General features: G+C 45.5%; 46 protein-coding genes and 3 pseudogenes (2 of these 49 running past the window's edge). 7 read left to right on the plus strand and 42 right to left on the minus strand.

Annotated features, from left to right (window positions below; translation table 11 throughout):
• On the plus strand, positions 1-82 hold the 3' end of the coding sequence (locus NYE54_RS16820) for an MBL fold metallo-hydrolase (RefSeq protein ID WP_339264681.1). 941 nt of this gene lie to the left of the window's left edge; only the last 82 of its 1,023 coding nucleotides appear in the window; its start codon lies beyond the left edge, outside the window; it ends in the stop codon at positions 80-82.
• Positions 83-723: 641 nt separating this feature from the next.
• On the opposite strand, the gene NYE54_RS16825 is transcribed toward NYE54_RS16820, so the two are convergent.
• The 16 genes from NYE54_RS16825 to NYE54_RS16900 all read right to left on the minus strand — a co-directional run bounded on the left by NYE54_RS16825 (position 724) and on the right by NYE54_RS16900 (position 27,041).
• The gene (locus tag NYE54_RS16825) at positions 724-1,473 is read right to left on the minus strand and encodes a DUF3600 domain-containing protein (protein WP_339264682.1); all 750 of its coding nucleotides are present in this window, start codon (positions 1,471-1,473) and stop codon (positions 724-726) included.
• A 1-nt stretch (position 1,474) separates the two neighbouring features.
• Positions 1,475-2,047, minus strand: a complete 573-nt coding sequence (locus NYE54_RS16830; protein WP_339264684.1) for a sigma-70 family RNA polymerase sigma factor — start codon at positions 2,045-2,047, stop codon at positions 1,475-1,477.
• A 541-nt stretch (positions 2,048-2,588) separates the two neighbouring features.
• A complete protein-coding gene (locus NYE54_RS16835) occupies positions 2,589-4,328 on the minus strand; it encodes an ABC-F family ATP-binding cassette domain-containing protein (protein ID WP_339264686.1) in 1,740 nt (579 codons plus the stop codon).
• Positions 4,329-5,037: 709 nt separating this feature from the next.
• On the minus strand, positions 5,038-5,913 hold the full coding sequence (locus NYE54_RS16840) for an aldose 1-epimerase family protein (protein WP_339264688.1): 876 nt from the start codon (positions 5,911-5,913) through the stop codon (positions 5,038-5,040).
• Between the two features lie 143 nt (positions 5,914-6,056).
• Positions 6,057-6,560 carry a hypothetical protein gene (locus tag NYE54_RS16845; RefSeq protein ID WP_339264690.1) on the minus strand — a complete coding sequence of 168 codons (504 nt, stop codon included), beginning with the start codon at positions 6,558-6,560 and terminating at the stop codon, positions 6,057-6,059.
• Between the two features lie 829 nt (positions 6,561-7,389).
• The gene (locus NYE54_RS16850; protein ID WP_339264692.1) at positions 7,390-8,472 is read right to left on the minus strand and encodes a nucleotidyltransferase domain-containing protein; all 1,083 of its coding nucleotides are present in this window, start codon (positions 8,470-8,472) and stop codon (positions 7,390-7,392) included.
• A gap of 203 nt (positions 8,473-8,675) precedes the next feature.
• The gene (locus NYE54_RS16855) at positions 8,676-12,845 is read right to left on the minus strand and encodes a DUF4855 domain-containing protein (protein ID WP_339264694.1); all 4,170 of its coding nucleotides are present in this window, start codon (positions 12,843-12,845) and stop codon (positions 8,676-8,678) included.
• A gap of 29 nt (positions 12,846-12,874) precedes the next feature.
• Positions 12,875-17,185 (minus strand): S-layer homology domain-containing protein, encoded by a 4,311-nt coding sequence (locus tag NYE54_RS16860; protein ID WP_339264696.1) that lies wholly within the window; start codon positions 17,183-17,185, stop codon positions 12,875-12,877.
• A gap of 1,383 nt (positions 17,186-18,568) precedes the next feature.
• The gene (locus NYE54_RS16865) at positions 18,569-19,441 is read right to left on the minus strand and encodes a serine/threonine protein kinase (RefSeq protein WP_076323545.1); all 873 of its coding nucleotides are present in this window, start codon (positions 19,439-19,441) and stop codon (positions 18,569-18,571) included.
• A gap of 284 nt (positions 19,442-19,725) precedes the next feature.
• The gene (locus NYE54_RS16870; protein ID WP_339264698.1) at positions 19,726-20,430 is read right to left on the minus strand and encodes a PIG-L family deacetylase; all 705 of its coding nucleotides are present in this window, start codon (positions 20,428-20,430) and stop codon (positions 19,726-19,728) included.
• Positions 20,427-21,398, minus strand: coding sequence for a GNAT family N-acetyltransferase (locus NYE54_RS16875; RefSeq protein ID WP_339264700.1), 972 nt, complete (start codon positions 21,396-21,398; stop codon positions 20,427-20,429). Before NYE54_RS16875 ends, NYE54_RS16870 begins: the two co-directional genes overlap by 4 nt.
• A 343-nt stretch (positions 21,399-21,741) precedes the next feature.
• On the minus strand, positions 21,742-22,602 hold the full coding sequence (locus NYE54_RS16880) for a carbohydrate ABC transporter permease (protein WP_076323548.1): 861 nt from the start codon (positions 22,600-22,602) through the stop codon (positions 21,742-21,744).
• 18 nt (positions 22,603-22,620) lie between these two features.
• The gene (locus NYE54_RS16885) at positions 22,621-23,523 is read right to left on the minus strand and encodes a sugar ABC transporter permease (protein WP_076323549.1); all 903 of its coding nucleotides are present in this window, start codon (positions 23,521-23,523) and stop codon (positions 22,621-22,623) included.
• A 96-nt stretch (positions 23,524-23,619) separates the two neighbouring features.
• The gene (locus NYE54_RS16890) at positions 23,620-25,056 is read right to left on the minus strand and encodes an extracellular solute-binding protein (protein WP_339264703.1); all 1,437 of its coding nucleotides are present in this window, start codon (positions 25,054-25,056) and stop codon (positions 23,620-23,622) included.
• A gap of 32 nt (positions 25,057-25,088) precedes the next feature.
• Complete coding sequence (murQ, locus tag NYE54_RS16895) at positions 25,089-26,000, minus strand: N-acetylmuramic acid 6-phosphate etherase (RefSeq protein ID WP_339264705.1); 912 nt, start codon at positions 25,998-26,000, stop codon at positions 25,089-25,091.
• A 177-nt stretch (positions 26,001-26,177) separates the two neighbouring features.
• Positions 26,178-27,041 (minus strand): MurR/RpiR family transcriptional regulator, encoded by an 864-nt coding sequence (locus tag NYE54_RS16900; RefSeq protein ID WP_339264707.1) that lies wholly within the window; start codon positions 27,039-27,041, stop codon positions 26,178-26,180.
• Between the two features lie 361 nt (positions 27,042-27,402).
• On the opposite strand from NYE54_RS16900, the pseudogene NYE54_RS16905 reads away from it, so the two are divergent.
• A pseudogene (locus NYE54_RS16905) lies at positions 27,403-27,609 on the plus strand (GNAT family N-acetyltransferase); the annotation flags it as partial.
• Positions 27,610-27,702: 93 nt separating this feature from the next.
• On the opposite strand, the gene NYE54_RS16910 reads toward NYE54_RS16905, so the two are convergent.
• The 4 genes and pseudogenes from NYE54_RS16910 to NYE54_RS16925 all read right to left on the minus strand — a co-directional run bounded on the left by NYE54_RS16910 (position 27,703) and on the right by NYE54_RS16925 (position 30,969).
• Entirely contained in the window at positions 27,703-27,909 is a 207-nt protein-coding gene (locus NYE54_RS16910) for a hypothetical protein (protein WP_339264709.1), read from the minus strand.
• Between the two features lie 19 nt (positions 27,910-27,928).
• The gene (locus NYE54_RS16915) at positions 27,929-29,167 is read right to left on the minus strand and encodes a DUF885 domain-containing protein (RefSeq protein ID WP_339273522.1); all 1,239 of its coding nucleotides are present in this window, start codon (positions 29,165-29,167) and stop codon (positions 27,929-27,931) included.
• A pseudogene (locus NYE54_RS16920) lies at positions 29,156-29,782 on the minus strand (FAD-dependent oxidoreductase); the annotation flags it as partial. The pseudogene NYE54_RS16920 and the gene NYE54_RS16915, both read right to left, overlap by 12 nt.
• Positions 29,783-30,393: 611 nt before the next feature.
• On the minus strand, positions 30,394-30,969 hold the full coding sequence (locus NYE54_RS16925) for a TetR/AcrR family transcriptional regulator (RefSeq protein WP_339264711.1): 576 nt from the start codon (positions 30,967-30,969) through the stop codon (positions 30,394-30,396).
• A gap of 299 nt (positions 30,970-31,268) precedes the next feature.
• Between NYE54_RS16925 and NYE54_RS16930 the strand changes: the two genes are divergently transcribed.
• Positions 31,269-32,018, plus strand: a complete 750-nt coding sequence (locus NYE54_RS16930; protein ID WP_339264713.1) for an SDR family NAD(P)-dependent oxidoreductase — start codon at positions 31,269-31,271, stop codon at positions 32,016-32,018.
• 368 nt (positions 32,019-32,386) lie between these two features.
• Here NYE54_RS16930 and NYE54_RS16935 read toward each other — a convergent pair whose 3' ends face one another.
• The 14 genes and pseudogenes from NYE54_RS16935 to NYE54_RS17000 form a co-directional block, all read right to left on the minus strand.
• A complete protein-coding gene (locus NYE54_RS16935) occupies positions 32,387-32,776 on the minus strand; it encodes an ankyrin repeat domain-containing protein (protein ID WP_339264714.1) in 390 nt (129 codons plus the stop codon).
• A 55-nt stretch (positions 32,777-32,831) separates the two neighbouring features.
• The gene (locus tag NYE54_RS16940) at positions 32,832-33,323 is read right to left on the minus strand and encodes an NUDIX domain-containing protein (RefSeq protein WP_339264716.1); all 492 of its coding nucleotides are present in this window, start codon (positions 33,321-33,323) and stop codon (positions 32,832-32,834) included.
• A gap of 108 nt (positions 33,324-33,431) precedes the next feature.
• Positions 33,432-33,794, minus strand: coding sequence for a hypothetical protein (locus NYE54_RS16945; protein ID WP_339264718.1), 363 nt, complete (start codon positions 33,792-33,794; stop codon positions 33,432-33,434).
• A gap of 28 nt (positions 33,795-33,822) precedes the next feature.
• Positions 33,823-33,957 carry a hypothetical protein gene (locus NYE54_RS16950; RefSeq protein ID WP_339273754.1) on the minus strand — a complete coding sequence of 45 codons (135 nt, stop codon included), beginning with the start codon at positions 33,955-33,957 and terminating at the stop codon, positions 33,823-33,825.
• Positions 33,941-34,063: pseudogene (locus NYE54_RS16955) on the minus strand (alcohol dehydrogenase); the annotation flags it as partial. The gene NYE54_RS16950 and the pseudogene NYE54_RS16955, both read right to left, overlap by 17 nt.
• A gap of 76 nt (positions 34,064-34,139) precedes the next feature.
• The gene (locus tag NYE54_RS16960) at positions 34,140-34,832 is read right to left on the minus strand and encodes an SDR family NAD(P)-dependent oxidoreductase (protein ID WP_339264720.1); all 693 of its coding nucleotides are present in this window, start codon (positions 34,830-34,832) and stop codon (positions 34,140-34,142) included.
• A 166-nt stretch (positions 34,833-34,998) separates the two neighbouring features.
• Positions 34,999-35,718, minus strand: a complete 720-nt coding sequence (locus NYE54_RS16965) for a hypothetical protein (RefSeq protein ID WP_339264722.1) — start codon at positions 35,716-35,718, stop codon at positions 34,999-35,001.
• Between the two features lie 113 nt (positions 35,719-35,831).
• The gene (locus tag NYE54_RS16970) at positions 35,832-37,184 is read right to left on the minus strand and encodes a HAMP domain-containing sensor histidine kinase (protein WP_339264724.1); all 1,353 of its coding nucleotides are present in this window, start codon (positions 37,182-37,184) and stop codon (positions 35,832-35,834) included.
• Positions 37,185-37,255: 71 nt separating this feature from the next.
• A complete protein-coding gene (locus NYE54_RS16975; RefSeq protein ID WP_339264725.1) occupies positions 37,256-37,963 on the minus strand; it encodes a response regulator transcription factor in 708 nt (235 codons plus the stop codon).
• Positions 37,964-38,375: 412 nt separating this feature from the next.
• Positions 38,376-38,795 (minus strand): arsenate reductase (thioredoxin), encoded by a 420-nt coding sequence (gene arsC / locus NYE54_RS16980; RefSeq protein WP_028407113.1) that lies wholly within the window; start codon positions 38,793-38,795, stop codon positions 38,376-38,378.
• A gap of 27 nt (positions 38,796-38,822) precedes the next feature.
• The gene (locus NYE54_RS16985; protein WP_339264727.1) at positions 38,823-40,118 is read right to left on the minus strand and encodes an arsenic transporter; all 1,296 of its coding nucleotides are present in this window, start codon (positions 40,116-40,118) and stop codon (positions 38,823-38,825) included.
• A 120-nt stretch (positions 40,119-40,238) separates the two neighbouring features.
• Positions 40,239-40,562, minus strand: coding sequence for a metalloregulator ArsR/SmtB family transcription factor (locus tag NYE54_RS16990; protein WP_339264728.1), 324 nt, complete (start codon positions 40,560-40,562; stop codon positions 40,239-40,241).
• A 254-nt stretch (positions 40,563-40,816) separates the two neighbouring features.
• On the minus strand, positions 40,817-41,356 hold the full coding sequence (locus NYE54_RS16995) for a hypothetical protein (protein WP_339264730.1): 540 nt from the start codon (positions 41,354-41,356) through the stop codon (positions 40,817-40,819).
• 112 nt (positions 41,357-41,468) lie between these two features.
• The gene (locus NYE54_RS17000; RefSeq protein WP_215156926.1) at positions 41,469-41,852 is read right to left on the minus strand and encodes a MerR family transcriptional regulator; all 384 of its coding nucleotides are present in this window, start codon (positions 41,850-41,852) and stop codon (positions 41,469-41,471) included.
• A 231-nt stretch (positions 41,853-42,083) separates the two neighbouring features.
• Between NYE54_RS17000 and NYE54_RS17005 the strand changes: the two genes are divergently transcribed.
• A complete protein-coding gene (locus tag NYE54_RS17005) occupies positions 42,084-42,839 on the plus strand; it encodes an SDR family oxidoreductase (protein WP_339264733.1) in 756 nt (251 codons plus the stop codon).
• A 521-nt stretch (positions 42,840-43,360) separates the two neighbouring features.
• Here NYE54_RS17005 and NYE54_RS17010 read toward each other — a convergent pair.
• Both NYE54_RS17010 and NYE54_RS17015 read right to left on the minus strand, forming a co-directional pair.
• A complete protein-coding gene (locus tag NYE54_RS17010) occupies positions 43,361-43,897 on the minus strand; it encodes a dihydrofolate reductase family protein (protein WP_076323574.1) in 537 nt (178 codons plus the stop codon).
• A 1,056-nt stretch (positions 43,898-44,953) separates the two neighbouring features.
• On the minus strand, positions 44,954-45,397 hold the full coding sequence (locus NYE54_RS17015; RefSeq protein ID WP_339264735.1) for a GNAT family N-acetyltransferase: 444 nt from the start codon (positions 45,395-45,397) through the stop codon (positions 44,954-44,956).
• Between the two features lie 1,253 nt (positions 45,398-46,650).
• On the opposite strand from NYE54_RS17015, the gene NYE54_RS17020 reads away from it, so the two are divergent.
• Positions 46,651-48,075 (plus strand): hypothetical protein, encoded by a 1,425-nt coding sequence (locus tag NYE54_RS17020; RefSeq protein ID WP_339264737.1) that lies wholly within the window; start codon positions 46,651-46,653, stop codon positions 48,073-48,075.
• Positions 48,076-48,126: 51 nt separating this feature from the next.
• Positions 48,127-49,347: an MFS transporter gene (locus tag NYE54_RS17025; protein ID WP_339264739.1), complete on the plus strand. Its 1,221-nt coding sequence runs from the start codon at positions 48,127-48,129 to the stop codon at positions 49,345-49,347.
• Between the two features lie 110 nt (positions 49,348-49,457).
• Here the strand turns inward: NYE54_RS17025 and NYE54_RS17030 are convergent, their stop codons facing one another.
• From NYE54_RS17030 to NYE54_RS17045, 4 genes are all read right to left on the minus strand, one after another.
• Positions 49,458-49,820 carry a helix-turn-helix domain-containing protein gene (locus tag NYE54_RS17030; RefSeq protein WP_339264740.1) on the minus strand — a complete coding sequence of 121 codons (363 nt, stop codon included), beginning with the start codon at positions 49,818-49,820 and terminating at the stop codon, positions 49,458-49,460.
• A gap of 434 nt (positions 49,821-50,254) precedes the next feature.
• Entirely contained in the window at positions 50,255-51,124 is an 870-nt protein-coding gene (locus NYE54_RS17035) for an SDR family NAD(P)-dependent oxidoreductase (RefSeq protein WP_339264742.1), read from the minus strand.
• Between the two features lie 45 nt (positions 51,125-51,169).
• Complete coding sequence (locus NYE54_RS17040) at positions 51,170-52,120, minus strand: NADP-dependent oxidoreductase (RefSeq protein ID WP_339264744.1); 951 nt, start codon at positions 52,118-52,120, stop codon at positions 51,170-51,172.
• A gap of 106 nt (positions 52,121-52,226) precedes the next feature.
• Positions 52,227-52,985, minus strand: coding sequence for an SDR family oxidoreductase (locus tag NYE54_RS17045; RefSeq protein ID WP_339264746.1), 759 nt, complete (start codon positions 52,983-52,985; stop codon positions 52,227-52,229).
• Between the two features lie 182 nt (positions 52,986-53,167).
• On the opposite strand from NYE54_RS17045, the gene NYE54_RS17050 reads away from it, so the two are divergent.
• Positions 53,168-53,806 carry a TetR/AcrR family transcriptional regulator gene (locus NYE54_RS17050; RefSeq protein WP_339264747.1) on the plus strand — a complete coding sequence of 213 codons (639 nt, stop codon included), beginning with the start codon at positions 53,168-53,170 and terminating at the stop codon, positions 53,804-53,806.
• A gap of 718 nt (positions 53,807-54,524) precedes the next feature.
• Here NYE54_RS17050 and ilvB read toward each other — a convergent pair.
• Together ilvB and NYE54_RS17060 are read right to left on the minus strand one after the other, a co-directional pair.
• Complete coding sequence (gene ilvB, locus NYE54_RS17055; protein WP_339273525.1) at positions 54,525-56,237, minus strand: biosynthetic-type acetolactate synthase large subunit; 1,713 nt, start codon at positions 56,235-56,237, stop codon at positions 54,525-54,527.
• 906 nt (positions 56,238-57,143) lie between these two features.
• Positions 57,144-57,671, minus strand: the 3' portion of a protein-coding gene (locus NYE54_RS17060) for a helix-turn-helix transcriptional regulator (RefSeq protein WP_339264749.1). Its footprint extends 351 nt past the window's final position; the window shows 528 of its 879 coding nt (coding positions 352-879); the start codon falls outside the window, past its right edge; its stop codon occupies positions 57,144-57,146.

Here is a 57,671-nt window from a genome sequence, read left to right on the forward strand (position 1 = left end):
GGAAGACATGAAAGCTTTTTTGGTCGGGAAATATGGCAATCAGATCAAGCCATGGGACCCTATGAGTGTTTGGCAAGAATAGCAATTTGAGGAGCCTACAAAACAAAAAACGGCCCTGTCGCAAACGATGCGAACAGTGGCCGTTTTTTTGAATGATCCACGGAAATAAAATCGGCGCTTAGAACCATGGAGATGGACTAATGACTTACTAGTAGAACTCTATTTAAACGATATAACTAATATTTGATGTTAAGTGTATTTCTCTTCTTTAAAGGGATTCCAAGACTTTTCGCGGTAGCCACCATCACTAAACTGCGCGTTAGTTTAACAAAAATGGCATCTTCTGCTGATGAGATCATATCGGGAATGTAACAAAGTTCTTGTCATTGATCCCTTAAATTAGAAAAACCGCGCGGGACGCAGTTTCTTAAAGGACTAAGTTCTTCGTTACCCGTTAGTTTAATCCAATGCCCTTTGATCGATCGTTTGTTGCACAGATTGATCAATTAGTACCTGAAGTTGCCCGTTAGCTTAACGCGGCTACCGATCTATGCCGACAGCCGCGTTTTAGTTTATTAAGCTATAGAGTTCCGTTAGTTGAGTGGCTTTACAATTCTAAAATCATGTTTGAAAAGGCTTCAGTTTTTCTTGAGTTAGGTGAACTAAGGTTGCTCCTAACGTTTCGTTAACGTGGAGTTTTACACGTTCTTGTTCCTCGACAGATCAAGCTTCCGGCTTAACTGTTATGCCCAACTTCTTATAAAAAGGTTGTATCTGCTGCAACAATTGCTCTATATTCATTTGATCTTCCTTTGACAGCCGTTCAATATGAACACTACCATCCGGATCATATTTTTTCTCGTCATAAGCCCTCAATTCATTTAATAATTTTTGAAACTCATCAAATTCTTCTTTGCTGAATATTTGCCCTGCTTCATCTAGCACTCCATTCCAAAAAGTAGTGCTATCTATAAGTTTAACTTCTCCCTTCGTTGATTGAACTTCATTTAATTTGCGAAAGAGTGGCTCTAGCTCTGCGGTTAACCTTCTATAGTTTTTTTGCTCTCCTACGCTCAATCTCTCAATATGAAAATCCCCTTTTGTATCGGCAATTTTCAAATTAAGGAGGCCCCATTCTTTTAGTAAGGACATCCATTTTGTAAACTCCTCTTCACTGAGGTTTTGTTTGGCGGTCTGCAGCTTTGCCTCCAGCTCATCATATTGCTTTTGAGTTACTCCGATATTGTCCCGCGAACCATAGATGGAATCAGCTATGTAGCTATAACCGGCAAAAGCACCTGTTGGGATTAACAATGTAGCGGCCAAAATACATGCAACGACCCACTTTTTCATTCGTCTTCCTTCTTGAATGTGTCCGACTTTGTTAAGTATTTTTTCCTTGAGCTCCGTTGGTGCGTTCCATTCTTTAGTCTCTTCCTTAAAAGCGGTTTTCAATCTTTCATCGAAACTCATTTTACCCCTCCACCTTTCCCATAGCCAGAATGCTAATTTTCTGTTTTTTGCGCATCTTTTGCAAAGCAGCATGAATCCGTGATTTTACCGTCCCAAGAGGGATTTCTAATGTGGCTGCAATCTCTTCTTGCGTGTAATCATTCATATAATGCAGAATAACAACTAGCTTTAGCTTATAAGGAAGTCGATCTACGCTTTCAAGTAGCGATTGATTCGATAGTTTGTTGACCACCTCACTTGAGATATCATAGACCACGGCTTGATCAATCTGTTCAGCTTTTTTGATGATCCGCATATGTGTCCAACTCTTTCTGCGGTGAGCCTGAATTTGCCGCATGACCACTCCCATTAACCAAGGCCGAAACGGCCTGCTTACGTCAAACTTTTCAAGAGACCGGTATAATTGAATATAAATCTCCTGAATGACATCCTCTGCATCTGATGGTTCCCGAATAAGGAAATAAACAGTATTGTAAACGTCCTTAATGGTTGCTTCATATAACTCGCCAAACGCATCACGGTTCCCGGCCAACGTAAGCGAAATAAGCCTTGCATATTCAGATGGATGATTCATCTGCTACCTCCTCCCCTTCGGTCTTACAGTATATATTGGTAATAATTATAGATATCGTTCGAATTATTTCAAAATATAGGACAAGAACTTGTACCGATAAAACAAAAAAGCCGCTAAATTAGCGACTTTCAATGGGAACATGTTCTTGTCCCCCGACATTTGTCGGAATGTTTATTTTGATTTCTGTTCTGTCGTGTCCTCCTTCATGTATAGATCTCTCCCCCTCCCCAAAAAAACCTTACCAAGTTTTTTTGGTGGAATCTCTAAAAAAACTTGCCGTTACTTGTGACACGGTTCACCATAACGGTCATAACGGCGAAATTTTTGTTTACAATGAAATAAAATAAAAGTACCCCAGGCAAGAGCTATAAAGAAATCAATGCAGTAAAAAGACACTGATATTCTATTCATCAGTGTCTTTTTTGTTGATATTTTCCACCAACATCATGTTTCATCGTTGAACTCAGACTAATTCACATTAGCCCTATTCGCTGTAACTGACTTCACTTTCTTGTAATCATTTCAATCAGAGAGTTGTAAATTAAAGCAACTTAATTAGCTCTTCTAGCTCATCAACCAATACTTTTGCAAATTCAAAATTAGTATCTTTTAAAGCCATTTCTATTTTCATTTCAACTGCTTTTTTGTTTTGTTCCGCTTCTAAATAGTCTTTATCAAAGTGACTAGCGTAAATCATCTGTTTAAATTTTTTCATAGTCATTTTTCTAATCGTCTTATTGTCAATGATTAATACATAATCCATACCATTTACAACAGAATAGAAATCATGAGATATCATGAGAATTGCACCTTTATAGTCTTCAATGGCTTTTTCCAGTGCAATTTGTGTATATGTGTCTAAATGGCTTGTCGGTTCATCAAGAAGCAATACGTTTGCATTACTAGCAGAAACTTTAGCCAATTGAAGTATGTTTTTTTCTCCACCAGATAGTGATTCAATCTTTTGATTAACGATTTCGCCTTCAAAGCCATAGTTTGAAATATACGATCTAACTTCATCATAAGTTTTAAAACCAGCATCGATGAATTCTTCTAGTATTGTATTGGAATCTTTTAGTATTTCGCCTTGATTCTGAGATAAATAAGCCACCTTAACATCATCATTTATTTCAATGGAATCATGATTATTGTTAAAGATATCTCGGAGTAAAGTCGTTTTCCCTGTACCGTTTGGACCAATAATGGCTACTTTATCCGTAGATTTTATCTCAAAGCTCACATTCTCTAAAAGCAGTTCATCAAAGGCAACACTATAATTATTGACTTTTACAACAATGTTGTCTTCAATTTCATTCTCAATACCGAAACTGATATTCGGTTGCTTAATATCAACAAATGGTGCCTTAATTCTACGCGCTTCCAATCTCTCTTGAAATCTAACTCTAGCTTTTAACGCTCTACCTCTAGATGCATCTGAATTAATAGTTGCGATAGCTCTAAGATTATCAATAATGTTATCGTATCTCTCAATTTCTTCAGCTTCAGCGACTGCGATTTCTTGCAACTCAATTTTTGTCTGAAGTAATGAGAAGTTATACTCAATATATCGCCCATCAAACTCTTGGATCTCTGTGTTTTCAAGGTGAATAATTTTGTTGAAACAATGATTCAATAGATAACGATTGTGCGTAACAACTAGCAGTATGCCTTTGTGAGTATTAATAAGTTTTTTAAGCGCATTTAGGTTCTCAAAATCTAAAAATACATCCGGCTCGTCCATGATCATTAAGTCTGGACTATTAAGCATTTCCTTCATTACTTGAATAAGTTTGAATTCCCCGCCGCTCAGGTCGGATACCCTAACATCTTTTAGCTTCAAGAGGTTTGCTAGATTTAGCTTCTTATTAATGTTACTCTCAAAATTATCTCCGCCCATTGCATCAAATGCGTCTAAAGCGAATTGATACTTTTCGAGTAACGGCTCAATATCCGATGATGTTTCCATTTCATTACAAATAGATGTTATTTCATTTTGTAGCTTAATAAAATCTTCTCCGATATATTCAAAAACAGTTGTTTCTTTAGTTCTGTCTAGTTGGGAGAACTGACTTACATACCCAATTTTGCAGGTTGGATCTATCTCTAACGTGCCTTCGAACAAATATTTTTCTGGATCCATCAGTATATCGATCAGTGTACTTTTACCACTGCCACTAGTTCCAATAAAAGCGCAATGCTGTGCCTCTTCTAACGTAAATGAAATGTCTTTATATAGTTCTTTTTGTGGAAATGAGAAGGATATGTTTTCAACTTTTATCATAGTAGTGCCTTTCTTTATAACTAAAATGGTGACTATTATTAAATGTATTGTCGAACACAGACTTTTAGAGTAACACTCTTTACTACCAAGTTCAATCCATTTTCAGCCCTTACCCTCACTTCGAAATTCTAATACTTTCTTTAGAATGGTGGCTTGTTGGACGATTTTCAGAATCAACCATTGCTTACTATAATGAAGATCCATCAAAAACGACGTTTACAGAAGATGACTGGACCAATGAAGACAGGGAAGGCTTGTTCGACCACAATATGGTTTCAAAATCGATGGAAGAAGAAGCAGCCTGGACGTTTATCCAATCCCATGAAAATACATCAAACAAAATCATGACAATGATCCACCCTACGCATATTATGGGACCAAGCTTTGTGCCTTGGCACAATGATATAATTTATGCCATGCTTCGCGACGATAGAGCTATGGCAGATTCGCAACTATATTGGGTTGATGTGCGCGACGCAGCGGCAATGAACATTGCGTTGATGAAATCTATGGGTCGCGGACATAGAATCGACGAACTCCCCAAGTTACTATGTTTTTGTCACCCGACAAATAGGACCATCCCATAAATTGAATAAAATAGAGCTAAAAAAGAAGACATTCTTCCTAAAAATGGGGTTGAATGTCTACTTTTTTGAAGTCTATACATACTCCTTAACCAGTTGAGAACCCTGCAGCTCCCTTCGGATCGTCAGTTGATTTCTATGGTCAGGGAGCTTGTGAAATTCGCCCCCGGCTCCAGGGTGATTATTCCCTCTTTAGCTTGAAGTTCACCTTCAAAGACGTCCATATCCGCTACTCCTTGCCAAGGCTCGATGCATATGAAGGGAGCGTTCAAAGGCTGCCAGATGCCGAGGTCGGGAAAACCCTTATAGGTGACAACTACGCTTTTGGCGGAGTGCTTGCTTCTAAGCGAAATCTGCCGAGAGCTCACATTTCGGAAAATCAATGCGCCTTCGGCGAACATTTCATGGGATAACGGCAGGATGGTCTCTTGTTTCAGAACGGGCTCCGATTTGCCGCTGATCAGCAGGCCGTCCGAATTCAAGAACAACCTTTCAAGGTTTTCCGATTCAGCGAACTCCAGATAGTAATCGCTCAGGCTACCGTTGTCATCAAGCGGACAATTGAACGCCGGGTGGGTCCCGAGCTGGAAGAAGAGATTCTGTTCATCGCTATTTTCCACCCGGTAACTAAGTTCCAGTGTGCTTGCATTCAGTTTATATGTAATATATAGGTTGAATTTAAAAGGATAACTGGCCAGGGTTTTCTCATCATAAGAGAGGCGGTAAACCGCGTGGGTGTCGCTTTCTTGGACTAGCGTAAATTCGCTGCGTCTGGCGAATCCGTGATTGCCGATCTTATAGGCTTTGCCGCCCACCTTAATCTCTCCGTTCCGGGCCGCACCAATAATGGGAAACAGCACCGGAGAACGACCTGTCCAATACGTGGCGTCACCGCTCCAGATGTATTCAGCTTCCGGATCCAGCTTTCTGAAGCTGATCAGTTCCGCCCCAAGGGTATTAATCTCAGCTTCTGCCGAGCTGCTGCGCAAAATTTTATTCATTGTTGTACTCCCCTTTCATACTTATAGTCCAGATACCCATATTATATCAAAATTCTTGAGGGAGTTGAGAAAACGACAGCCAATTCATCAGCTGCCGTTTCTTCGTGCTTATTGAGCTATCGTTCTCCGTTAGTTGAATCCATCTAAACAACTTTTAGGACGAAATAATAAAAAGCATTACCGTGAGACAGGTTCTCTACATGTTCATCCATCCACCATACCCCGTATGAATAGAAATATGTCCCTTTTTGTGTAGGTGCATGAAAGCTATTTTCTTTCACTTCAACTTCTTCAGATATGTCTTCATAGATTTGGTTGACATGGTGTTTGTTCGGTTGCGGCTCATAGTTCATCACAAATGTAATAACTTCACCAGGCTGTACAGTAACTGGATTTTCACCTTTTAAAAGCTCAACTGGACCAATTGTGTCCACACATCGGCTTTGGTTTTTTGAGTCCCAACAATATGTGCCGAGTTTTGTCTCATACATTTGTTCACCAATCTGAATTTCAGCCTTAGGCGGTTGCTCTTCCTCAAGCACCTTGTCCATTGGCACTAAATCATCACCATTTGGTTGAGCGCTAGAACAACCAACTAAGCCCATGAGAACGAGAGTCATTACAAAGGGCAGTAGAAATTTCTTCAAATTTAACACCCCCAGTTTAAATAACGACGTTTACTGTTCAAACGAAAGAACAAGTAGTTATGTTGCGATGAGGAAGTAGTAGGCAACCTTTATGGCGCACCTTTTTCTAAAATCCCGTCTCGTCGTCATTAAACTAAACTGCCCGTTAGTTGAACAAAGGCAGCCGATAACAATGACCGGCTGCCTTAATAATTCAATGGGCCAACTAAAGATAATACCCCTCGTCTCCATGGACTTTTAGATAGTCTCCCATTGCCTTCAGATCAAAACGTATCTGTAGCGGTCCTTCATCATTCCATGCACCGATATGAATGTGCGGGTGTCTTGCGTATCCGTTGTTTCCAACTCTTGCAATAACATCGCCAGCCTTTACCTTATCACCTTCGCAAACAATTATATCCATTACGTGCGCGTAGTAAACTCGAACCCCATCTGGACGCAGAAATGTAATCGAACTCGCTCTAGTATCCTCCCTTCCCTCCATGCTCCATCATGTGTCGCTTAAAGTCAGCAATATCTTTCTGCGTGGCTTGACCGGCATCCTGCAGATCCGGATCAGTCCGAAGCATCCACTTCCTAAACGTGCTCCAAGTTGCCTTGTAATTGTTAATCGTGGAAGTGGTTCTTTTCACTCCCAACGTTTTTGATTTAATATCAATTCGGCCTTCTGATATCTTGCCCGAGATTGTACCCAACGCGGGTTCTGTTCTAAAACTCGTATTAGACCGTATAGAAACTAATTCTACACGGCCCTTCAAAAATCCTATTTTATTGGATAGATTGTCAACAGTCACGTTTCCGCGGACTTATTACGAACCGGGATATAAGATCAATGATTGATATAATGGGCATATAATTGCTCGAAGGTTGTAAAATGTTCGACTTCTCTACCGACCTTACCATATTCGTCTACATATTCATCCATCATTTCAAGGAACTTCTCTTTCATTACTGGTAAATCACTTGCATCAAAGTACTGCATGAGATCAAATTTCTTGGTTCCTTTTTCCGCAGCCATTTCATCAAGATATCCTTGTACTCCAAAGGCTGAAAGAAAGGCATAGGAGGCATCGTTCGTTTTAACACTGTTCAAGATTTTATTGCGGTAGTTGCACCACAATTCTTCGTAAGTTCCCCTCAGATTATCAAAAGTCGGAGCGAGTTTAACAATGAAGTTATCACACATCTTGCTATGTAACCTCGTAACGCTGTTCAACATATTAAAAGAAGCAATTCGGATCTCTTCAATGGTATGAGCTTCGATGACTGACATGTATAAGGATTCGAGATCATCTGGAACATAGCGATACGAGCGTATTTCTTCTAAATATCGCTTGATTCCTCGTTTGATGCACGTGTTGTTCATGTTGACCAAGGCATTGACCAGATTGTACAGAACGCCGGCAGATGCATGTCTCACTGAACCGATATTATCACCCAGCATCGTATCGCTGTATGCTTGCTTAGCCAGATCGATCCATTTTTTTGCTCGATTAAGACACGCTTCTCCTATCGGCTCCGCAAGCGCATCAAGAGCTTTTTGCTTAAAGTCGTTCAATTTCTCCAAATCCTCAGGCTTTGCATAATAGAGAATTTTAAGCTCGGTTAGGCTTGATACGTTGGGACTCTCTAAGATGGATTGTGCGTGTATTCTTGTATCCCATGGTGTGCAATAGATGTCATAGCCAACGTCATCTAAGATGAAGCAATCGGATATTCCCCATCCCCTTTCTGTATTATTTATGATAATTAAATCAAGATCGCTCTTCTCGTGAAAGTCCCCGGTGCTAAACGAACCAGTAAGCCCAATAATTGCGATATCGTCTCGAAAATCTCTTCTTGCGCGTTCGATCACCATGTTGATCAGCAGTTCATTTTTGTCCAGCAGCTTCTTCTTTATGATTTCGTTCATTCATTACACCCCTTTATATGAGCCGGCCGTCCTTCATTACAACAACCTTTAACTAGAGTCTATCGATTTAGAGGTGCGGTTGCTATGTATAAGTTGAATTAATTCATCTTTGCACAAAATCCGCTAAGCCGTCGATCTGACGATTTAGCGGATTTCATTAGTTCTTTTTATAAATAATTTTAAATCAATTGTTCCCGCGTCTACTACTGCAGCTGCCCCTCGATTAATTGAAGAACGCGATACAAGAACGTCGCCGCTTCAGCCCTGCTGGTCGTACTCTTCGGCTTCATATAGCCGTTAGAGCCCGTAACCAGCCCATACTCGAACATCGTTGCCACGCTGTCCGCAGCATATGGCGCAATCTGGCTCGCATCACGGAAGCCCTCAAGTGTTGAACCGGATGCGGACGGCTTTATTGCCCCCGTCGTATGCAGCGCTCGGGTCAGCATAACCATAGCATCCTGGCGGCTGATTGAATCACGAGGAGCGAAGTTAACTTCGTTCACTCCCGAAGCGATTCCCAATTGCTTGGCGATGGACACCGCATCGTAGTAATAATCATTCGGCTTCACATCGGCGAACGTCGAGGCGATTTCGGCACGCAGGTCAAGCATGTTCGCCAGCATCAAGATAAAATCAGCTCGCGTTACCTGATTTGCGGGGCTGAAAGTGCCCTTTTCGATCGAGGTGCCTTTGACGATGCCTCTTTCGGCCAGCTTATCGATCGCCTCGCGCGCCCATTCATGCTTGCCAAGGTCGGTAAATGCAGCCGGATTCTTCCCGCCGATAGCATAGACGCCGACATGGTCGATGGAGAATCGCAGCATATCCTTGTCTTTGTCATAAGACGCGCCATTAATTGCCGCCGCGCTATCGCCCATCAGCTCGAAAGCTTGCAGATCAACAGCTTGCTCTCCCGCTTGAAGCGAATACGGAATGGCAATCGAAATCGGTGCCTTCGCATTTTTCCAAGACAGAGACTCACCGTCCAGTTGCAATGCAACTTCTACGATTGGCCTGTTGCCGATCCGCCCGGCCGCTTCGTTACTGCGATACTCGCCCGCATAATCGCTTACGATTACGAGCAGCTTTCCAGCATTCTCCTTGACTCCTGCCAGCATGTCACCAGTCAAAACAAGCTGAGCGTACGGCGTGGAGATATGCAGAATCAGATTAGACTGGTTCGTCAGATTAGCCGCCGGAAGCTCCAAAGCATAGCTCCCAGCCGCGTTCGACGACTTCAATTCAACATGAACATGTTTATTACCTTTGCTGTCGGCCACTGCCCTCTGAATGGCGGCATTCAGATCCCACGCCCCGACCGCAGCGGCAGCCTGCTGGCCGTTCATCGTCGGGACAAGCACGGCTTTGACTGAACCGTCCGATTGCAACGTATACGGATCTTGCGCCTGACCGCCTCCACCGTTGCTTCTACCGCTGCCTCCACCGCTGCCTCCACCGCTACCTCCACCGTTGCCTCCACCAGTGGAAGGCGGATTGCGATATTCGAAGGCGACCTGCTCGGAAGTCGTCATGTCATCTGTTTCCAGCTCGACCGTATACTTCCCTTGCTCTTCTCCGGTCAACGTAAAGGTGATGCGGAAGCTTCCGTCATCCTCAGTGCCCGTCTGACCGGTATATTGAATGTTGCCTTTTGGGTCAAGCACTTTCACATACAAACGTTCTTTCTTGCCGTTCATGACCAGACCGTCAATCGTGACTTTCTTCGTGGAAGCGTCCACAGCGGCTTGTATGCCGTCCAACGTCTTTAGCTCTTGCTTCGGGGCAAGATCGTATACGCCGAATTCATAGAAGGAATAACCGTAAAACGTTGCCCGATTCAATCCCTCAAACTTGATGTATCTTGCCGTCGTTGCCGGGAATACCAGGGTGTTCTTGCCGTCGGCAGCTTTAACCACGCCATTGTTGCCGACTTTCAAGGGCTCCCACGTCTGCTTATCATCCGAGACGCTCAGACGGTATTGGTCCGCGCGCGCATATTCCCAATCGATGCGGATCGTATCGAAGGTTTGCTGGCTGTCCAGATCAACCTGGAACCAAGCCGTATCGCGCACTTCGCTCGCCCAACGCGTGGCCGGTGCGCCGTCCAACGCCTTCGCAGGCTCCAGACCTGCGGCCTCCGTCGAGGATGCCTCTGCTTCTTTATCTTGTGCGATGCTGCCAGCCTCATAATACACACCTTCCTTCAGCGCCGTATAAGCGCCTTCCGTTACAAACTCAAGGCCTTTAGCTTCTTCCAGCTTCGCATTGAATGCCACCAAATAGTCCCTGGCTTGCTCAGGGTCGCTCTCTTGCGTACGCTCCATCATGATCAAGGCGTTGCGCATAGCGCGTACCGTATCGGCATTGCTAAGCTGCTTGTTGTCCGCGTACTTATCAACAAGAGCCAATAGGCCTTCAGCGCCCAAACGAGCTTCTATTACGAATTTAACCGTCTTGGATTTGGCAGCCGCCACCGTCAGCTCCAGCACATGCTTACCCGGCTTACCCGTCAGATCTACAACAGTTCCTTCCGTATAAGGCTTGCCGTCATACTTGGCCGTAACTTTAACAATCCCGCTCCCGTCATCTCCCGGAATGGTCCAGGTGAAGGCGGCTTGTGTCGTATCAGGCACGATCGTATGCTCCGAGATCGGCTGCCCGTTCATGAGCGCTACAACATCAGGCGGAGCAGCGTCTTGCTCCTGATAAGTGCCTTTAGAGAATTGGTATAGCCAATCGTAAAGCACGCGGGTAGCTGGGTCTGTGCTTTTCGCCGCTTTGTATACAGCGTTGTTGCCTTGATAGTAAGCTTTATATCCATGCTGCATCAGACCGGTATCCACGCCGCTGTTCAAGTACTCGATGAACCGCTCGCGGAAGACGGCGTCGTTGATCATCCGGTCGTCGAATTCCAGCTCCAGCGACATGCCGTACCGCTTCGCCATATCCGCTGTATCCTCCAGACGCGAAGGGTCCAGTTTCTCGAAGAAATAGTTCGGCTGCAGAGATACGGCATCAATGCCGACATCCTTCCACATGAATGCCTTATAGGCCATAAAATGAGGAATCCAGAACAGCTTCAGGCCTGCGTTACGAACGATGTCGCTCGCTTTCTTGACCATCTCCGGCCCGGTCGCATGCGTGCTGATTTGTTCCTCCAGCCAATACATGCCGACGAGCTCCAGGTTCGAGTAGCCCGCAGCCGTCCATCTGGCTTGCACTTCATCGACCCACCACTGAATCGCTTTGGCCCTGTTATCCAGCGATGCGGCATCGCCGACCGCACCTACATCGAAGTTCAGATCCTCGCCGTCAATGCTGCCGAAGTCGGACTGGTACTCGCCCGGTTCTGGAATCATCAGAACAACCTTCGTCTTATGGTCGGGCTCGCCAAGCTTCACGCCTGCCTCGACCGTCGCCTCGTTCAACGCGCTCATATCGCCGCCAGCGTTAAACGTTTTATCCAAATACCATTCCCATTCCTGTTTTCTGGCTTTGCCGGCCGCTTCTGTCGCTCCGAAGCCTCTGCCGTTATCCGATGTCAAGCCCAGATACAGCACGCCGTCGAACAGCCAATCGACAGGCTCTCCCTGCTCGTTCACATAACTGATATTAGGGATAGCCCGTTCCTTCGTCCAATTTCCTGTGCCGTCCGCGTAGTGTCCGTTATACAGCAAGCCCAGGTTTTGAATCCCGCCAGTAGCATCTCCAGGCTGCAGGAGGGCGTAAGGCTCAGGCTGTACCGGCTGCGCTCCGGCGATCAAGCCATCCGCACCGGTAATCGTCACCTCGTCAATCATGCTCCATGCCCTCGGATGCATGGAGAACACTACTTTTACATACCGAGCGTATACGAGTCCTTCGGTATAATCGCCACGCTTGACAGCTCCCGTTTCAGGGCTGCCGTCCCATGCAAATGTCTCGATGTTGGTCTGGTCGCCCCATAACAACTGAGTTGCATTATGAGACAATACGCCCCAGCTCACCCCATCGTCCGACGCGTAGAACGAAACGGTGAGCGGCACAAGCGTTTCGTTGTTCGGCCAATCGTGCAGGAAACTCGCGCTCACCTCCTGAACCGTCTTTTGCTCGCCTAGATCAAACACAACCGAACGGGATTTCTTGTTGCGGTGGCCCACCCAGTTGCCGCTGTCACGCGAGGGGTCGGCGGCATTGCCGTCCGTCAGCTTCGTCCCGTCATCCGGGAAAGCGCCCTCCGGCTGTTCCGACCATGTGTACATTTTCCCTTGGGCCAGATTATAAAAGCCGGCACTTTCTCTGCCCACCTCCTCCGCATTCACAGACGATATTAACGATAACAGCATGACTGGGACAAGCAGCAAAGCAGTCAAACTTCGTCTAGTTTTCACCTAATCTCACGCTCTCTTTCTATGCATAATTAGTTCTGCTCCTGTTCCTTCAACTCCGCAAGCGCATCAAGCATATTCAGAATAACGGTCACTGCTTCAGCTCTCGTCGCTGAGGCGGCCGGCGCGAACCGGTTGTCCCCGCGACCGTTCATCACTCCCGCCTCCTGGGCTGCTGCCACATACGGCTTCGCCCAAGCCGGGATTTGATCCGCGTCCGTGTAAGAGAGCTCATGCCCTTCCGCAGTCTTCAGACCCAAGCCGCGAACAATCATTGCTGCCAGTTCTGCTCGACTAATCGAAACCTTCGGTCGGAATGTCCCATCCGCATAGCCGCTGATCAGGCCGGATGCCAAGGCTTGTGCAATATAAGGCTTCGCCCAGGTTTGAATCGAACCTGCGTCCGCGAAGTCCAGCGAACTGTTCGCACCTTGCAGCTTCAACGCTTTGACCAGCATGACGACGAATTCGTCTCTGCTGACCGTCTTATTCGGCTTGAACGTCTTGTCGGTGTAGCCCGCTACGAATCCAAGCTCAACCGCCCGTTTGATGGACGCTTCTGCCCAATGGCTCGCAATATCGTTCAGCCGAACCGTTGTCGATCCGCCGGACTCCCCGCCGTTGCCGCTGCCGTTCTCATTGCCATTGCCTGGATCTTCACCTCCCGGATTCGAACCGCCGTTACGGCCTTCTTCCGGATCAGGAGTTACTGGAGTCGGAACCCATCCTCCGCCGCCGGAGCCAGGCAGCGCTTTGATTTTGATCTTGAACGTTTTCTCCGCGGATGCAGCTCCCTTGCTGATCGTCGCGGTCAGTACGACCTCCATGTCGCCTGACCCGCTTGACGGACGTTTCAACAACTGTCCATTCGCATTCAGGTAGTCGGGTTTTGAGCTGCTCCAGACGATGCGCGTACCGAGCTGCCCTTTCTGCGGGAGGTAAAGGTTGGATGCGATACTTCCGTTTACATTAAGCTCGATCAGACCCATTACGTCTTCGATCGTTAGACGATCACGCGCAACGCTCAGCCCTGCATACGCCTGTTCGGCCTCAGGACGAGACAGCTGGGCGGTTTGAATAGCCGCAGTCGCTTGCCCAATCGCTTGCTGAAGCTGTGCCCAGCCCTCAGGAGAGTAATTGTCCTCCACAAGCTTGTCGGCCTCGATAGCCGTCAACAGGTCGATAATCGGCCGTAGATTGCCGAGTTTATATTCCTCGCCGTACACTTCAAATTCCTCAAAGGAATAGCCGAACATAGTAGCTCTGGACACGCCTTCGAACTTCACGTATCTGGCTGGCGTGCTCTGGAAGGTAGTCACGACTCGTCCCGGCTTTCCGTTAATCTCCCCGTTGTTGTCTTTCACAACGTTCATCCAGTTCTCCTTGTCCTCGGACACGAGAATGCGGTACTTCGAACCATAAGCTGTTTGCCACAAAATAGATACAGCATCAATGTTCTTCACTTCACCTAGATCCACCATGAACCAGGTATCGTCCACCCAATCACTGGACCATCTGGTATCCCCTCTGCCGTCCACCGCTTTATCCGCCGTGTAGGACGAGGATTCCGGTTGCGAGGATTCAGCTTGCTTATGCAAAGCCAGATTTCCATGCAGGTCCAAGTAGGTGTTCCTTACGATGAGTTCGTCAATCAAGCCTTTAAAAGCATTCGTTTCGCTGCCGATTTTGGCTACCGGCAAAACGAATGTTTCCAGCTTGGAGCCGTCTTTGAGAGTAGCCGTATATTCACTGCCGTTAATGAAGATGGAGGTCCCCGTGTCGTCGCCGATCATAATGACATGGGTCCAGCGATCGGTCGGCAGCTTATAATTGAATTCGCTGACGTAATTTTCTTTTGTGATGGCGATTTTGCCGCTGCCCCCAATGTTGTATTTCAGCTGTCCGTCCGGAGATTCCAGCAGCACAACTCCTTGCGGGTTGTCAGCGTCCGGTTTGATCCACATGGACATCGTCCAGCCGAAACCAAGCGTGCGAAGCGGCGTTTCCACGTAGCTGGCCCCGCCGTTTAGCCTCACGGCTTGACCGAAGACTCCATTCTCTGTGCCTGCGTTCACCGCGTTGCCGTCAAAGCCGTTCCCCGAACGGTCCGCGAAGCCTTCGTCGAAGGTATAATCCAGCACGAGATGCCGCTCATTGTCGATTTGAAGCTTGTGTGACTGATGAACACCCGGCGGGTCCACGAACCTTGCGGCATCCGCCTGGAAGCTTGCGAAGTTCCGATCGATGCGGTTGCCTCTCCACAGCTTTTCCGCCAGCACTTGCATGGAAGGCAAGATCCGCTGATGCGAGTCCGCCATGGATACGCCTTTCTCTACGGACACATCGTTCCAGAGCGCGAACATGCCGCCTTTGACCTGCGGATGCGCATAAGGAAGCTTCGTCTCCAGCCAATCGTTAGGCTCCCACTCGTTGTAAATAAAATCGTAATTCAAATAGCTGCGGTACAGCTGCGGAACGATGTAGAGCAAATTCGTATTGGTATTGATAATATCATAGCCGAGCTCCACGGCCTGCTGAGCGCTTCCGTACGGCTCATACCAGATGTCCATCGTCGCATTGTTGATGACCGGCGTCGTGCCGTCGTATGCGGACAGACTGCCCCATAGACGGGCGCGTTTGCCTTTGCTGTTAATGTGGTTAAGGAGCATATCCACGTACCTGCGGTACGCCTCCTTGTCGTCGCCGAAATATTCATCAGTGCCGATGTGCACATCCGGGCCGACGAAGGTCGGATTGCTGCCGTCGAGATACTCGTCAAAGAGTGCTTTAATGAAGTCGAGCGTCTCTGGACGATTGATATCCAGCTGATTGTTGCTGCCCAATTGAGAATCGTAGGCGATGAACGCGCCGGAGTGGCCCGGCGTATCAATTTCCGGCACGACGTTTACGCCGTATTCCATCCCAAGCAGCTGCAGGTCTCTGAATTGCTGCTTCGTATAATAGCCGTCCTTGCTCGTCACTCCCGGAAATTTCTCGCTCTCCAGACGGAAGTAACCGACATCGCCCACATCATCGTTCAGGTGAATCTGGAACCGGTTCATCTTATAGTAGGACATCAGCTTGACATAGTCCTGCAAAAACTCGATCGTATAAAACTTGCGGCCCACATCGAGCATAAAGCCCCGATCTGGGTATTTCGGATAATCGCGCGATTGCCCCTTAGGCATCGCCTTATGATCGGCAGCGTGGCCGAGCAGTTGCAAGATCGTTCTCGTGCCGAACATGACTCCCGTCTGCTCGGACGCAGCAACAGAAGCATACTCGCCGATATTCAGCTCATATCCCTCTTTCCCCAATCCCGCTTGCGCGGCATCCAGCATCAAATAGATATCTCCCTCTTGAGGAGAACCAACCTCAACTGTCAGTGACAACTTCGTTAAATCCAATAAGTCCTGCTGCAAAATGTCAGCCGTCCCCCGCAGAGCCGCTTCATCATCTGCGCGAATGACGATTTTGGATTTGTCCGACAAGCGGAACTCGCCGGTTGCGCCCAGCCACTCACGCAAAGAAGGAATAACACGCGGCTCCGGGTTCCGATCGCTCGTCTGCTCGTAGAGGCCGGGTACGGTGACTAGCGCATTATCCGTTAAGAGATATGTCGGATCGCTGTCGCTCTGGATTTGCAGCAGCAGCTGAACCTGAGTATCGACAAGCGGCGCATGAATATTGCCCTGCACGTCGATCACCGGCAAGCTGTCCGTGTTCACTAGCGTCAGCGTATAACCTTCCGGTACAGCGGGCAGATTCAGCAGGGTATCCCCTTCGGAGACGACCATGCTGTTTTTTACCGCGTCCATTATTGGCTGCAGTTGCGTTCTGCCTTTGTATACCTCGAATTCCCAGAAGGAGTATCCGTAATAAACGCCCTCAATAGGACGTCGCGTCTTCCCTTGAAACTTGACGTATTGCGCCACTGTCGACTCGAAATCGATCGTATCTTCACCCGGCCCGGACGCGACGAGCACGCGGTTGTCCGCGAATACGTTCCGCCAGGATACCGCATCGTCGGATACGAGAATTTGATATTGCTCCGCCGGAGTCTGCCAGTTGATGATTACTCTTCCGATTTCTACAGGCTCGCCCAGATCAACGTAAAACCACTGATCGTCCGTTCTTTCCGAAGACCAGCGGCTTGCATTTTCGGTGCCCCCATCGACCGCTTTCTCAGGTCCGAAAAAATCCACTTCGTTCGACGACGAATAAGCCGTCTTCCCTAGAGCCATATTCCCTGTTGCGGCATTGGACATCTCCGAAGGGGTGGTCACCATTATGAAAGCGCTAACAAAAATAACTAAAAAAATAACCCTCTGCCGTAAACCCACGAATATCCCTCCCATTGTAATTTGAATTACCACAAGCAACCCGCATGACCTTCCATGCTATTTGCTGCGGCAACTTCATTATAAGTAGAGGGCAATGAAGCATCGATATACATGTGTTTACATTCCATATACAAATGTGGACATTTGGCCTTCTACGGTGAATCAAGGCTAAGCATGCCAGCATTTCGATCATATCTGGTGTCACTATCAAGGCGCTTTCCACTAAACTCGGACACAGTACTATTCGAGTCTCGTTAGATAGAAGTGGCTTTTCTTCATGTTATGGAATATCGAATCCTTCTATTGGTTCCGTCAGTTTGAAATATTCCTTTATATAATTCGGGTTTAAGACGCATAAAGAAACGCATTAGAGCAGCTTGTTCGATTCAATAATTCGCCTTCAAACTTCTGACCGCCTTTCAGCGGAGTAATCGGAGCAGAACAAATTGAACCGCCCTGCCTTCGACAGAGGACAGGGCGGTTGCTTTGCTTTAAGGAAACATAAAGGTCTGAACGGAGCATGCTCGCTTCCGAAAAAGTCGCAACGCCGCCAAAAAATATCTTAGTGTGACCAAATGTGTGGCCACGACTAAAAAAATCAAATTTTCAAGAAGTGAGGACACAAGCCTAAAATGTTACGAACGCAAAAACCGAAACGTACAGAGAGAAACAAAAAAACCTTTTTACGTAAGGGTTTATCGGCATTTTGGTGGAGCGTAGGGGGATCGAACCCCTGACCTCATCGCTGCCAGCGATAGAACTGCTTTCCGATGAGATCCGATTAAAACTGCTGAAGCCTTTCCCTGTCTAGGTTTTCACAGTTATCTTAAAGGTCTTATCAGATGCAACGACATAATAAGTCGGATTAGAATTGTGTCTCATGGCATATAGACAGCTTGATATCACTTCAAATAGTTTTTTCTCCAAAATCAATTAACGGATTGTAAAGTCAGATGCGACAACTCCTCTGAAAGGGATTCGTATGCCTTTTCAACTTTTACGATCCTCTAACCATGTCTTGCTGCGACCAAAATGGTTTCATCCGAAACATTTTCTTTATGCATCGCTACACCTGCGAAATAGCGCGGTCTGCTTAACGCCACATAAGCCAGATTTAATGTATCTTTCACAAGCGATTCTTCAATCAATTCAGATTGGTGAGTAATCCTGCCCGTTACCTTAATGAAATTGCATGGAAACATAGTTAGACGCTTATCTAATCGGTAATCGGCTCGACTTTCAATGGGACTTTGTTCTTGTCCCCCGACAATATATAACTGATTGAAACAAGGCTGCCGTTTTGCGAACGGCAGTCTTGTGTGTTGTTCATGTGGATTGGATCGGATCTAGATGACAATGTTTCTGGAGTGTGTGATCCGTAGTTTAATTTTTAACTGAATCCCAAGCATTTTTAAAATCATAAATAGTTTGATATCGTTGTTCTCTATCTTTCCTAACTGCTCGTAAAGCGACTTCGTAAAGTGATCTGTTTGCTTCCCATTTTGAAAATGAATGATCCATTTCGCCACCAAGTAATCCAAAAGCGATAGCTCCCATCGTGAAAACATTCGTTCTTGCATCAATAGGCGCACCTAATATAAACTCTTCAGGAGATTTCGAACGTCTTGCTCCCCAAAAGCTCTCTCCCATGTCATTTACAGAAGGTGCCAACCTGTAGAAGTCGATGTCACAGATCCTGGTTAAATCCTTTGAAAAATCATACAGAATACTACCATCATAGAAGTCAACCGCAATGTAGCCTTTGGACTCCACATATTTATGGAACTCATATATAGTATCAAGTGACTGCAACCTTTTCTCTATGGATAACTGTTTGAACCTGTAGAAAGGCGATTCAGGATGACTATGTTTTGGTTGAACGGCAAACAACCAATGTGAATGCAGGCATTCGCCATTAAACCATTCAAATATAGCAGCATACCCGTCTTTCGTTTCAAAATGATCAATAAGACTAATGAGATTTGGATGTCCTAAGGTCTTGTACAACGGAACGGCAACCTTTAACCTAGATATTGCATCTCTAGGGTTTCCGGAAAACTCCATTGGTCTACAACCCGCGTATTTAACAAATAGCTTTTTATCGTTCTTTTCGATTCCGAAACTGATGTTACCAGAATCTTGCTGATCAAACACACAAAAAACGGTACCAATAGATTGAAGCCATGTGAAATCGTGCTGATCCTGAAGTTCAAAAGATACATTGTCGATCTTGAACTTAATCGGCTGTTGATTCATATAATCGTCCCCTCAACTTGGGGATTCACGTAGTTTCCAGGGCTATTTATACGTTATCCCCTGATTTTTATTTGCCCTATTATCGATTAAATGTCTTCCCATAAGACATCACTCCTCTCATTTCTAAAAACACAAAGATCCAATAAATATGATTTACAAACCAAGGTTGTGTTCATTCATTTATAAACTTCTCAAATTCATTTCTTAACCAATGCTGATTTTGATATGCGAAACGATTACTGTACCTTTAGATCATGTTATCAAATGGATTATAGCAGCCTCCCTTACAGCTCGCTCTTCAACACACGCTTGCTTTCTTCGGGAATCATGAATGTTTCTGCGTATTCTTTACGGGCTTCAATCCCCCGGACACGGGCAAGATGCTTGTAATATTCAAGGTAAGGGAACGACTTGCTGCCCGTTACGAACCAGTGCTGTGATACAGCCTTCATCCACAGATCGAACGCTTCTTGAGAGAAATCGACATATACATAAGGCTTGTAGTCAACGGCATCCTCCCAATTCTCCGCATAATACAGCGTGGAGGCGAAGAAGGCTGGCAGCTCACGCTCGAAGGAAGGCAGACCTGCATAGAAACGGGCATCGTTCACAATGCGGTGTGTCGTCATATGGTCTTTGTGCATGCTGTTTGTCCAGTGTGTAATAATCACGTTCGGCCGTACTCTGCGGATCACATCACACACAGCCCAGCGGTTATCGTCATCATCCTTCAGCTCACCATCCGGCGTATCCAACACAATGGCTTCCCCGTTCAGCATGTCTGCAAAAGCCTTGGCTTCCCTTACCTTCTGCTCCCGGTATTCTGCCATATCCTGCCCGGCAGGGACACCGCGCTCACCAGCCGTCAGGGCAAGCGTTACGATATGATCTCCCTTTAAGGAATGGTGGGCTAGCACACCTCCTGCTGTTAGCTCCGCATCGCCGACATGCCCGCCAATGGCGAGAATCGTTAATTTCTGATCGCTCATAGTGATAACTCCTTTCGCATAACTGCAAAGTATTTGACAGTTCTGAACCCAGCCTTCTCATAGATCCGAAGGGCCGGGTTGTCCTTGCCTGTATATAGTGACATATAGTCCGTGCCAATGTTCTTGAACGCCTCACAAAGCTTGAAGAATAATACACTGCCAAGACCATGACCTTCATGGTCCGGGTGTACGCCGATCCCTGCAAAATATCCTCTTCCGTTGTCCTGACGAATAACGGGTCCGGCGAATCCTGCTGCCTTGTCGTCTCTGACGGCGATCACAACCGGAGTTCCCTGCTCCGTTGAAGCCGTAATCTCCTTTTGCCACAGCGGATTGTCGAAGCCTTGAAGCATTTCGGCTACACCGTGATGCTTTGCTGCGTCAAACAGCTCCACGGCATACCCCTCTGAAGCGGCCTTCTGTTCTTTCGCTATCATCTCATCAAGGTAGGTGAACGCGGACAGATCCAAATACATCGCACATTCGGTAGCCCGTTCTATGTAACCCTGCGCTGCCAGGAACGAATGAAGTCTACTGCCGATCGGAACGCCCGGTGCATTGTTATGTTCATGCTTCGGCGTATCCGGAATATACCAGGGCAGCATCATCGGATTGAAAAAAAGCACCTCGGATTGCTTCTTTCCCAGTGTCCTGAACCGGTTCTCAATTGCTTTAAGCAGCTCTGAGTAAATCTCGTCACTCTGCAGCTCCTCAGCTATCACAATACAAGTCAGATAACCTGCAACCTGCCCCAGCGGAAGATCATCCCCCGTGCATCCGCAGGTAAAGCCCTTCACCTGGCCGTCATCCATCCAGAGGAAGGTATTCTCTGGATCAAAATAAGGGCTCGATAGAAATATACGGTCCAGGCTTTCAGGTGTAAGCTCCTTATAGCCATCCTTCACCGCTTCCGTATTCCAAAATTCGATAACGGCTTCTGTATAACGATGATCCCAAGTCGTTAGCATATGGCGCGACACCTCCATGCTCAAACAAGAATTTTGATTCATTATAGGCAAGCCGGGTTATCGCTTCTCCTGCTTCCCGGCAGTTCTCAATGCTGTGTTACCGACAGGCTTGAATTCCTCTATATGGTATTTTGCAGACAATCCAGCAGGAAAGTCACCGCAAGCAAAATACGGATATAAGAAGAACCGCTGATGCCGCATGAATCAGGACGGCGGAGTCAAACCTTGCCTTTATGCTGGAGCACATGAAGAAGATAGGCGTTATGTCCCGCGAGGTCTGCAGTCTTGGCTCTTTCCTCATATTCATCGTTCTGTTGCCGGCATTCGGTTCATTCGCTACTTCTTAGCCTTTTACAGCCCCAACGGTAACCCCCTCCAGGAAGTACTTCTGCAGGCTGAAAAATAGAATGAACATCGGAATGGCGGATATCGTTGCTCCGGCCATCATCGGTGCGAAATAGGTTGTGTTGGCGAACCGGAAGTTTTTAAGCCCTACCTGTATGGTCTGCATATCCATCGTATTCGTTACGAGGAAAGGCCAGAAGAAGGTATTCCAGCTGTCCATGAAGGTAAGGATTGCCATGACGGCAAGAACGGTTTTGGATAGCGGCAGTATGATTTTGAAATAAATCTGAAACTGGTTGCATCCCTCAATCTTGGCACACTCGAGGACTTCTGAAGGAATGCTTGACATAAACTGCTTCGCCAAAAAGATGTTGTACACCGTAACTAATCCGGGAACAATCATCGCCTCGTAGGTGTTCTGAATCTGGAATGTGTTAACGATCAGGATGTAAAGAGGCACCTGTGTCACCTGATATGGAATCATCATGGAAACGAGCAATACGGAGAACAGGACCGTTCTGCCCTTGAATCTGATTTTGGAGAATGCGTATCCCGCCAGACTCGCAAAGAATACGTTAGACACCATAACTGCGGATGCCACAATCAGCGAGTTGAGAAGCCACTGTACGGAATGTTCACTATAATCGAAGAAGAATTTATAGGAATCCAGCGATATTTTGGTAGGAAACAGTGCATAGTTCATCGCCCCTGCTTCCACCGGATCTCCGAATGACGAAATAAACATGAAGTAAATCGGAAACAGTGTAGCCAGAGCGAAAATAACCAGAATAACCATAACTGCTATATTGCGTGTCTGTCTGCGAACAGGCTTGCCGTTGTGACTGTTGTATAAAGCCATATCGGTGCCCTCCTCTCCTTAATACTCCACTTCTTTGCCCATAAATTTGAATTGAATGAATGAGATTGTAGCAATGATCAAGGCCAGAACAAGCGATTGGGCAGCTGCTTCGCCGAATTCAAAATATTTAAAGGCGTTGTTGAAAATAAGCAGGCCGACCATCGTTGTTGCATTATCCGGACCTCCGCCTGTCATCAGGTAAGCGTTCTGGAATACCTGGAAGGATCCGATAACGCCTGTAACCAGGAGGAATAGGGTCGTAGGCTTCAGACAAGGAATGACGATATACCACAGCTTTTTGAGAAAGCTTGCCCCATCCAGTTCAGCAGCTTCATAGTAGCTCTCGTCAATACCGAGCAGGGCGGCGAGATAAATAATAATGCTCGTTCCGTGACTGGAAAGCCATGACATCAGAACGAGAGAGAACATCGCGGTGGAGCTGGAGCCGAGCCAGTTGTTGTTGCTGATCCCGAACAGGCCGAGTAACTGATTAAGAATACCGGAAGGCATCGGATCAAAAATCCACAGCCATACCACGGACAAGGCCACGCCGGACGCAACTGCAGGCAAATAGTAGATGGCTTTAAACACGCTCTGAGTTTTCTTGCGCAGCGGCAGAATCAGGATCGCTACGGCAAATGATATGAACAGGCCGACCGGTACGGTAAGCACCGTGTAAACCAGCGTGTTCTTAATGGATTTCCAGAACAGGCTGTCAGCAAATGTGGCAGCGTAATTCTCAAATCCGATAAAATTGGAGCCTAGCGGTTTATACTTTTGAAAGCTGATGATAAACGCACTTACAACGGGGTAAGCGGTAAACATCGCAAAGACGATAAGTGCAACGGCGATAAAGGCGTAGCCATATCCGCTGTCACCTTTAATCCGGCGTCTTTTTACAGGTTTGGCGATTGGGGACATTATGCAAAGCTCCTTTCACTGTGCGGTTCAACAACCTGCATGTAAGAACCAAGGCAGCCGCATGCCACAGCATACGGCCACCAAGGGTGCAAAGAATTAGTCTTTTACGATTCCATCTTCTCCGAAGGCATCAACAGCAGCGGTCTTCACAGCATCATACATCTGTTCTGGCGTGATTTCGCCGGCAATCAAGGCCTGCAGTTTAGGGATCATAACTTCGTCTTCTAGCTTGATGGATTTAGCACCGAGATCCGTTGGAATGTCGGTACGTGCCGGTGTAGCTTGAGAGAGCAAGGTCTCTACTGCTGCCACGTTGTCTGGATTTCTGTTAATTGTCATTTCCTTCGCAGCTTCTCTGCCGCTTTTTGTAATATGAGCAGCGAACAGATCATTGTTCGTTGTAGCGGCTACTTTACCGGAAGCCAGGAAATGAGCAGCTTTCACGACATTGGCTTTATGCTCAGGAGTCGGCTCTTTCTTACCGCGGAATGCGACATAACCGTCAACGGCAACGCTGGCCTGCTGCTTCTCGCCAAGAAAGGTCGGAACCGACAGCACGATGTACTCAACTGGAATACTTCCTTGAACGGCACTTCCGTCGTTCGCTTTAATCTTCTCATTGTTCTTGTTCGCAGAGTTCTCGAACGTAGCCAGACCTTTACCGGTAATCATCGTTTGACCGGTCAGGAACATATTCCAGCGCTTGCCAGCATCCACGGAGCTGAGCTCTTTCGGCATGGAGCCGTCGTCGATCATTTGACGGATCGCCTTCAGGACTTCAAGGAAGTTTTTGCTTGTGTAAGCATACTTCAGATCTTTATCGAAAGCGTGCGGCATGCCTGCGTTCTTGATGAGAATGTTCAGATAGTCCTTGGAGGCAACGCCAGAAGTTGCGAATACGAAGCCGTAACGGGATGTTTTATCCCCTTCCTTGACTACACCCTTCTTGATTTGCTCCCGGAATTCCTCATAGGTCCATCCCTCTTTTTGAACCTTTTTGTAATCAATGCCGGCTTCTTCAAGGAACTGCTTATTTCCGCCGATCGCGTGAACCTCCATATATCCCGGGAAGCCGTAAAGGGCGTCCCCAAGCTTCATATATTCCAGCGGAGCCGCATCAAAATCCTCAAGCATTTCAGGAGTAGCGGTATCCTTAATGTTCATCAGCATTTCCTGCTCAACATATTTGGAAAGACCGCCGGAGCCGATGAAGGCGATGTCAGGCGGGCTGCCTGCGTTCACCTGGGTATCCAGCTTCTGAGTCATATCCTCCCAGCTGGCGGGCTCGATTTTCAAGGTCAGATTCGGATAAAGAGCATTAAAGTCCTTTTCCATCTGAGCGAAGTTGTCTTGGAAGTTAGGAGAGATTGGCGGAAGAAGGGCTGTGATCGTATCTTTGGCCTCGGCCTTTGAGCCGCCGCCGTTTGACCCGGTGTTCGGATCAGCGGCCTTCGGCTCGCTGCCGCCGCCGCAAGCCGATAATGCAAGAGATAAAGCAAGAACAGGTGCCAACACACGCAATTTCTTTTTCATAAAATCACAAACCTCCCTTAGAATATACAAATTTACGATTTCTGCAGTTGTGCGAAAGCCTTCTTCAAGCTTCCTTCATTCTCGTTCAGTACCTGCTTCGCCTTCTCGGCGTCTAGGCCTGTCTTGATCATCATGATGGCCAGCTTACTGCTCATGGAAGCGCTTTCTAAATAAGCAATAGCTGTTTTGTCGTCTACCCCCGTAGCTGCCCTAATGATTCGTACCGAGCGGTCGTACAATTTGATATTGCTCGCCTTCAAATCAACCATCAGGTTGTTGTAGGTCTTGCCGAGCTTTACCATGGTGCAGGTTGTCAGCATGTTCAGAACCAGCTTTTGTGCCGTGCCCGCCTTTAATCGGGTTGATCCCATAATGACCTCAGGCCCCACGACCGGAGCGATACACACATCACAGACCGGCTCGACCTTAGAGTTCTTGTTGTTAACCACACCGATGGTGGCTGCTCCAATCTCTCCAGCCTTCCGTAGTCCTGCGATCACAAACTGTGCACTGCCGCTGGCTGTGATGCCAACCACTGCATCCTTGTCCGTCACGCCGCAGCGTTCAATGAGTGCTATCCCCTCCTCTGCGTTATCTTCATAACCTTCAACTGCCAGCCTCAGCGCCACATCGCCACCGGCGATATGACCCTGCACCAGCAACGGGTCAGTACCAAAAGTAGGAGAACATTCCGAAGCATCAAGAACACCAAGTCGGCCGGATGTCCCAGCTCCTATGTAAAACATCCTACCACCGTTTTTGAGCACATGGTGCAAAATATCAACCGCTTTCATAATTCGCGGTATTTCAGCTTTTACGGCGTCAGGCACCTTGGCATCCTGCTCGTTCATAAGACGCAGCATTTGTTCTGTTGTTAACTCGTCGATCATCTGAGTCTCCTCATTGATCTCTTCTGTCGTCAGGCCCGCCAGATACTCATCCATGGCTATCCCCCTATCCATGTTATGTAAATTTCTTAATTGCATCTTAGCGAGAATTCACAATTTGGTCAATAGTTTTTGAAATAAAATTTTATAATAAAATATTTTTATGATTTTTTATTTCTTACAAAGACATAAAAAAACACCGGCAGAATCATTCCCCTCCCGGTGTCTCTCCTATTATTTGCGGTTTTTGCTAGTAATAATGTTGTGGGTTCTTGTTAGATATTTTTTAACATTTCTGTAATCTGCACTGGCGACGCCAGCAAATAAAATGTCGATTACCGTCAGCATGGCGATGCGCGAGCCCATCGCGCCGCTCCGGATCGTCAGCTCCGGCGTCGAGATGCTGAGCACGATATTGGCTTTCTCTGCAAGCTCGCTCTTGTTGTATTTTGTGATGGCGATGATACATGCTCCCGACTTCTTGGCGATTTCAAGTGAATCCAGAATGTCCACCGTCTGCCCGGAATTGGAAATGAAAATAGCAACATCCTGCTTCTCGAGCAGTGTCGCGGCTGTCAGCTGGCTGTGGCCGTCCCTATAGGTATGGCACATTTTGTTGATTCTCGTAAACTTCTGTTCCGCATCAATCCCCACAAGCCCTGAAGCGCCAATACCGAAAAATACGATCCGCTTGCACTGTCTCAGCACCTTGACCGCACGATCAATCTGATCCTTGTTAATTACACTCAGTGTATCTTCTATCGATTTGATATTATTATGGGATATGTTCGCGATAATCGTGTTCAGATCATCACCGGGCTGAATATCCGTATACTGGTGCCGTTGCTCCTCATCCATAGAACCGAGCGAAGCCGATATGCTGACAATGAAGCTGCGGTAGCCGCTGTATCCCATTGTCTTGCAGAAACGGAGCACGGAAGCATCACTTGTCTTGGTCAGTTGAGCGAGGCTTTTGATCGAGAGATGAGGGATTTCCTCCAAATTTTCAAGAATGTACTCTGCGAGCATTTTCTCCACAGGTGTCAGACTGTCCTTCATATCTCTGATCTTGATCAAAATATTATCATTAATTGACATATGTGTATCTACTCATCCTCATCGTCTGTAATAGTAAAACAGCCTGCCAGCGGCGCCCAAGCACCGCAAAATTAATTAAAGCATAATCTCAAAGGCGGCAAAAAACAAGATGAATCTACCGCTACCAGCAGTGCGCTGCATTGTCGTCCTCTCGAAATTTTATTTCATCTAAAAGTTGTGATAATGAAAATTCACAAAAAGACGCTAATTAGCGACTTTCTATGGGATCATGTTCTTGTCCTCCGATATGTATGTATAAGCATCTTGCTACTATTGATAATAGATGTCTTTCTGCTTCCAGATGCCATTGTCACACTCTATGTTGGATCTTAACTCTACGTTTATATAATCTCCCCAATATCCCAATTACCACGGACAGGGGATTGGTAGTCGATTACTAAAAAACACTGAAAAATTGAAAGGTAGCCACCTCGAAGTTGATGTCAATGAGCAAAATGAGGGGGCTCGCGCTTTTTATAAACGGTATGGACTTGTGCAAACAGGACGATCAGAATTAGACGGAACAGGTCGGCCATTCCCCTTACTTCATCTAGAATTAAAAAATTGAGCCAACGGATAACGATAGAGCAATAAAGCAGCGGTAGTCTTGGACTTTTTTTCGTCCTAGTTCCTCGCTGCTTCTTTCCTTGATAATTTTGGTTTAATGATTGCCTGGTCCGAGCGGAAATGCAGACGTTAATCTGGCAAAGTCATCGGCTAAGTTAATATTAAACACCAGCTGACGGTCAATGTCGGAATAGATCCGATAACGCGCCAGCCCGTATAACGCTCCCCCCAGCATGATGAGCAAGCAAAATACGACCGTACTATTCCATATCGTCATTCGTACTAGCGTGCGTTTAATCATATTGGGGTTTGCTCTCCTTTTATTTGGCGGACTTGATGTATTCATTCACTTGCTGCTCCAATATCGGAAATGGCATATTACCGTTTCGAAGAAGAACGGAATGAAATGCTTTGATATCGAAGCGATCCCCGAGTTCCCTTTTCGCCTTTTCTCGAAGGGATTGAAATTGCTCCGATCCGATCGCATAGTATTCCTTTTGTCCTGGATAGGCAATAACACTGTCGATAAAAGCATCGTCCCCCCTTCCAGTGACACTCATCAGATACTCATTAGCCTGTTCTCTTGTCCACTTCAGCCCATGGATACCCGTATCTATCACGGTACCTATTGAAAGGTTCGCCAAACGGATTAGTACGGTGTTCCGATCAAGCAAGCCCTTCTCCGCACATAAGCTTTCCATATAGACCGCCCATCCCTCTACGTATCCAGGCGTCATCGTTATTTTGCGGATTAATGGAATGGTTGGTTGATCATATTGAATCGAAAATTGAAAGTGATGTCCTGGAATACCCTCATGCAACGCAAGCATTTTAACCATTTCTTCGGAGGTCGGGTTTTCGAGCGGAATGACAAATCTCCCGCTCCTATCACCATCTATAGATAAGGGGATATACATTCCACCTGCCGATGCGATAAGAGCCGAATACGCCCGCACATCCACGGGATGGTTCGGGATAAGCTCGTCTTCAAACCAATCGGACAAGTAGGGCGTGGCATCCGACAGACTGCTATTTAACGCTTGCAGCAATTCATCTCCGGTTAGGAATCTGTTTATAAATGTAGTCTGTGCTTGACCCGAAGCACCGCTTCTTAGCTCCTTCACGATCTCTTCTACCTTGTGTTTAGCGATCTCGTGCATTTCCTGAGGACTGAGGTCTGTACCCGTAGTAAGTTTGAGCCTTGCAGAATAATACTCGCTGCCGTCCGGCTGACTCCAGATTCCTTGGCTAACGGATGCTTGTTTTATAAGATCGTTCTTGATCACATCGGCAAGTTTGCCGTAAGAAGCCAGTACATGATCGGTTAGGGTTTGCGCTAACGCTTTTTTTAGCTTCTCCTCTTCGGAGGGATCGAGTTTTAACTCGGTTAATTTCTCTGCATATAAACTGTACAGAATCGTTTCTTCCGGTTTCGTATTCCGCAAAATGCTGTAACTCGTAAGCATTTCCTTAAGAAATTCAGAAGCAGGGACAATACCTTTCTCCCGTCTGTCTTGAATTCTATGTATGACATGCGCGACTTTATCCGAAAATTTCAACCCCTGGCTTTCCAGCTCTGCCTGAAGCATCAGTGAGGCGGTATGATCGAGCTGACGTTCCATTATCTCCTCAAACAGATGGACCACTGTCACATCCATCCCCAGTTTAAGCAGTCCCTTGGCCGCCTCCAATCCAAGCAAGCCCCCGCCAATAACAGCAGCCTTCTTGTACTGATCTGCTGCATGCAGCATGTTCTGGCAATCTGCGATATCTCTGAAACCTACAATTCCTTCTTTATCTGCTCCTGTAACAGGAAGCATAAACGGGTTGGAACCGGTTGCAATAATGAGGGTGTCATATGGAACCTCCATACCATTGTCTGCCTTCACGATTTTTTGTTCCGTATCAATATGCGTTACAGTCGTTCCCGTATATAGCTCTATTCCGTTCTCTAAATACCAATCCCAGTCGTTCAGAATGATGTCTTCTACTGCTTTACTCTTCTCTAGCACATACGATAACTGAATACGATTGTAGTTGGGATAAGGCTCGCTTCCAAATACGGTGATCCTGTAGGTGCTGGGCGCCAGTTTTAATATCTGTTCCACCGTGTTGATGCCCGCCATCCCGTTGCCAATCAAGACGAGATGCCGACGTTCTTGTACTTTCACCATGCAGAAACCTCCTAAATATATATACGAATCCATGCAAAAGAGAACTTGTAACCTACTAAACATCACATGTACAATCGAACCAGTTTTAGCAGATTTTCTCTGTTTCCATCATAAGAAAAGAGGGTTATAAAAGGAACCCCCTTACTTTAATTTTTAACTGAATGATCCATCTTATGGTAACCTGATGTCTCTCCTCCAGCTTGGAATGGAAAAAGCAGCTTCTGTTAGTTCGAATCTGCTTTGATTGATTAATCATCTTGTTATGCCCGTTCAATGAATTCTTTCAATTGGAATGATCTTTGGTACGATAATCCCCCTATATCCTCTTCTTATTTATTTCTGTAGTTTTCTTATAATTTGACGGTAATACTAGCAACGTCCTCGCCATTGATTCCTTTCCAGTGATCCAACACTTCCTCCAGTTTCCTAGCTTTTTCATTTGCCCAACGTTCGGAGTGTGATCTTCCTACTCTTCCTTGAATGACTTCGTTCCAATCTTCGGCATCTCCTTCTAAACAACGGGCCAGTACCGTCAATGACGTTGCCGAAAACACATTGTAGAATACCTGCTCATTTGTCAAACATAAGAAAACACAAAAAAAGCCGCCAAATTAGCGACTTCCAATGGAACGATGTTCGTGTCCTTCGACAACTCGGTTCAGCAAATTCCAAAATTGTTCAACCATGACGGATGGCGGATACGGCATCGAACGGATAATCCACCATTCCAATACACCCACTGATGCTGAAATTAAAAATTGTACTGTAATGTCCCTGTTCCTGTCCTGATCGAGATTGATTGAATCCAGATGTTCCATCAGACTTTTTCTGAACATGGTCTCCATTTGGTTTCGAAATACCATGCTTCCCTTGCTCTTCAGCATAATCGAGTAGAAAGAAGCATGCTGCTCCAAATATTCAAAAGTGTGAAGTAGTGCGGTTTTGGAAGGAAGATGAACCAGGTCATCTCCAGACATACAATGTCGAAGCAACTGGTTAATCTCAGCTGCTATGCATTGCTCGCGCAGATCGTACTTGTCATCGAAATGCAGATACACCGTACCTCGATTGACATTCGCTTCTGCTGCAATTTGATTAATCGTTATGCTCTCGAATTCCTTTTCTGACATTAGCCTCATAAATGCATCATTAATCGCTTGCCTTGATTTTTGAATACGCTTGGCCATAATCCTTCTCCCCTTTATCCCATCCAAAAAATGGTCACTTTGATGTCCTGTGTTGAAAAATCAACAACTGAGCTTGTTTTAACCATTGAACCCCATTTATCGCCCTGATACATTCACTATATAAAACTCATGTTGATAGATCAACATGTGATCAATTCAAGAGGAGGCTTATCCATGAAAGTTATTAATTCGACAATTTTGAAACTCCCGAAAAACTATAGGACCTAAAATGTTTATGTATTTTATTTATTACAAAATAATCGATAATTTAATTTAAATTAATTCAGGAGGTTTACAACATGAAACTTACAGGAAACACGATTTTTATTACAGGCGGCGGTTCGGGAATTGGACGTGCGTTAGCAGAAGCTCTCCACCATCTTGGAAACAAAGTTATTATCTCTGGTCGACGTAAAGAGCGATTGGATGAGACAATCAAAGCGAATCCCGGTATGTCCGCAGTGGAATTGAATGTACAAGATCCTGCCAGCATAGAGGTGGTTGCCAAGCAGCTAATCGAAGAATTCCCGGATTTGAATGTCTTGATTAACAACGCCGGCATCATACAGCCCGATGACGCGGCGGGCGTGATCGATGAGGATGTTTTGATTTCGACGGTCGAGACAAACTTGTTAGGCCCAATTCGGTTGACTTCTGCATTAATCGTTCATTTGAAGTCCAAAGAAGAAGCTATTGTCATCAACACGACTTCGATCCTTGGTTTTGTACCGTTAGCCGCAACTGCTATATATTCCGCAACGAAAGCAGCACTTCATACCTATACGCTGTCCCAAAGATACATGCTTAAAGACACTTCGGTAAAAGTGATAGAAATTGTGCCACCGTGGGTTCAAAGCAACAACGATGAACCGCGTGCGATGCCACTTTCGTCATTCATTGATGAGACGATAAAGGTACTAGGTACGGATACAGACGAAGTTCTGGTCGAAGAAGCGAAAGTGTTTCGAAATAACCCTGGCCCGAACGAAGGTATTTTTGTGACCCACCTTAACGATACAATGAAGTCTGAACCTCCAAAGATTCATTAATTTACCTATAATTCAGCGTTTGCTCAAAAGGTTATGTTTCGTGTCGCCAGATTTGTATTTTCATATGGAGAAACAATTAAGTGGGATGGAAAGAAATATGAGTTCCGGCGTGAAACTATTTGGTAATGGGAATAAGTTCTTGTCCTTTACGGCAATCGGTACAAGTTCTTGTCCTTAGCTTGGGACACGAACTTGTACCGATAAAACAAAAAAAGCCGCTATAATAGCGACTTTAATGGGTATATGTTCTTGTCCCTCGACATTTATATTTAGTGTCATACACTTTAGGCTTACCTATTTTATCGATAAAAATATAAGTTGAAAATATTAAATGCCGGTTCTATTTACCAACCGGCATTTTTTCCTTATTATTTAATTGACTCGAGGTACTGAACAACATTAATTGAGTGATCTCCACCCGCCTTAGCGTGAGCCATTAATGTAATAGTATGGGGACCTAACAAATCTACTGTATTCGGATTATCGTTTATTATTCCTTTCACAATATCAAGCTTACCTAGCATAGCAGCAGCAAACAGATCAATTCTGGCCCCTTTATCCAACAAGTGAAGCGCTATATCACGTTTTCCCATATGTGCAGCTGCACCAAGGGCCGTTTCCCAATCGCCATTACCCCAATCCCATGCAGCATTAAGTAAACCTGGTTCTTGTTCGAGCATCTCCTTAACCTTATCAAAATCGGAGTGCGCATTATAAACAAATTCTTTAACTAATTCTGGAGCAAGACTATTGGACATTGGTTATCTCTCCTATCATCATTGTATAAATTGCGGAACCCAAACTGATCACTTTCTACTTCGAAATGTATGTTTGGTGTTTTTTGATGAACTCGGGTTGCGTTACATACTCTACGTAATTTACTGCTCCATTAAAATCCAAATAAGCCTGATAGCGAGTGCGAATAGCTGGTTGTATAATGAAATCAAGAACTCTATCTTTCGCAACCCATCGGCTATCGGTTGTTTCTTCAGTAACAGCTAACAACTCCCCACCAACGGGTTTACATACGAAATCAAACCCAACTTGCGTAGGAACATCTGTCACGCCATCATACCATTTAAAAATCCCTATATTCGAATAGACACCAATTAAGTAGCTAACCGTGGTATCAATTCCGCTTTCCTCTTTGATTTCGCGAACCAAAGCATCCATCAGATTTTCTCCAACTTCCACTTGTCCACCTGGGTAAACCCAACCACCGTCACGGGTTTTTACTAAAAGGATATTTCCTTCTCCATCTTCCACAAATCCACCTGCGGCTACGATGTGTGTTGGAAATGGCATAGATAGTTACGACCTCCTTATGCAGTAACGTTTGTATATTTATTCCACAGCCTTCTCGCACTTTCCTGCCCGATAGCTTAATGAAGTAGCATTGGGTTACTTAGATATTCATCTAATCGGTAATCGGACTATGTACTTGTCCTTTACGGCAATCGGTACAAGTTCTTGTCCTTGGTTCGGGACAAGAACTTGTACCGATAAAATAAAAAAGCCGCTAAAATAGCGACTTTCAATGGGACCATGTTCTTGTCCCTCGACATAAAAAACTGGATCAATGTGTTTGCTTATCTCATCGATCTGGTTCTCTTCAATTGCCACGACAAACAACCGTAGCCGATAAAGGCAGCCTTGACCACTCTCTATAATCATTTCATAAAAATCGTGACAGCACACAATTATTGAAAACTGAGGTGATGCCCACTTATTCCTATAGTTAAAAGAAACGGTTATAAGTGCTACCTTATTCGACATTGTTGCTACCCCCTACTCGATATTGACTTCAATTGCCTTCGAAGCCGTTTTGAACACCCCGCCGCTGCGCTTCTCGGATATGTCCGGTATGAACAGATTCGTCATCTCCATAAGCGTACGGATGTTGACGGTTCGTATTCGTCTGCAACAACCATGTATCCAAGTCCACCAAGCCCAATTATCGCTATCTTCTTGCCAAAGGAAGCACCCCGAAGGCGCAGCGGCGAGTACATTGCAATCCCAGCACACAATAGCGGTGCGGCAACATCATATGACGTCAGGAATTCGAATTTGAAAACTCTGTCGATAGCCGCAAAGTTTGAATGTTCACGGATGAAATAAAAACTATCTGTCAAACTTGAAAGATACACCTGTTAATTTTTCAGAAACATTCCATAATAATTTTGAATCCTGAGGATCGTATAACTTTTCGATGATCGGGTCACTCTTTGGATAGCCTTTTCTTCCACCTTTGCTATCTGGACCAATATATTCCCCTCCCATAATCGTTGATTCCGTGGCACTATATAAGGTAGGCAACGCGCCCATATGTGCTGGTTGACTAATGATGCTGGTAAACATCCTTTTGAATATACTTGCTTGCTTCCCTGAACCAAAGGAAGATAAATTGGTATTCGCTATTCCAGGATGACAAGCGACACTAAAGGAATCAATTTGATGGCTGTTAAATTTATTTTGTAATTCTTTAGCGAACAATAGATTTGCTAGTTTACTTTGACCATAAAACTTTTGGCGGTTATATCCCTTAGATCCGTCCAAATTACCGAAATCAATAATGGCGTTATGAGCAAGTAGACTGCTCAGAGTTATAACTCTCGATTTTGGAGTTGAAATCAAGCGAGGCAATAGCAATCCAGTCAGTGCAAAATGACCTAAATGATTACCTCCAAATTGGGATTCAAAGCCATCCTTGGTTAATTGTAATGGCGGGAACATAATGCCTGCATTGTTAATGAGAATAGACAAGGACTCGTTCTTTTCGAGGAAATCTGCAGAGAACTTCCTAACACTATTCAAATCGCTTATGGCAAAATTGTACCATGTCTAAGTTTTTTTAAGAGAAAACCTGTCAGCTCGATACCATTCTATAAACGAGTCTATAACGAGAAAATACCTACCCCTCTTCCGGGCAGGTATTAAAGGTGAATCGTATGAATGGCTAACCAACATCGATCACTAAATATTAGTCCAGAAGGCTGTAGATCTGAATGCTCTCCACCTTGGCATTCTTGATATGAAACGACATCACATCCACATAATTGGATGGCTCGTAACGGTAGTCATCCTCCTCATTAGGGGCTCCATCACCAAGCAGTTTCCCCTCAGGGTAGGCGTTTTTGAGTGTATCCAGGCTATCTCCTGCTTTAATGTTTCGCACTGTCGCGTACTTAGGATCTGTAATTTCGATATGAAAGATGGAGTCTTGTTTCCCCTCCGGTATACTGATTGTTTTAATCTCCAGACCAGGATACGTATACACCTTTTCTGTAAAACCGATTAACGTATCCATGTTTGTTCCATCGCCGGCACTGTACGTATGAGATTTCAGGTTATCCGGTTTGCCCAGCATCTGTTCCATCTGATCTTCATTCGCTGTATCCGAAATCGCGATGGTGTGCTCATTATAGACAAAAGCAAGCTCCTTCAGCACCACATTGCCTTCCTTCTCCATCGAACCTTCCTTAATAGCTTCAGAACTCTGTCCTTCCGAATTTTCTGAAGCAGGCGCAGTAGAATTTGATGCTCCTTCGCCTTTGGCCTGTTCGTCGGGCGTGTTTTTTTCAGCCGAGTTCTGCGGCGCTTCTGGCGACTTGGCACCACCCGACTGACAGCCCGTCAGTGCCATCGTTAGTAAAATACTCAGCAGGATAACAGCTGTAGCTTTGTTTATCAATTTCATCATGATCCCTCCATAAATGTGTGATTTCTTCTTATGAAGTGATTATAAAAAAAGCATTTGTTAGTCTCATAACAGAATTGTATCAATCTTGTAACGTTAACTATTTACGCGCGTGTTTACGCACGGGGTAACACAATCGTAACGGTCGTTCCTTCCCCGATTTGACTTTCCATGTCGATATATCCATTAAACCGCTCTACAATCTCTTTGCAAATAGAAAGTCCAAGACCTGAACCGTTCGCTGTGCTTGCATTTTTCGCCCGGTAAAAGCGTTCCTGCACTCTCTCCAGCTCATCAACCGCGATACCGATACCTTGATCACGTATCCGTATAACGACCTCGCTTGGCGTATGCTCCAACTTCAATTCGATTAGCGATGGACTGCCTGAATATTTGATGGCATTGTCCACAAGGTTGGCGATCGCATGGGACATCAGCATTGGATTCACGTTGGCGTGGACTCTCGTCAGAAGCTTATCCTCCGGTTCCGCTTCCGCCTCCCTGAACATAATCTCGATTCCTTTATCTTTGGCCTTGGCACCCATACTCGTTGCGACTTGCTGAATCAGTTCGTTCATTTCCGTCTTCCGGGCTTCCAGTTCGTTAGAACCAGCCTTGTCGAATCGGGATAGCAACAACAGTTCATTAATCAAGCGCGTCAGCCGATCCGATTCCTGCAGCAGATGAGCATAGATTTTTTGCAGCTCCTTGTTCTCGTTCTCCCCTTCAACCAAGTATTGAGAGAAACCACGAATTGCTGCCAATGGTGTTTTTAACTCGTGAGATACGTTGGAGACAAATTGTTTCTGGTACTGAATGTAATCATGAAGCTGCCGCCCCATGGAATCCAGCCCATCTGCCAGCATGCCCAGCTCATCCTTCCGGTTTAGATGAACTCTCCGAAACTCCTGTCTAGAGAAACTTTGCGCAGCGCCAAGCAACAGCTTAATCGGCTTGGTTGTGTTGCGGGCAATCCACAGACTGGATAACGTAATCAGTACAATAAATCCGCCAGCACCCGCAAACAGGATATAACGGATTTGATCCATAATCGCATAAAAGTAGGAAATGTCCTCCACGAACTCATACACATAAGCGTTTTGGTAGTATTGATCCTGAATGGGAGTGGCAAAATAAAGCAGATGATCTTCCGTTACGGTGTAGGCATAACTGCCGCTCAGGGCTTTCTCAATATTCTTTTCAAAAATAAGAGGTTTGCCATCATTAATGATGATGCCATCCACAGCCAAGCCCAGCAACTGCTTGGAGCTATCATAGATACGTACTTCCTTGCCTGAAGCTTTCAGCTTCTCCAGAGCAAGTCTGACGATTTCTTTTGTCTGCGGCTCTCCTGTCGATGATCTATGCTGTGCCAACACCTCACGGAAGGACAACTCGGACAGATCCGCCTTCTCCATCATCTGTTTTTCAATGGTAATGAAGCTGTAGTAATCGATGGCTTTATTCACCGCAAAAATGATGATGCCAAAGGACAGCACGGAGAAAAATAAATAATTCAGCAGTAACCGGGTTGCATACTTCAGGCCTCGCCACCTCCAAGTTGATAGCCAAATCCATAGATCGTCCTGACATACTTCGGTTCGTCCGCGTTATCCTCCAGCTTCTTACGTAATCGCATGATGGTCATATCCACACTGCGACTGTCTCCCATAAAGTCATATCCCCATCCGATCTGCAGCAGCTCATCCCGGGTAAAGATTTTGTCTGGCCTTTTGAGTAACGTTTCCAGAATTTTAAACTCTTTGGCCGTTAAAGACACGGGTACACCGTTTTTCAGCACCCTTCGGCTTTCCAGATCAAATGTCAGCTCTTCATGAATGATGCGTGTAGATTTCACTTCTGTTCCTTCACTTGATTCCTCCTTGCTCTCGTTTCTTCTCAGAATCGCCTTGATCCGAGCGAGCAATTCACGATTGTCAAAGGGTTTGGTCATGTAATCTTCCGCCCCTAGCTCTAGTCCCAACACCTTGTCGATTACCTCATTTTTGGCAGAGAGCATGATCACAGGAACGGCACGTTTCCCGGTGATTTCTTTGCACAGGTCATATCCGGAGCAGTCAGGCAGCATCAAGTCAAGCACCACCAGGTCCGGCCCAAAAGCATCCAGCAGTTGCAGGGCTATTTTACCGTTTTCAGCCGTTTGAACGACGTAGTTTTCTCTTCTCAGTACGAGCTCAATTAAATCTCTGATTGCGACTTCATCGTCAATGACAAGTATTTTCTTCAATGTGCACCCCTTCTAGCCTTGTTCCCCAGCTTGAATCAACATTTACCCTCATCTTAGCACAGACACTTTAGATTCCTCCACCAACTGATTCCACTTGAGCCCAACATAACTTGTAATAAACCCGAAAAAAGTAGAACAATCCATGGATCTGCTCCGGGTACTCATTGTTGTGGTTAAGCGGCAACTTGTCTTGGTGAAGAGATCGTAAGGTACCTTAAACGAAAAAAGCACCTCTGTCGAGATGCAAACGAATCTACAATATATTCAATCTGTTGGAACGTAACCATATCAACCATTCACCGTTACTTGTGGTATCGGCTCATGTTCCTGTCCTTTACGCCAATCGGTACAAGTTCTTGTCCCTCGACAAATGTATTCCGAGAATAGCTCCCGGCTCCTACATCCTGTTTTATTACTCTCCGGTTTCAGCGAACTTTTGAATACGCTCGCCGATTTGATCACGAACACGCTGGAAAACAGCCCATTTTTCTTCGTCGGTACCCTGAGCCTTGGCAGGATCGTCAAATCCCCAGTGCTCACGGCGAACATGAGGAGGTGTCATTGGACAACGATCGGCAGCATCACCGCACAGGGTGACCACCAGGTCGGATTGATTCAACAACACCGGATCAATGATATCCGAAGTTTGGTTCGAAATATCGATCCCCACCTCGTTCATTGCTTTGACCGCATTCGGGTTTAGGCCATGGGCTTCGATGCCGGCGCTGTAGACATTCCAATCATCACCCAGATGTTTTTTGGCCCATCCTTCAGCCATTTGGCTGCGGCAAGAGTTGCCTGTGCACAAGAAGTACAATGTCTTTTTTTCCATCATCGTTTCTCTCCCTTATCACTTGAATTAAAGTATGGTTAGCCAGATATATAATCCTAAAAGGGTTATAAATAACGTTGGGATGGTCAATATAATCCCTGTCTTAAAGTAAGTCCCCCAGCTGATCTTCACGCCTTTGGTCGAAAGGACATGCAGCCAAAGCAAGGTGGCCAGTGAACCAATCGGTGTAATTTTGGGACCTAAATCAGAACCAATCACATTCGCATAAATTAAGGCCTCTTTAATAGCAGCCGACGTGTTTGTCGCATCGATGGCGAGTGCATCAATCATGACGGTCGGCATATTGTTCATGATGGAAGAAATAATCGCAGCAATGAAGCCCATTCCCATGGTTGCAGCAAACAGCCCTTGATCCGCTACGCTCTGTATGACACTTGCCAGAAGATCTGTAAGACCAGCATTACGTAAGCCATAGACCACAACGTACATGCCGATCGAGAAAAATACGATGGCCCACGGAGCCCCTTTGAGAACTTCTTTGGTTTGTATAGCCGGACTTTTTCTTGCCATCAGCAAGAAGAATATCGCGATAACACCAGCTACGATCGATACTGGGATACCCACAAATTCACACACAAAGTAACCGATCAGCAGCACGCTCAATACGATCCATGATAAACGGAACATCTTAGGATCTTGAATTGCCGTTGAGGGTTGTTTAAGCTGCGTCCCATCGAACTTTCGCGGGATGCTCTTGCAGAAAAACAAATAAAGCACAAGGATACTGGCTACTAAAGAGAACAGATTGGGAACCAACATGCGACTGGCGTATTCGATAAACGTAATTCCGAAGAAATCGGCTGATACGATATTCACCAGGTTGCTGACCACAAGTGGTAGCGAAGTAGTGTCCGCAATAAAACCACTTGCGATGATAAAAGGGAATACCTTCTTCTCGTCAAAATTCAGCGCTCGTACCATGGCAAGCACAATGGGAGTTAAGATTAGAGCCGCACCATCGTTTGCGAAAAAAGCAGCGACAACAGCTCCAAGAACGGATACATAGACAAACATCCGGATACCGTTTCCTCGAGCAGCATTCGCCATATGTAAGGCGGCCCACTCGAACAAACCGATTTTATCCAAGATCAATGAAATGATAATGATCGCGACAAAGGCGAGCGTTGCATTCCATACGATCTGGGTGACATCCCATACATCCTGAAAGTCAACGACTCCCACAAGCAGCGCTAGGACAGCACCACCACAGGCAGACCATCCAATGGATAGATTTTTAGGCTGCCAAATGACAAAAACTAAGGTAACAAGAAAAATGATGCTAGCCAGGACAACAGAAACCAATGTTCAAACCTCCAATTATGCGATGACTTAAATACAGTAATAATCAATATATAACTATATCCTTATATAAAAAACAGAGATAATATTTAGCATCACTCAACCATATGCTAAGTATTCCTGTTAATCACAGGCACAGTTAACTTCCTTATTCATGGATGACAGGACTTCTTGAGCACTTGGCATCTCATTTAGCACGGCTTGGATATATGGCTTGTCATCAACATTCAAGGAATAATAAACCCATTGGCCACGACGGGCTTCATTTACAATCCCCTGAGACTTAAGCTTTCTTAAGTGCTGGCTAATCGCTGGCTGAGACATGTCGAAAATATCTACAAATTCGCAAACACACCATTCTCTTTGCTTAAGAAGCGTTAACATAGTAAGCCTTGTTTTATCTCCAAGCAGTTTTAGCTTCTCGGCAATCTCGCTCATTTGCTCCAATAAGATTCACCCCATTCTTGTAAGATACTCTCATAACCATATAATTTAATGCTTATATGTTAATCGAAAAAGTGCTTGATTTCAAGTGTGTAGACGCAACTCCCCAAAATTCCTCCTTAATCAACACCAGCATCCATCCTACCTGCAGTTTGTGATGGCTTGAACGATACTTTGGTTCTAACCGCAAGTAGGTTTTCCACGAATGCGGTAATAAAATCTAAATCAGCATATTCGAATTTCCTCCCGTAATCGAACTAACCGAACAATAAATCCAGAATCTTTTCATTTGCCTTTCTGTTCTTTCCGATATGAGGGTAGCAGTGGATATGAATCGCTGGATTGAAGTTGATTTCTATGATGCTGTAATTGGTATCGGTTGCTTCTTCCTCTAAAGAATCAATCATCATATCCACACCACATATGGTCGCTCCTGCAGCTTTAGCTGATTGAATGGCAAGTTCCTTATAGCTGTTTGGCATTTCATCCGTAAAATCGATACTGTCTCCTCCCGTACTAATATTTGAATTTTCTCTCAGATAGATAACTACCCCTGAATGGGGTATATCGTTCCAACCCATAGCATGGTTCTTTAAAAACATCTCTTCTACTTCCCCTAACTGAATTTTCTCAAGGGGAGTCTTATACCCTTTACCTCGAAGTGGGTCTTTATTCTTCTCATGAACAAGCTGTTCGATCGTGTGGATACCGTCACCGACGACATTTGCAGGGACACGATGCAGTACCCCTACAACCTGTTCCCCCATGACCAGAAAGCGATATTCCTTTCCTGTCATAAATTCCTCAAGGATTCGTTGTGAAATCCCCGGTATTAATCGTTGAAGTTCATTAAATCACAATTATAAAAAATACAAAGTCGCTAATTTAGCAACTTTGTATTTGGCATAATCAAATTTTGATGTTAGTTCGTTCAATCTGAGATTCTATTACATCATATAGAGCAAGCTTATAGTTTATTTTATCCAAGTTAAAATATAGTTCCCTTATGCTTTTCTCAATTTCTTTTTTATGATGGAGCATCATCATTTTTCGTTCCGAAATCGTCGAGTCCCCTTCTTTATACAAGTATACATACTTCTGAATTTGAGCAATCGGCATTCCTGTTGCTCTAAGCGCAGTGACGAAGTGTATCCAGCTTAAATCATCTTCGTCATATAACCGCTTCCCATTTTCATTTCTCTTCACATGTGGAAGCAGCCCCTCCTTTTCGTAATATCGTAGTGTAGGAGCCGCCATTCCTGTCAATTCAGTAACTTCCCTTATAGTCAACATAAATAAAACTCATCGCCTCCTATTAAAGTTAACTTTAATTAAGTATTTGGTATATCTAGTTAAAACATCCATATTCACGCTATAAAAGATGAGGAAGATATGATTAAATCAAAGATTTTAATGATTAATTATACACTTATTTTTTCAGCGAAAAAGTCTTGACTTAAAGTGAACTTTATATTCTATGATAACAATGCAATTAAAAATGAGTTCTGAAAGGATGAAGTTACAATGAAAAATATCTCAATCGTCACTGGTGGTAGCCGCGGACTTGGTCGCAATACTGCCATCAGTATTGCGCGTCATGGCGGTGATGTCATCCTGACCTATCGTAGCCAAGCAGAAGAAGCAAATTCTGTTGTTGCTGAGATCGAATCTCTGGGTCGTAAAGCAGTGGCATTACAACTTGATGTTGGAAACATTGCCAGCTTTACAGCCTTTGTTGAGACAGTTCGTTCGACCCTGCGGTCTACTTGGGATAGTACCACTTTCCATCATCTGGTGAATAATGCCGGCCACGGAGAAATGATAGACTATACCGAAACTACAGAAGCTCAGTTCGACGGCCTGTTCAATGTGCATGTCAAAGGCGTATTTTTCTTGACTCAGGCCCTTCTGCCGCTTCTTGCAGATGGTGGACGTATTGTGAACTTCTCATCGGGTCTCACTCGCGTCTCTTTTCCCGGATTCTCCGCCTATTCTGCCGCAAAGGGGGCGGTCGAGATTTTAACCATCTATTTGGCCAAAGAACTTGGTCACCGAGGTATTACCGCTAATACCATTGCACCTGGAGCAATCGAAACCGATTTTCTAGGAGGTTCTGTACGCGACATACCTTCTTACAATGACACGTTTGCCTCGATGACTGCCCTTGGTCGAGTCGGCGTACCCGAGGACATTGGTCCCGCAGTCGCCAACCTACTTGGATCCGACAATCGCTGGGTTAATGCGCAGAGAATCGAAGTATCGGGTGGTCAGAACATCTGATCGCAATTATTTCTGAAAATAACGTTTAGTTTGGAACTTCACATAAAATAAAAGGCTTGTCTCAATTATTTTGAGACGGTGAAATTCAATTGGATGTTTATCTAATTGCAGATACACTAACCTGTCCGTTAGCTTAATGAAATTGCATGGAAACATAGTTAGATACTTAACTAATCGTAATCGGCTCATGTTCTTGTCCTTTACGGCAATCGGTACAAGTTCTTGTCCTTGGTTCGGGACAAGAACTTGTACCAATAAAACAAAAAAGCCGCTAATATAGTGACTTTTAATGGGAATATGTTCTTGTCCTCCGACAGCTATCTTTATCGCTCTGATCAGCTGACGTCTCTTTTTTATTCAACTATCGTTTCCCGTTAGGTCAATCGTCAATTCCATAAATAACTATGTCATTTCGCAAAACTGGACAAATTTTAAAGAATAAGGGATCCTCTGACTGCGCTACAGCCGGAGAATCCCTATTAAAGTAACGTGCCCATTAGGCCGCTGGGTCAACCGCACAACTAAGCTGGAACGTAGGTCAGCCTTATCACCTTCTCGCCAATTCGATCGCTTGCCACGAGGCGCAGCGGCGGCCGCGGACCGGCGAAAAACGGCTTGCCGTGACCCAGCACGACTGGATGGAGATAGAGTCGATACTCATCAACGAGACCGAGCTCCGTTAGACTGTGGGCCAACTCCGGCCCGGCAACTTCAATCTCCCCTTCATGCTGAGCCTTTAGCCCACGTATGGCCGCTGCGAGGTCGCCCTCGATCAGAGAAGCGTTCGGACCGACGGACTTTAACGTCCTCGACACCACCCACTTCGGTTTGCTTTGCCACGCCGCTGCGTATTCCCGTTCCGGCGCATCCCATTCAAAATGGTCTCCGTCCCAATACCGCATGGTCTCGTACATGCGGCGCCCGTACAGGATGCCCGCCAGGCCGCGCACGTCGTCGATGAAATGACGGAATAGCACGGGGTCGGGCTGAAATGCCGTGTGGTCGTGGTCGACGAATCCGTCCAGAGACTGGTTCAATGCGAAAACGATCTTTGCCATGCGACTGACTCTCCTCCCTGGTTTTCTCGCACATTCATCATCAAGATTACACGTTCCATATGCAGCCTCTTTTATGTCTACATTTTATCATCCAACAGCATGTCCGGTTTCTCATGGATTGCTAATGTGCACAGTCCTGGCCTGACCGAATACAAATTTAATTTAACGAAGGATGGTAAATTAAACAATTCTGCCCGTTATCTTAATGAACTAGTGCAGTGAAATGTAGTTAAATGCTTATCTAATCGGTAATCGGAACATGTTCTTGTCCTTTACGGCAATCGGTACAAGTTCTTGTCCTTGGTTCGGGACAAGAACTTGTACCGATAAAACAAAAAAGCCGCTAAAACAGCGACTTTATATGGGATCGTGTTCTTGTCCCTCGACATCTTGTGGCAAGGAACAAAAAATTATATCAATCTCCGTTTGAAAGGACGCAGGAAAGCCATAGAGTCATTCATAACGAATCGTTTCTGGGAGTACTTCTTCCCTTCCCAAAGGAAAGAAGCAGCTCGAACGAAGGTGATCCATAATATTAAGAACTCGAACAACTTCTGCAGATTTACTCCGAGCCTCTCAGTTGCTGTGTCGAGGCACCTCAAGAATTCAATCAAGTAGTTGTTGATTTCCTGTCGCAAAGGATTGAATCATTTTGATAACAGAAAAAGATCCGCACCTTAAAAAGATTATATAAGAAGGTTTGTACTATTAAGGTAACCTGCCCGTTAGTTTAACAAAGGCAGCCGATCACCATGATCAGCTGCCTTCTTATTTTGAATAAGCTATCTTTTCCCGTTGGCATTATGGTTCAACTAAACAAAAATCATTTCTTAATGATTAGAGTAATGCTTTTTTGTTCGAGTTGACTTTGCGCGTTTGATTTTTTGTTCCACCAACCATGTTTCCAACGATGTTCCTCTAACAGAATTGTTGAATCACAGTAATAGTTATGTAACGTTATGTTTCGCAAAACATTAAACATTTGTGTGCTGTCATAAAAGATATTCAATAGTTATTTAGAAGGCTGTCGATTTCTCGACAGCCTGGACAGAAGAATTACTTCTGCTGTTCATTGTATTTCAAATGTAAAATGGGGTATGGGCGGCCTGCTCCATCCGTCAAATCTTCACCGGTTATTCCGAAACCACTTTTTAAGTAAAACCTTGTTGCATTCTCATTTTGTTTATTCACATCAACGGACGTGATCCCAAAACCATTTATGCATATTTGCATAATTTGTTTCCCATACCCTTTGCCAATTTTATCGGGATCGAGAAATAGTGCTTCCAAGTGATGTTCATTGATGGCGGTAAAACCAATGATGGAGTCTTCGGTATACCAGAGACGTACATCAAGATGAGGAAAATACATGGGTAATTCTTTTTTGATTTCCTCTTTATCCTTGAAACTCAAAAAATGATGAGTGGCCATTACCGATCTTTCCCAAAGATTTATTATCATATCATAGTCATTAACAGTTGCTTTTCTGTTTTGTATCATTTCGTTCTGCTCCTTTTTCTTTTTAATTTATCACGCTCCTTTCATCACTTTTTTGTAGATGGTGATTGTATATCTCCAATTGATATATGACTTCATGCTTACCACTCTTTTCGGAATTATATTAATCGATTTGCAATCAAACACATTACACTTTAGTTATCTACTCTATCATATTTAGTTGATGCCATTCAATAGCCGTTCCTCTCTTTTACGGTAGAACCATGTTATCCCTAGCTCTATCATTAAATGAAAATACAGACTGCCGACCATATTCCAGATCGTATCCTTTCGTTTGTAGTGGGCCAGTTCATGCGCGATCACATGTTTAAGCAGTTGTTCATTAACTTTCTGAATGCATTTTCGAATATTTTCACAACGGATCGCGACACAAGTATGACGAAAATACTCCATCATTGTTACTCTTTTTTCTGTTGATCTGTCTCAACAATTTCATTTATCACTTTATCTTAATATACATTGTTACTTTGATTAATAGAATAAGCAGGCATCAGCGCCTGCTTATTAATGTGTGTTATTTCAACTATCCTGCCCGTTAGCATAATGAAATTGCATGGAAAACCCAGTTAGACACTTATCTAATCGGTAATCGGTACAAGTTCTTGAGCTCGACTTGGGACAAGAACTTATACCGATAAAACAAAAAAGCCGCTAAATTAGCGACTTTCAAAGGGACCATGTTCATGTCCCTCGACAATTTACAAATTTACCTCTCCACATTTCTGCCAGAAAAAAGACTAGCTAAATCGAGGATTAATTTAGCTAGTCTCTCATTAAACGATATAAAAAGTCTCATAGATTGAGACTTTCTGTAATTACCATATTTACTAATGAGATTAACCTTTATCTAGCCGAAGCTAAGCAAAGACAGGCGGTAAAAAGCCGGCTTCATTCATAAGGCTATATTGACCTATCGTCTCCCGTTAGTTCAATGATGGTTCCTTGATTTGATTTATTACATAGTATCTAAATTTGACTTCTCATCATTGCTCAAAAATCTTTCCCTCCCTTATTTCATCACAAGACACCATCGGTACATGCAGAGCCGGTCTTTGTACCAAGTCCATTTCTAGTATCAAAATGTATCCTACCCCACAAAAATGTTCCGTTCACACAAAAAAGTGCGTACTTTTCACCAATTAGTAAGGGTGATAACCTTACATACAGAACGATCGATCCATAATTAATTGAGCGACACACGGTCGTTAAAAAAACCATAGGTGAGGTGCTAAGAAATGAAGGAATATCAACTTATTTTGAAAGAGAAGAAGATCGTTTGGGGAGAAACCATAGATATTGAGCGGCTCGTTGACAACAAGCCAGTCAACTCCATCAGACAGGGCGCAAACTCGAACATGGATTGGAATTTGCCTGCAGGAGTATATCGAGCAAAAGAGATTGTTATCGAACTCGATAAAATGCTTGAGGCCATGCTGGTTCAGCTGGGCGAACCAGTGAACAGCGATCCGACAGTACTCTTAGATAGCCTGTTAGCCAATTTGGCGATTTCCGGACGCTTGTCTTCTTTGCCCTTAAAATCATTGGAACTTGAAGATCATGCTGGTATAGAGATTAGAGCTCAAGCGGTACGTATCGGAGAACAATTGGTAAGCTGGGCCAGAGAGATCAATGCTGAGAAAAAGACATTGGCTGAGTTTGGGTCAGAAACGCTTAGTGAACTGGAATTTCGAAGCCACTGTTATGGTCATCCGCTGACCCCTGAAGCCACTGCTCAGGTTTGGGGACCATTCGGCGGACCAAGAATTATGCAGATTTATAATGAATACTTGCACCAATTCGTTTTACTTCGGGATGCCTTGTTGCCATTTGCCAATTGGGAAGAGGTTCCGCTTGAAGTCAAGGAATATAGGGAATTCAAAGGATTGCGTTTTCTGGAGCCATCCCGAGAAGTATTCTTAACGCAACTGTTCAAGAAAAAATTAACACATAAATCGATCATCCAGTATGCACAAAGTGTGGTTAGTTCAGGGTTGGAAAAAGTCGGTTACGGCTTCCAATATCGTCTAGGTACCGTTTTGCCGGCTGGTTTGGGTGAGTCTGCCCGTACGGCATCCCGTTATCTCCTGAGATGGCATCCCGTACAAACGATACAGGTAGAAGATGCAGAAGGTTTGGCCGCGGTCTCCTTCGATTATGAATATGATGATTATTATTCCGCGCCCCGTAAAGAGGCAGGAAAAGGAACACCGGCAGACGACGAATTGCTTCCTGAATATGGGGAGGATTACTATGAACCATCTATTGCCCGGTTGCTTCCAAATACCAGTACAGATCGAACGACCCTACAGTTCAGTTTGGAGATGAAAGGCAACGAGTTTGCAGTAGATCTTGGTCAACTTTTTAGGGGGCAGCGCTTTTTATATCGGCCACAAAGAAGCAGCTATGCCGGGAGCGAATTTATAAAACGAGAATACATCAACTGGCACCCTGCTGAAGACATTCTCTCGCATTCCGGATTGGTCACCAATGCAGATGGCATCCATTTCATTCCGACTGGCAAAAACGAACTTGTCCTATGGGCTTTACTAGGCAAACTCTATCCCGAAAATGTAGTTTTATTGGATAAAGGAGATCAGGAGGAACTGGAAGCGGCTTATGTTTCCGGCAAAGGCTTCGGTACGCAATTTCTAGTACTGTAAGTCGTGAAATGAAATCCACCGTACATTTTGGATAGAAAGGGAGAATCTATATTGACCAGACAACAAAAGTTTCTGACAATGAATTTATTTTTATTGACCTTTATTCTGGGGACCAGTGAGTTTTTGATGGTCGGATTATTATCTGAAGTTGCCGCAGATATGAAAATCGCCATATCGACTGCAGGCTTTCTGGTGACGGCTTTTGCGCTTACCTTTGCTATTGGTACCCCGGTCTTCACAGCATTATTCAGCCGATTTTCCAAATTCCCGCTCATCCTTGTCTTGCTCAGCATATTTATTGTTGGGAATATCGTCACGGCTTTATCAGGATCATATGGCCTGCTTCTGGTGTCCAGAATAATCACGGCCGTAGTTACCGGCGTCTTGATTGCACTCGCGATGTCAGTGGCAAGTGAAGCCATGCCTCCGGAAAAAAGAGGGCCGGTGATCTCCATCATCTTTACTGGTTTCACTGTGGCGAGCGTCCTTGGCGTACCCCTTGGCACTTTTATCGGACAATGGGGCGGGTGGCATTTGGCCTACTGGTTTACCACATTGTTGGGAATCATTTCTTTGATAGCAAGCATCGCAACCATTCCTAGAGGACTAAAAGGAAAACACAGTTCACTCACAAAACAACTCAGATTGCTCGCTTACCCCAGAATTGTGCTTGCTTTCGCCATTATGATGTTAAGTATAGCAGCTACTTATAGCATCTATACGTATTTAGCTCCTTTGCTTCAGGATGTGCTTTTTGTTCCGGCTCGTTATATTAGTCTCATCTTTTTACTGTATGGTGTTGTGTCTATTTTCAGCACGCTAATCGGAGGAAAGCTGGCTATCGGAGACGGGATGAGAAAAATTCGCTATGTGCTTCTGGCTCAAGCTGTCATCTTGGTGTCACTTTATTTTACTTCCGGCTCTCTTGTTGGGGGACTTGTCAGCATCTCATTCATGGCTCTTGTTGTTTATCTTATGAACTCGACGATGCAGTTGTACTTCATTGATTTTGCCGATGAGCATGTTCCGGAGGCAAGAGACTTAGCCTCGTCCTTAACCTCCGTTGCCAACAATGTTGGCATTGCGATCGGATCCGCTTTAGGTGGATTTGTCACTACAAACATGAAGCTTATTGATCTATCCTGGTCTGGGGGGATTGTGGCCGTACTCGCGGCAGTGTTAGCATGGGTCAACTATCGTTTGAAGCAAGGAACTGCCAGTACGACTAAAGAGAATAATGCACTGCGTGAGCAATACGAAGGAAATATATAATTAAGACATATAAAGCAGGAGGTAATTTGGAAAAGTACCTCCTGCTTTTCGAGTATCAAAAGAGCCCGATCAAAGGCAAGGTTAATGGTAAATGGGCAGATTGTAGCTTTTTATGCATTCTTGTGATTTGTGTACAATACTTCATCGGGAAAGTTTTCGATATAGTTGGTTCCAAAATCGCATAACATCATGAGCATAGGGGCAAGTTGCTCACCTAGCTGAGATAAGCAATATTCCACTTTTGGCGGTGAAACAGGATAAACCTTGCGAACAATAAGTCCGTCGCTTTCTAGCATTCTTAGCTGCATCGTAAGCATACGTTGGGTTGCTTCAGGAAGTTCCCGTCGCAGCTCATTATACCGTACTGGACCTTTTGCTAAGCGGTTTAAAATGGATATCTTCCATTTCCCACTGATTAAGCCGAGTACAATTTCCGAGGTACACCGATATTCTTTGTCTCTAAAGTTTATCATCTGTCGACACATCCTTTTTAGAAAAGATTGTGTAAAAGTAAGTTGTCTCTCTTCAGCCAATTCGAATTACATACCATTCATTCCATATATTATGTTCAAGCACTTAATTCTTGTCAAGGACTTCTGGACCGATTAGTATGAAATTAATAAAGGAGGTCTAGCCTGAGATAGCCTCTGAGATAAGATTCGAGAAGAAATCCTCATTCCCCTTCTCTTTCCCCTATTTCCTAAAACAAAAAAAGTCGAGCAAATGTCAGATTATAATCCTGGATCTGCTCAACTGTAATACGACCTTATTTGCTTGGATACAAATTTGGTTTAGATCGATGTGAGTATATTTTTCGACTCACAGTCAGGTAAAAATTGCTTTAATCTCCCTTGGCAAGCAGGTTAACGGCCGTTCCAACCCAACCGGCGTTTTGCGCTTCTGGAACTCAGCCATTAACTTGAACATTCCCTCCAAGAAATTCATGACTATATATATCGGAGATTTTGTCCAGCACACGCTGCGCATGTTCTGTAAATTTCAAGTCCGCAATCCGATCTTTGAACAGAAACACGCCAGTCTCATTGCTGTTTTTGCCCAGAGCTCCCTCATATAATAGTTTGGCTCCATGAGTAGGCGGAGAGGAAAAAAACTTCATAAACAGTTCAAACCCTGCGGTCAGTCCGGAATCTTTTCCTTTTCTTAGCGTGTTGTTAATGCCCGGGTCAACGCTGCGGATCTTGATGCCTTCCTTGGCAAGCTGCGATGCGACGGCTTGGGTCCACAACGAAAGAGCCAGCTTTGAAGTCGCATATGGTCCATACATTTTGCGGAAGGTTTTGGGATGCTCCAATTTTTCGATCGTAAACTCCTTCGTAAATCTAAACACCTGCGACGAAGTGTTAATCACCGTTTTTAAGCTGCCGTTCTTCAACAGCTCCTTCAATTCCATCAGAATAATATAAGGAACGACCGTCAACAATTCATAATGCAATTCGCGGCCTTGTTTCGAATAGCGCAGCTCACTTAAGCCTCCTCCGGCGTTGTTAAACAAAATATCGATCCACTGTTCCTTGCTTTTTATTTCTTCCAAAGAGTGTCTCAAGCTGTCATAATCGGTGAGATCCTTCACTTTATAGGCTCGGAGCCGTCCGTCCTTGAGATGATTTTGGAGGAATCTATCGTCCTCTGGAAAATCCGACCGGTTTAAAGCAACCACCTGCCAGTTCTCCGACAGCATTTTCCGGGTCAATGCCAACCCGATCCCGTTACTTGCGCCTGTAATCAGTGCAATATGTTCTCGTTGGTTCTTACTCAATTCATGTCCTCCTTCATTCAGAATTTCATCGATTATATGTGCTTATCAGTCGGAGTCGGGCAGGAGGATCAGTTTACCGCGGGCACCCCCGCTCTGGCTGATTTGAACAGCTGAACGCCATTCTTTGAGTTCGAAAGTCTTCGCGACCGGAATAGTGAACTTGCCGTCTGCTGCGAATTGGGCAAAGTCGCTGACAACGTCATAACGTGCGGTATGTAGTTCTCCATAGCTGGTGCGAACGCCAAGTTCAGCGGCTGTGGCGAAATCGCTGACGGTAAGGACATGCTGGGGATGCCTGTTGACGATTTGGACCAGATCTTTCAATGAACCGCTGATTGGCGCCGTATCCAGGGCGAGATCAACCGGCTGCTTTGCCAGTTCGGTCACTCGTTCGACCATTCCATCACCGTACGAGGTAACCAACGCCCCCATTGAGCGGAGCTTGTCGGCGTAGGTGGGACCAGCGGTTGCGATCACGCGGGCACCGCGCATGAGGGCAATTTGAACGGCGGCGAACCCTACCGTGGTGCCGGCTCCGTGCACGAGTACGGTCTGACCCGATTTCACCCCAAGAGTATCAATGCCACGGTAAGCGGTTTCGACTGCCATTGGCAACGCTGCAGCTTGAACAAAGTCGAGTCCGGCGGGCATACGGAACCAATAGTACATAATCGCTTGATCCGACGCACCGGCGCTCGATCCATTCATGAAATCTGCGGCACCCAGAACGGAATCGCCGATGGCAACATCGGTTACGCCCTCTCCGATTGCGTCTACAATACCAGCCACGTCCAGCCCGATTCCGCGAGGCAAGGGCAATTGAGCGGCAAAATGGCCTTGGCACGTCACCCAGTCAACCGGATTTAAGCCGCAAGCGCGTACTCTCACGCGAATGCGTCCCGGCCCTGGCTCTGGGATCGCCACCTCATCCAAGCATAAGACATCCGTTGGTTCTCCGTATTCGTGGAACCGGATGGTCCGCATCGTATTCTCCATTGTGATCTCCCCTCCATTTTGCTCTGATAAAATCGTGTTCTCTGTGATGAGGATAACCTATGCCCCCTGCCCTCGCTTTAATAGTCTGGTGTGCGAACTGAGGAGCTTAGATCTGGGAGCCGCCTCCATCGACAGGGAACTCAGCCCCGGTGGTATAGGTGGCCTCAAATGCTAGGAATGCAACAGCCTTGGCTACCTCAACTGGATCACCTAAACGAAGCATTGGGATCTGTTGTCTCATCTGTGCCTTTGTCTGCTTGGCAGCTTCTTCCGGCATTGACTTTTCCATGATGCCTGTGTCAATAACGCCGGGACTGACTGCGTTGACGCGAATATTTCGAGGTAATAACTCGCGCGCCAGACCTCGAGTCATGGAGCGCAGCGCCGCCTTACTAGCTGCGTAAGCACTGAGCATTGGGAAACCCACTACGTTCACGATTGAGGTGGTAAGGACTACCCCGCTACCTGAGCCTAGCAACGGAGCGAGTTTCTGCACGGTAAAGTACGGTCCTTTGGCATTGATTGTAAGTATCTCGTCGTACTTTTCTTCTGTCATTATCTCGAAAGGGACAAACCCCGTGACACCAGCGTTAACAAACAGGGCATCTATTGTTCCAAATTCAGCCTCCACTTGATCGGCTAATGCGGCGATATCCTTCATTGAGGCGGCATCGCTTAAGACCGCGATCGCGTTGTTTCCAAGTTGTTCACGAGCCGTATCCAGCGTCGCCTGAGTACGTCCAGTAATCAGAACGAGTGCGCCTTCATCCACTAGCAACTTCGCCGTCGCAAGGCCGATTCCGCTGCTACCTCCTGTGATCACGACCTTTTTGTCAGAGAATTTGCCTTTACTGAATAGTTCCATTTAAATCGTCCTCCCTTTGTATAATCCGTAATCGGATGATTAGGTACAGGAGCGATTATACTGCAATAAATTTAATAAGTAAACTAAATTAATTAAATTAGTTCATTTAATTAATTTCATACATAAATGGCCGCACATTTGTTATAATAGGTTTTATAGGCATCAAAGGGAGGTACTTATCCGTGAGAAAAGCTGTGAGTGTAGATACATATGTGGAAAAAATAAAACCTATTATAAGAAAAACAAAATTCAGTCAACTGAAAGTCGACGATCTCGCTAAATATATGGATATCAGCAAAGTGACACTCTATAAGCATTTTTCCTCCAAAGACGACATCATCGAACAAGTCGTGGATTATTACATTGATTATTCGAAGAAGGCTGACACCGTTGTCAAAGACGATTCCGTCTCTTTTTTGGATCGTTTTCAATTAACATTTTTACAATCTTTGATGTGTGCCGCGTATATCTCTGATTTGTTCTTGCAAGACCTTAAGGAATTTTATCCACACCATTTTGAGAATCTGTCCGTTGCCCTACAAAATCGGAATAAAAGCTTACAAACTTTTTTTGAATCCGGTATGGAGCAACAGATTTTCAACAGATTGAATGCCGTGTTGTTTATGGTTCAAGATGACGCTGTTCTGCGACGCTTTATCGATCCGTCATTTTCGATTCAGTATGATATCACTTTGAAACAAGCGATTATGGATTTCTACTACATGAAGCAGTATCAATTGCTAAAACCTGAATATCTGAAGATCATAGACAATTCCAATATTGAAATGAAGATCGTTAATATTTTGCAAGCCATTTCATAAGTGAAGCATCAGTTGGTACTCGGACAACTCGCCGTCGAGGAGAAGAGCAACGAACAAAAGCCCACTAGTTTTACAACGATGAAAAAAGAGGGGATCCGCCCCTCTTTGCTATTTCCGCCAATACATCTCCGATTTAATTGTCTTTCCGAACTAACAGTGAACAGCACTCCGCATGTCAAGTGTAGGTAGCAATTGTCTGAATTGATGCAGCAGCATTTCTAGAATAGTGGCTTGCTTGTCTAAGGCATCGTTGACGGTGGTTGCTAGTAACTTTTCTGGGCTAGCTTTCACCTATCTTCGATAATTGGAGCACCAAAGTAAACGGTTTCAAATCATTGATAGACGATCCCTGAAATGTGTGCTATCAAATTAGCGATGCTGTTACTCTCGGGCGTGGTCGACCATACGATATCCTCTCCAGATAATTGTTCAATCATTATGCGAGTCCATTTCTTGTTCGCTTTGTATTTCCTTAAGAGGTCTATTACTATGGTTGAACTGTCCAAACTCTTTCACGCCCCCAGGTTTTCCCTCAAGTTCACCAAACGTATTGCAACTTCGCTCTCCTCCCCGTTACTTCAACGGAAACGGCAGCCGATCACCTTGCCGGCTGCCGTATGTTTCCGAGCTATCATCCCCGTTAACTTATCCCTACCGCGTTCCATGCCTGAGCACCACAGGAGCGATCCGGAAACTTAAACGACGCTCTTCGGCGCAATTATTCGTCGTACCCTAGAATCATTTGGTCCAGCGTCGTGCCGGCAAGCACCATGGGGTACACGTTCTCATCGGTCGGGATGACGAACTCGACGAGCACAGGTCCTGTTGTCTGCAGCGCCTCAAGCCAGACCTTGGAGGCCTCGGCCTTTGTCGTTGCCCTTAATCCCTTGATTCCGTATGCTTCCGCAAGCTTGACGAAGTCCGGACTGCCGGACAGATCAATCTGGCTGTAGCGTCGTTCGTACATCAATTCCTGCTGCTGCTTAACCATACCGAGCACCTGGTTGTTCAAGACCACGATCTTGACCGGAATCTGATGAATCGCGCAGATCGCCATCTCCTGCGCGCACATCTGCATGCCCCCGTCGCCGTTGATCGAGACGACCAGGCGATCTGGATTTCCGACTTTAGCGCCGATCGCAGCCGGGAAGCCAAAGCCCATCGTGCCAAGACCGCCCGATGTGATGAGTGAGCGAGGATGCTTAAAGCGGTAAAACTGCGCGGTCCACATTTGGTGCTGGCCTACATCAGTGGTGATGATCGCATCTCCTTGCGTCGTCTCGCTAATCATCTCGAGCACATATTGCGGTTTAATGACAGTATCCGAATCGGTATACCGAAGCGGATGCTGCACCGTATACTCTTGAAGCTGCTCGAGCCAGGTATCCGTCTGAGCTGCTTGCGCTTTCGTGTTCGCATAAGCCAGCACGTTTTTAATATCGCCGATGCACGCGATCTCTGTCTTGACGTTCTTGCCGATTTCCGCAGGATCGATATCGATATGGGCGATACGTTTGGCCTGAGGCGCAAATCCGTCCAGTCTCATCGTGACCCGATCATCGAAACGCGAGCCGATCGAAATAATGAGATCCGCATTCTGCACCGCCATGTTCGCAGCATATACGCCATGATGTCCGAGCATGCCCAGCCACAACTCGTCATCGCTCGGAAACCCGCCGAGGCCAAGCAGGGTCGTCGCGACCGGAATCCGGGTAGTGTGGACGAATTTGATCAACTCCTGCGAGGAGTTCGCATAGACAACGCCGCCGCCCGCGATAATAACCGGCTTGCGCGCTTCTGCAATCGCCTGAAGCAGCGCATCCATTTCTGCCGGATTCGGTTCCGGGGCTCCATGGTATCCGCGCAACTGAACCGTGTCCGCTGGACGATACGCCATCCGCTGGTTGGTCACGTCTTTTGGAATATCGATCAAGACAGGACCTTTGCGGCCCGTATTCGCGATGCAGAACGCTTCATGAATGATGCGAGGAAGGTCGTGTACATTGCGAACCATGTAGCTGTGCTTCGTAATCGGCATCGTGATGCTAATAATGTCCGCTTCCTGAAAAGCATCCGTGCCCATGACAGTCGTAGATACGTTCCCCGTTATGACTACCAGCGGCACCGAATCCATATAGGCGGTTGCGATGCCGGTCACCAGATTTGTTGCTCCTGGACCGGATGTCGCGATGCATACCCCAACCTTCCCCGTCGACCTAGCATAGCCGTCCGCCGCGTGAATCGCGCCTTGTTCGTGCCGGGTCAAGATATGCTTGAATTCAGGCTGATGTACCATCGCGTCGTAAATATAGAGCACATTACCTCCCGGATAGCCGAATACGCACTCTACGCCTTCCTGCAGCAAGCCGCGCAAAAGCACCTCCGAACCGGTGATATATTCCTCTGATGGCGTCGTTGTTTCATTCGTCATTCCTAATTGCTGTTCCACTTGGGCAGCCTCCTTTGCAAAATAAAATCCCCTCTCCTCCTGAGCAAACTGACATTCGATCAAGTCAGCTCATACAGGGACGAAAGGGGAATTTTTCGCGGTACCACCCAAGTTCGCTGCCACCCTCGCGAATGCAGCCTCATGAGGTAAGGCTGATGCCTTACCTGCGGCGCGTTAACGAGCACCATTTCGGTTAAGTCTACTTGCGGGCATGGAATGAGACCAGCCACTTTCGGTTAACAGCTCCGAGACGACACCATACAAAGGGTTAAGGCAAAGGTTTCAGCGTTTCCTCTGCTCTCTGGGCATAAGCGCCTTTGCCGGCTTTCTCTTCATCGCCTGTTGGTAATAAACAAATAACCCCTTCCTTCCCAAGGCTCATAGCAGCTTGCTAGAAGCCTTGGGACGAAAGGGGAATCGCGGTACCACCCAAGTTTACTGCAACCTCGCAATTGCAGTCTCATGAGGTAAAGCCGTTGCTTTACCTGCAGCATGTTAACGGATGCCAAGCCGGTTGATCCTACTTGCGGGCGCGCAATCACGCCTTCCGCGTTCGGTCAACAGCTCCGAGACGACACTATACATACGTTACGACGGAGGTTTCAGCAATCCCTCTGCTCTCTGGACATAAACGCTATTGCATAGCCTTCTCTTCTTCGCTATATTTGGATTTTTCTGATAATAGCACAGACTCGACTTTTTTTCAAACCGAATTGATACTAAGCTGCTTCATGTCTCACCTCAATATGAGGCAACAGCAACTAGATCAAGTTATCCTGCCCATAAGCAGAGCGAGGCCGCCGATCGATCCACTGTAACCTCTTCGTGTTGTATTTATTGAGTTCTTGTACCCGTTAAGTTTAACCCATTTATGAGTGCCTTCTTATACTAAACTCTTGGAGAAGATTCAAGCTGCTCTGCATGCTGGCTCTGATAATCAATTAACAGTTGCTGCATCTTATCCACCGTGCCATCTGGATGAGGAACATGAATGGAAACGGTCAAATTAGAATCGTTCAAGTAATGAAACGAAACAAGATCAAAATTCAAGATCCCGAGATTCGGACAATGCAGCGTCTTAGGAGCATCAATAGCATCGAGAACCTCGTGGGAATCCCAAAATTCTCGAAACTCCCTGCTAGCCTGTGAAAGCGCCTCGAAATGTTCGGACCACCAAGGATCGTCGACGTGACGCGCATACCCGGCATGGAAGTAAGCAACGATTCGCCGAGCATGCTGTTCCCATTGGTCGCCCTTTACATAGCGGAAACGGGGAGAAGTAAACGTCATCCAGACCAAATTCCGCTCCCGATCCGACATAACCGCGAGATTCCCATTCAATGCGCAGTAGGCTTCATTCCAGGCAATGATGTTCATGCGCGCATCCATGACATTCGTTGGGGAAAGGTTCTGGCT

Origin of the sequence: Paenibacillus sp. FSL K6-1330, from assembly GCF_037976825.1 — a bacterium.
Lineage (GTDB): Bacteria > Bacillota > Bacilli > Paenibacillales > Paenibacillaceae > Paenibacillus_AQ.

Bases quoted from the DNA above. Each gene is read 5' to 3' on its own strand.
- NYE54_RS16995 (WP_339264730.1), bottom strand. From the start codon at position 41,356: ATGACAGGAAAGGAATATCGCTTTCTGGTCATGGGGGAACAGGTTGTA.
- NYE54_RS16925 (WP_339264711.1), bottom strand. From the start codon at position 30,969: ATGGCCAAGCGTATTCAAAAATCAAGGCAAGCGATTAATGATGCATTT.
- NYE54_RS16830 (WP_339264684.1), bottom strand. From the start codon at position 2,047: ATGAATCATCCATCTGAATATGCAAGGCTTATTTCGCTTACGTTGGCC.
- NYE54_RS16890 (WP_339264703.1), bottom strand. From the start codon at position 25,056: ATGAAAAAGAAATTGCGTGTGTTGGCACCTGTTCTTGCTTTATCTCTT.
- NYE54_RS17010 (WP_076323574.1), bottom strand. From the start codon at position 43,897: ATGGCAAAGATCGTTTTCGCATTGAACCAGTCTCTGGACGGATTCGTC.
- NYE54_RS16865 (WP_076323545.1), bottom strand. From the start codon at position 19,441: ATGAATCAACAGCCGATTAAGTTCAAGATCGACAATGTATCTTTTGAA.
- NYE54_RS17000 (WP_215156926.1), bottom strand. From the start codon at position 41,852: ATGTTGACTATAAGGGAAGTTACTGAATTGACAGGAATGGCGGCTCCT.
- NYE54_RS16935 (WP_339264714.1), bottom strand. From the start codon at position 32,776: ATGTCCAATAGTCTTGCTCCAGAATTAGTTAAAGAATTTGTTTATAAT.
- NYE54_RS17020 (WP_339264737.1), top strand. From the start codon at position 46,651: ATGAAGGAATATCAACTTATTTTGAAAGAGAAGAAGATCGTTTGGGGA.
- NYE54_RS16910 (WP_339264709.1), bottom strand. From the start codon at position 27,909: ATGATTAAACGCACGCTAGTACGAATGACGATATGGAATAGTACGGTC.
- NYE54_RS16870 (WP_339264698.1), bottom strand. From the start codon at position 20,430: ATGAGCGATCAGAAATTAACGATTCTCGCCATTGGCGGGCATGTCGGC.
- NYE54_RS16825 (WP_339264682.1), bottom strand. From the start codon at position 1,473: ATGAGTTTCGATGAAAGATTGAAAACCGCTTTTAAGGAAGAGACTAAA.
- NYE54_RS16835 (WP_339264686.1), bottom strand. From the start codon at position 4,328: ATGATAAAAGTTGAAAACATATCCTTCTCATTTCCACAAAAAGAACTA.
- NYE54_RS16850 (WP_339264692.1), bottom strand. From the start codon at position 8,472: ATGAACGAAATCATAAAGAAGAAGCTGCTGGACAAAAATGAACTGCTG.
- NYE54_RS16875 (WP_339264700.1), bottom strand. From the start codon at position 21,398: ATGCTAACGACTTGGGATCATCGTTATACAGAAGCCGTTATCGAATTT.
- NYE54_RS16965 (WP_339264722.1), bottom strand. From the start codon at position 35,718: ATGATGAAATTGATAAACAAAGCTACAGCTGTTATCCTGCTGAGTATT.
- ilvB (WP_339273525.1), bottom strand. From the start codon at position 56,237: ATGACGAATGAAACAACGACGCCATCAGAGGAATATATCACCGGTTCG.
- NYE54_RS17030 (WP_339264740.1), bottom strand. From the start codon at position 49,820: ATGATAAACTTTAGAGACAAAGAATATCGGTGTACCTCGGAAATTGTA.
- NYE54_RS16885 (WP_076323549.1), bottom strand. From the start codon at position 23,523: ATGTCCCCAATCGCCAAACCTGTAAAAAGACGCCGGATTAAAGGTGAC.
- NYE54_RS16940 (WP_339264716.1), bottom strand. From the start codon at position 33,323: ATGCCATTTCCAACACACATCGTAGCCGCAGGTGGATTTGTGGAAGAT.
- murQ (WP_339264705.1), bottom strand. From the start codon at position 26,000: ATGGATGAGTATCTGGCGGGCCTGACGACAGAAGAGATCAATGAGGAG.
- NYE54_RS17015 (WP_339264735.1), bottom strand. From the start codon at position 45,397: ATGATACAAAACAGAAAAGCAACTGTTAATGACTATGATATGATAATA.
- NYE54_RS16840 (WP_339264688.1), bottom strand. From the start codon at position 5,913: ATGAATAAAATTTTGCGCAGCAGCTCGGCAGAAGCTGAGATTAATACC.
- NYE54_RS16900 (WP_339264707.1), bottom strand. From the start codon at position 27,041: ATGTCAATTAATGATAATATTTTGATCAAGATCAGAGATATGAAGGAC.
- NYE54_RS16880 (WP_076323548.1), bottom strand. From the start codon at position 22,602: ATGGCTTTATACAACAGTCACAACGGCAAGCCTGTTCGCAGACAGACA.
- NYE54_RS17005 (WP_339264733.1), top strand. From the start codon at position 42,084: ATGAAAAATATCTCAATCGTCACTGGTGGTAGCCGCGGACTTGGTCGC.
- NYE54_RS17045 (WP_339264746.1), bottom strand. From the start codon at position 52,985: ATGGAACTATTCAGTAAAGGCAAATTCTCTGACAAAAAGGTCGTGATC.
- NYE54_RS17040 (WP_339264744.1), bottom strand. From the start codon at position 52,120: ATGGAGAATACGATGCGGACCATCCGGTTCCACGAATACGGAGAACCA.
- NYE54_RS16945 (WP_339264718.1), bottom strand. From the start codon at position 33,794: ATGTCGAATAAGGTAGCACTTATAACCGTTTCTTTTAACTATAGGAAT.
- arsC (WP_028407113.1), bottom strand. From the start codon at position 38,795: ATGGAAAAAAAGACATTGTACTTCTTGTGCACAGGCAACTCTTGCCGC.
- NYE54_RS16930 (WP_339264713.1), top strand. From the start codon at position 31,269: ATGAAACTTACAGGAAACACGATTTTTATTACAGGCGGCGGTTCGGGA.